At 72.6% G+C, this 56284-nt stretch carries 50 protein-coding genes and 1 riboswitch (1 of these 51 cut by a window edge); of the genes, 30 read left to right on the top strand and 20 right to left on the bottom strand.

The genetic code is table 11. The features are described from left to right. The 4 genes from ACFYNP_RS32950 to ACFYNP_RS32935 all read right to left on the bottom strand — a co-directional run. On the bottom strand, positions 1–192 hold the start of the coding sequence (locus ACFYNP_RS32950; RefSeq protein ID WP_388790758.1) for an enoyl-CoA hydratase/isomerase family protein. 609 nt of this gene lie to the left of the window's left edge; 192 of the gene's 801 nt are visible here — the first part of the coding sequence; its start codon is at positions 190–192; its stop codon lies off the left edge, out of view. Positions 193–340: 148 nt separating this feature from the next. Continuing rightward, positions 341–562: a helix-turn-helix domain-containing protein gene (locus ACFYNP_RS32945; protein WP_006123601.1), complete on the bottom strand. Its 222-nt coding sequence runs from the start codon at positions 560–562 to the stop codon at positions 341–343. 387 nt (positions 563–949) lie between these two features. Beyond that, the gene (locus ACFYNP_RS32940) at positions 950–2548 is read right to left on the bottom strand and encodes an ABC-F family ATP-binding cassette domain-containing protein (protein ID WP_100574354.1); all 1599 of its coding nucleotides are present in this window, start codon (positions 2546–2548) and stop codon (positions 950–952) included. Positions 2549–2642: 94 nt separating this feature from the next. After that, a complete protein-coding gene (locus tag ACFYNP_RS32935) occupies positions 2643–3341 on the bottom strand; it encodes a hypothetical protein (protein WP_388790756.1) in 699 nt (232 codons plus the stop codon). Positions 3342–3486: 145 nt separating this feature from the next. Here ACFYNP_RS32935 and ACFYNP_RS32930 point away from each other — a divergent pair, with 145 nt between their 5' ends. Next, entirely contained in the window at positions 3487–4383 is an 897-nt protein-coding gene (locus ACFYNP_RS32930; protein ID WP_388419790.1) for a neutral zinc metallopeptidase, read from the top strand. 30 nt (positions 4384–4413) lie between these two features. Continuing rightward, positions 4414–4803: a VOC family protein gene (locus ACFYNP_RS32925; RefSeq protein WP_388790754.1), complete on the top strand. Its 390-nt coding sequence runs from the start codon at positions 4414–4416 to the stop codon at positions 4801–4803. Positions 4804–4905: 102 nt separating this feature from the next. Here ACFYNP_RS32925 and ACFYNP_RS32920 read toward each other — a convergent pair whose 3' ends face one another. The 3 genes from ACFYNP_RS32920 to ACFYNP_RS32910 form a co-directional block, all read right to left on the bottom strand. Beyond that, the gene (locus tag ACFYNP_RS32920) at positions 4906–6249 is read right to left on the bottom strand and encodes a hypothetical protein (RefSeq protein WP_388790752.1); all 1344 of its coding nucleotides are present in this window, start codon (positions 6247–6249) and stop codon (positions 4906–4908) included. 352 nt (positions 6250–6601) lie between these two features. Beyond that, a complete protein-coding gene (locus ACFYNP_RS32915) occupies positions 6602–7729 on the bottom strand; it encodes an alpha/beta hydrolase (protein WP_388790750.1) in 1128 nt (375 codons plus the stop codon). A 99-nt stretch (positions 7730–7828) separates the two neighbouring features. Beyond that, a complete protein-coding gene (locus ACFYNP_RS32910) occupies positions 7829–8482 on the bottom strand; it encodes a class II aldolase/adducin family protein (RefSeq protein ID WP_388790748.1) in 654 nt (217 codons plus the stop codon). A 104-nt stretch (positions 8483–8586) separates the two neighbouring features. On the opposite strand from ACFYNP_RS32910, the gene ACFYNP_RS32905 reads away from it, so the two are divergent. From ACFYNP_RS32905 to ACFYNP_RS32870, 8 genes are all read left to right on the top strand, one after another. Then, complete coding sequence (locus tag ACFYNP_RS32905) at positions 8587–9375, top strand: lysozyme (protein WP_388790746.1); 789 nt, start codon at positions 8587–8589, stop codon at positions 9373–9375. Between the two features lie 130 nt (positions 9376–9505). Continuing rightward, positions 9506–10774: an anion permease gene (locus ACFYNP_RS32900; protein WP_388419802.1), complete on the top strand. Its 1269-nt coding sequence runs from the start codon at positions 9506–9508 to the stop codon at positions 10772–10774. A gap of 32 nt (positions 10775–10806) precedes the next feature. Continuing rightward, positions 10807–11031 (top strand): hypothetical protein, encoded by a 225-nt coding sequence (locus ACFYNP_RS32895; RefSeq protein ID WP_388419803.1) that lies wholly within the window; start codon positions 10807–10809, stop codon positions 11029–11031. Between the two features lie 123 nt (positions 11032–11154). Continuing rightward, a riboswitch (cobalamin riboswitch) is annotated at positions 11155–11297 on the top strand. A gap of 94 nt (positions 11298–11391) precedes the next feature. After that, on the top strand, positions 11392–12348 hold the full coding sequence (locus tag ACFYNP_RS32890; protein ID WP_388790819.1) for a cobalamin biosynthesis protein: 957 nt from the start codon (positions 11392–11394) through the stop codon (positions 12346–12348). Beyond that, a complete protein-coding gene (locus tag ACFYNP_RS32885) occupies positions 12330–13874 on the top strand; it encodes a cobyric acid synthase (protein WP_388790743.1) in 1545 nt (514 codons plus the stop codon). The genes ACFYNP_RS32890 and ACFYNP_RS32885 overlap by 19 nt, the downstream gene beginning before the upstream one ends. An 88-nt stretch (positions 13875–13962) precedes the next feature. Beyond that, positions 13963–16002, top strand: coding sequence for a putative cobaltochelatase (locus tag ACFYNP_RS32880; RefSeq protein WP_388790740.1), 2040 nt, complete (start codon positions 13963–13965; stop codon positions 16000–16002). After that, positions 16002–16610, top strand: coding sequence for a cob(I)yrinic acid a,c-diamide adenosyltransferase (gene cobO, locus ACFYNP_RS32875; protein ID WP_100574366.1), 609 nt, complete (start codon positions 16002–16004; stop codon positions 16608–16610). The genes ACFYNP_RS32880 and cobO overlap by 1 nt, the downstream gene beginning before the upstream one ends. Beyond that, positions 16604–17968 (top strand): cobyrinate a,c-diamide synthase, encoded by a 1365-nt coding sequence (locus ACFYNP_RS32870; protein ID WP_388790737.1) that lies wholly within the window; start codon positions 16604–16606, stop codon positions 17966–17968. The genes cobO and ACFYNP_RS32870 overlap by 7 nt, the downstream gene beginning before the upstream one ends. Before the next feature lie 5 nt (positions 17969–17973). Here the strand turns inward: ACFYNP_RS32870 and ACFYNP_RS32865 are convergent, their stop codons facing one another. Next, a complete protein-coding gene (locus ACFYNP_RS32865; RefSeq protein WP_388419810.1) occupies positions 17974–18696 on the bottom strand; it encodes a ZIP family metal transporter in 723 nt (240 codons plus the stop codon). Positions 18697–18783: 87 nt separating this feature from the next. On the opposite strand from ACFYNP_RS32865, the gene cobC reads away from it, so the two are divergent. Then, positions 18784–20319 carry an Rv2231c family pyridoxal phosphate-dependent protein CobC gene (cobC, locus tag ACFYNP_RS32860; RefSeq protein ID WP_388790734.1) on the top strand — a complete coding sequence of 512 codons (1536 nt, stop codon included), beginning with the start codon at positions 18784–18786 and terminating at the stop codon, positions 20317–20319. 645 nt (positions 20320–20964) lie between these two features. Here the strand turns inward: cobC and ACFYNP_RS32855 are convergent. Next, positions 20965–21933 (bottom strand): SCO1860 family LAETG-anchored protein, encoded by a 969-nt coding sequence (locus tag ACFYNP_RS32855; protein WP_388790731.1) that lies wholly within the window; start codon positions 21931–21933, stop codon positions 20965–20967. Positions 21934–22296: 363 nt separating this feature from the next. Here ACFYNP_RS32855 and ACFYNP_RS32850 point away from each other — a divergent pair, with 363 nt between their 5' ends. Both ACFYNP_RS32850 and ACFYNP_RS32845 read left to right on the top strand, forming a co-directional pair. Next, complete coding sequence (locus tag ACFYNP_RS32850; RefSeq protein ID WP_388790729.1) at positions 22297–22893, top strand: TetR/AcrR family transcriptional regulator; 597 nt, start codon at positions 22297–22299, stop codon at positions 22891–22893. 132 nt (positions 22894–23025) lie between these two features. Further along, on the top strand, positions 23026–24225 hold the full coding sequence (locus ACFYNP_RS32845; protein WP_388790726.1) for an MFS transporter: 1200 nt from the start codon (positions 23026–23028) through the stop codon (positions 24223–24225). On the opposite strand, the gene ACFYNP_RS32840 is transcribed toward ACFYNP_RS32845, so the two are convergent. Continuing rightward, complete coding sequence (locus tag ACFYNP_RS32840; protein WP_388790723.1) at positions 24203–25288, bottom strand: amidohydrolase family protein; 1086 nt, start codon at positions 25286–25288, stop codon at positions 24203–24205. The two genes, ACFYNP_RS32845 and ACFYNP_RS32840, sit on opposite strands and share 23 nt — an antisense overlap. Positions 25289–25401: 113 nt before the next feature. On the opposite strand from ACFYNP_RS32840, the gene ACFYNP_RS32835 reads away from it, so the two are divergent. The 6 genes from ACFYNP_RS32835 (at position 25402) to ACFYNP_RS32810 (ending at position 30863) form a co-directional block, all read left to right on the top strand. Further along, the gene (locus ACFYNP_RS32835) at positions 25402–26499 is read left to right on the top strand and encodes a pyridoxal-phosphate-dependent aminotransferase family protein (RefSeq protein ID WP_388790720.1); all 1098 of its coding nucleotides are present in this window, start codon (positions 25402–25404) and stop codon (positions 26497–26499) included. A 324-nt stretch (positions 26500–26823) separates the two neighbouring features. Beyond that, positions 26824–27345, top strand: coding sequence for a diaminobutyrate acetyltransferase (ectA, locus tag ACFYNP_RS32830; protein ID WP_388790717.1), 522 nt, complete (start codon positions 26824–26826; stop codon positions 27343–27345). Further along, a complete protein-coding gene (gene ectB / locus ACFYNP_RS32825; RefSeq protein WP_388419824.1) occupies positions 27342–28613 on the top strand; it encodes a diaminobutyrate--2-oxoglutarate transaminase in 1272 nt (423 codons plus the stop codon). Before ectA ends, ectB begins: the two co-directional genes overlap by 4 nt. Positions 28614–28750: 137 nt before the next feature. Further along, positions 28751–29155, top strand: a complete 405-nt coding sequence (locus ACFYNP_RS32820; RefSeq protein WP_100574374.1) for an ectoine synthase — start codon at positions 28751–28753, stop codon at positions 29153–29155. Between the two features lie 2 nt (positions 29156–29157). Continuing rightward, on the top strand, positions 29158–30018 hold the full coding sequence (gene thpD, locus ACFYNP_RS32815; protein ID WP_388419828.1) for an ectoine hydroxylase: 861 nt from the start codon (positions 29158–29160) through the stop codon (positions 30016–30018). A 176-nt stretch (positions 30019–30194) separates the two neighbouring features. After that, the gene (locus tag ACFYNP_RS32810) at positions 30195–30863 is read left to right on the top strand and encodes a hypothetical protein (RefSeq protein WP_388790715.1); all 669 of its coding nucleotides are present in this window, start codon (positions 30195–30197) and stop codon (positions 30861–30863) included. Here ACFYNP_RS32810 and ACFYNP_RS32805 read toward each other — a convergent pair. Beyond that, the gene (locus tag ACFYNP_RS32805; protein ID WP_388790712.1) at positions 30838–31545 is read right to left on the bottom strand and encodes a hypothetical protein; all 708 of its coding nucleotides are present in this window, start codon (positions 31543–31545) and stop codon (positions 30838–30840) included. The two genes, ACFYNP_RS32810 and ACFYNP_RS32805, sit on opposite strands and share 26 nt — an antisense overlap. A gap of 43 nt (positions 31546–31588) precedes the next feature. After that, entirely contained in the window at positions 31589–32698 is a 1110-nt protein-coding gene (locus ACFYNP_RS32800) for an alkene reductase (RefSeq protein WP_388790709.1), read from the bottom strand. A gap of 158 nt (positions 32699–32856) precedes the next feature. Between ACFYNP_RS32800 and ACFYNP_RS32795 the strand changes: the two genes are divergently transcribed. Continuing rightward, the gene (locus ACFYNP_RS32795) at positions 32857–33411 is read left to right on the top strand and encodes a MarR family winged helix-turn-helix transcriptional regulator (RefSeq protein WP_388790706.1); all 555 of its coding nucleotides are present in this window, start codon (positions 32857–32859) and stop codon (positions 33409–33411) included. Positions 33412–33459: 48 nt separating this feature from the next. On the opposite strand, the gene ACFYNP_RS32790 is transcribed toward ACFYNP_RS32795, so the two are convergent. From ACFYNP_RS32790 to ACFYNP_RS32775, 4 genes are all read right to left on the bottom strand, one after another. Beyond that, positions 33460–34509 (bottom strand): aminotransferase class V-fold PLP-dependent enzyme, encoded by a 1050-nt coding sequence (locus ACFYNP_RS32790; RefSeq protein ID WP_388790702.1) that lies wholly within the window; start codon positions 34507–34509, stop codon positions 33460–33462. 108 nt (positions 34510–34617) lie between these two features. Next, entirely contained in the window at positions 34618–35331 is a 714-nt protein-coding gene (locus tag ACFYNP_RS32785; RefSeq protein WP_388790699.1) for a DsbA family oxidoreductase, read from the bottom strand. A 305-nt stretch (positions 35332–35636) separates the two neighbouring features. Beyond that, complete coding sequence (locus tag ACFYNP_RS32780; RefSeq protein WP_388419841.1) at positions 35637–36248, bottom strand: DUF1349 domain-containing protein; 612 nt, start codon at positions 36246–36248, stop codon at positions 35637–35639. Continuing rightward, positions 36245–37774, bottom strand: coding sequence for an aldehyde dehydrogenase (NADP(+)) (locus ACFYNP_RS32775; protein ID WP_388790696.1), 1530 nt, complete (start codon positions 37772–37774; stop codon positions 36245–36247). Before ACFYNP_RS32775 ends, ACFYNP_RS32780 begins: the two co-directional genes overlap by 4 nt. Positions 37775–37942: 168 nt before the next feature. Here ACFYNP_RS32775 and ACFYNP_RS32770 point away from each other — a divergent pair, with 168 nt between their 5' ends. Then, the gene (locus ACFYNP_RS32770) at positions 37943–38713 is read left to right on the top strand and encodes an IclR family transcriptional regulator (RefSeq protein WP_388419845.1); all 771 of its coding nucleotides are present in this window, start codon (positions 37943–37945) and stop codon (positions 38711–38713) included. Between the two features lie 201 nt (positions 38714–38914). Then, on the top strand, positions 38915–40375 hold the full coding sequence (locus tag ACFYNP_RS32765) for a peptidoglycan D,D-transpeptidase FtsI family protein (protein ID WP_388790694.1): 1461 nt from the start codon (positions 38915–38917) through the stop codon (positions 40373–40375). Positions 40376–40420: 45 nt separating this feature from the next. Here the strand turns inward: ACFYNP_RS32765 and ACFYNP_RS32760 are convergent, their stop codons facing one another. From ACFYNP_RS32760 to ACFYNP_RS32750, 3 genes are all read right to left on the bottom strand, one after another. Continuing rightward, the gene (locus ACFYNP_RS32760; RefSeq protein ID WP_388790691.1) at positions 40421–41209 is read right to left on the bottom strand and encodes an HAD family acid phosphatase; all 789 of its coding nucleotides are present in this window, start codon (positions 41207–41209) and stop codon (positions 40421–40423) included. Positions 41210–41580: 371 nt separating this feature from the next. Then, entirely contained in the window at positions 41581–42768 is a 1188-nt protein-coding gene (locus ACFYNP_RS32755) for a hypothetical protein (RefSeq protein WP_388790689.1), read from the bottom strand. Beyond that, a complete protein-coding gene (locus tag ACFYNP_RS32750; RefSeq protein ID WP_388790687.1) occupies positions 42765–43709 on the bottom strand; it encodes a 5-dehydro-4-deoxyglucarate dehydratase in 945 nt (314 codons plus the stop codon). Before ACFYNP_RS32750 ends, ACFYNP_RS32755 begins: the two co-directional genes overlap by 4 nt. Positions 43710–44058: 349 nt before the next feature. Between ACFYNP_RS32750 and ACFYNP_RS32745 the strand changes: the two genes are divergently transcribed. From ACFYNP_RS32745 to ACFYNP_RS32730, 4 genes are all read left to right on the top strand, one after another. Beyond that, positions 44059–44868: an NAD-dependent epimerase/dehydratase family protein gene (locus ACFYNP_RS32745; protein WP_388790684.1), complete on the top strand. Its 810-nt coding sequence runs from the start codon at positions 44059–44061 to the stop codon at positions 44866–44868. Between the two features lie 218 nt (positions 44869–45086). Beyond that, complete coding sequence (locus tag ACFYNP_RS32740; protein WP_388790681.1) at positions 45087–46304, top strand: TerD family protein; 1218 nt, start codon at positions 45087–45089, stop codon at positions 46302–46304. Between the two features lie 98 nt (positions 46305–46402). Beyond that, complete coding sequence (locus ACFYNP_RS32735; RefSeq protein ID WP_388790679.1) at positions 46403–46954, top strand: flavoprotein; 552 nt, start codon at positions 46403–46405, stop codon at positions 46952–46954. A 348-nt stretch (positions 46955–47302) separates the two neighbouring features. Beyond that, positions 47303–48520, top strand: a complete 1218-nt coding sequence (locus ACFYNP_RS32730) for a beta-ketoacyl-[acyl-carrier-protein] synthase family protein (RefSeq protein WP_388419859.1) — start codon at positions 47303–47305, stop codon at positions 48518–48520. A 260-nt stretch (positions 48521–48780) separates the two neighbouring features. Here ACFYNP_RS32730 and ACFYNP_RS32725 read toward each other — a convergent pair whose 3' ends face one another. Continuing rightward, a complete protein-coding gene (locus ACFYNP_RS32725) occupies positions 48781–50238 on the bottom strand; it encodes a hypothetical protein (RefSeq protein WP_388790677.1) in 1458 nt (485 codons plus the stop codon). 310 nt (positions 50239–50548) lie between these two features. Here ACFYNP_RS32725 and ACFYNP_RS32720 point away from each other — a divergent pair, with 310 nt between their 5' ends. The 4 genes from ACFYNP_RS32720 to dapA all read left to right on the top strand — a co-directional run bounded on the left by ACFYNP_RS32720 (position 50549) and on the right by dapA (position 55788). After that, entirely contained in the window at positions 50549–52384 is a 1836-nt protein-coding gene (locus ACFYNP_RS32720) for an endonuclease/exonuclease/phosphatase family protein (protein WP_388790674.1), read from the top strand. A gap of 111 nt (positions 52385–52495) precedes the next feature. Next, positions 52496–52909, top strand: coding sequence for a PPOX class F420-dependent oxidoreductase (locus ACFYNP_RS32715; protein WP_388790672.1), 414 nt, complete (start codon positions 52496–52498; stop codon positions 52907–52909). A 333-nt stretch (positions 52910–53242) separates the two neighbouring features. Beyond that, positions 53243–54802 (top strand): N,N-dimethylformamidase beta subunit family domain-containing protein, encoded by a 1560-nt coding sequence (locus ACFYNP_RS32710; RefSeq protein WP_388790669.1) that lies wholly within the window; start codon positions 53243–53245, stop codon positions 54800–54802. A 77-nt stretch (positions 54803–54879) separates the two neighbouring features. Then, positions 54880–55788, top strand: coding sequence for a 4-hydroxy-tetrahydrodipicolinate synthase (gene dapA, locus ACFYNP_RS32705; RefSeq protein ID WP_388790667.1), 909 nt, complete (start codon positions 54880–54882; stop codon positions 55786–55788). Positions 55789–56284 lie beyond the last annotated feature (496 nt).

Genomic DNA, 56284 nt, shown 5'->3' with positions numbered 1-56284 from the left:
GCCGCGCAGCACGACGACGCGAACGCTGCCCGGGATTGACCGTCCGGCCGTCGCCAACGCCCGCCACAGAGCGGGAGACTGGGCGTTGCGCTTGGCCGGATTGGTCAGGGTCACCGTGGCGACCGCGTCGTCGACGGAGAGCCGTACGCCGTCCTTGTCGAATACCTCATGTACGGATACGGGCGTAGCCATGGGGCGCCTCCGGGTCAGTGGCCGTCATCGAGCGGCCGCCTCGGCGGTCGCTAAGTGACTGCACAGTAACCACCCGGCCGACCGCACGGCCGACCGGGTGGCCACCACCGGACCCGGGGGGCCACAGGTGCCGTCCGGAACGCCTCGGTCAGGCCGAGGCGGCCTTCTTGCCCCGTGTCGCTCCGCCGCGTCCACGGAGAGTGACCCCGGACTCGCTGAGCATCCGGTGGACGAATCCGTAGGACCGGCCGGTTTCCTCGGCCAGCGCCCGGATGCTCGCACCGGAGTCGTACTTCTTCTTCAGGTCTGCCGCGAGCTTGTCGCGCGCGGCGCCGGTAACCCGGCTGCCCTTCTTCAGAGTCTCGGCCACCCGTGCCTCCTCATGGGAAGTGCGCTCTGGACTTCTCATGATCACCCCTTCCGGGCTTCCTGGCCACCCATTCGGCAAGGTCCGTCCAACAAGCTTGGGCTCACAAGGCGTGAGAAAGAGCGCCGGAATATCGCATTCCGGCTGGCCACGCCCACACGCCGGCCCGAAAGTCGAGGCGAAGCGCCAGGTCAGCGCTGTGTTCCGGGTCACACACGGGAAAAGGCCCGCCCGACAAGGGGCGGACCTTGATCCCGTGCCCGACACTCCGGGGTACGAGACGCTCTCACTCAGATTGAGGATCACGCGTAGGCCGAATGATCCAGAGGCAGTGGATCAACGGATGGATCATGCACCGATGACGCCCCCGAGGCCCGTTCGCGCGGCCGGTCAGGCGAGGGCGACCAGGTCCGCGTAGTCCGGGCCCCACAGGTCCTCGACGCCGTCCGGCAGCAGGATGATCCGCTCCGGCTGGAGCGCCTCGACGGCGCCCTCGTCGTGGGTGACCAGGACGACCGCGCCCTTGTACGTACGCAGCGCGCCGAGGATCTCCTCGCGGCTCGCGGGGTCCAGGTTGTTGGTGGGCTCGTCGAGCAGCAGCACGTTGGCGGACGACACGACGAGCGTGGCGAGCGCGAGACGCGTCTTCTCGCCGCCGGAGAGGACCCCGGCGGGCTTGTCGACGTCGTCACCGGAGAACAGGAACGAGCCGAGCGTCTTGCGCACCTCGACGAGGTCGAGGTCCGGCGCGGAGGAGCGCATGTTCTCCAGGACCGTGCGGTCCGGGTCGAGCGTCTCGTGCTCCTGCGCGTAGTACCCCATCTTCAGGCCGTGGCCCGGGGTGACCTCGCCGGTGTCCGGCTTCTCGGCCCCGGCGAGCAGCCGCAGAAGCGTCGTCTTGCCGGCGCCGTTGAGGCCGAGGATGACGACGCGCGAGCCCTTGTCGATGGCCAGGTCGACGTCGGTGAAGATCTCCAGCGAGCCGTACGACTTGGACAGGCCCTCGGCGGTCAGCGGCGTCTTGCCGCAGGGCGCGGGCTCGGGGAAGCGCAGCTTGGCGACCTTGTCGGAGACGCGGACCGCCTCCAGGCCGGAGAGCAGGCGCTCGGCGCGCTTGGCCATGTTCTGCGCCGCGACGGTCTTGGTGGCCTTGGCGCGCATCTTGTCGGCCTGCGAATTGAGGGCCGCGGCCTTCTTCTCGGCGTTCTGGCGCTCGCGCTTGCGGCGCTTCTCGTCCGCCTCGCGCTGCTGCTGGTAGAGCTTCCAGCCCATGTTGTAGACGTCGATGTGGGAGCGGTTGGCGTCCAGGTAGAACACCTTGTTGACGACCGTCTCGACCAGGTCGACGTCGTGGGAGATCACGATGAAGCCGCCGCGGTACGTCTTGAGGTAGTCCCGCAGCCAGACGATCGAGTCGGCGTCGAGGTGGTTGGTCGGCTCGTCGAGGAGCAGGGTGTCGGCGTCCGAGAACAGGATGCGGGCGAGCTCGATGCGGCGGCGCTGACCACCGGAGAGCGTGTGCAGCGGCTGGCCGAGCACCCGGTCGGGCAGCCCGAGCGCGGCCGCGATGGTGGCGGCCTCGGCCTCTGCGGCGTAACCGCCCTTGGTGAGGAACTCGGTCTCCAGGCGCTCGTACTTCTTCATCGCCTTCTCGCGCGTGGCGCCCTTGCCGTTCGCCATGCGGTCCTCGTTCTCGCGCATCTTGCGCAGCACCTCGTCGAGGCCGCGGGCGGAGAGGATGCGGTCGCGGGCGAGCACGTCGAGGTCGCCGGTGCGCGGGTCCTGCGGCAGATAGCCGACCTCGCCCGAGCGCGTGATGGTGCCGGCGGCCGGGATGCCCTCGCCGGCCAGGCACTTGGTGAGGGTGGTCTTGCCCGCTCCGTTGCGGCCGACCAGGCCGATGCGGTCGCCCTTGGCGACGCGGAAGGATGCGGACTCGATGAGGACTCGGGCGCCGGCGCGCAGCTCGATGCCGGTGGCGGTGATCACGGAAAGACTCCAGGGCGGAATGGACGGCGGACAGGACGGGGTCGCGGAGGTCGACGCCGCCTAATGCACAAGGAGAATTGCCATGGGGTCAATTCTAACTGGGTTGCGCAACTCGGTTTCCGCCGCGGTCCGGACGCCCCTCACCTGGGAGATCGTTGCCCAGCGGGGTGCGCCCCGGGGTGATCTTGCCGAGGCCGTCGACCGCGGCCAGCTCCTGGCTCCAGGAGTCCCGGCCGCCGCAGGGCTGCGCGAGCAGCAGGACCCCGTGGGGGTGCGCGGTGCGCGCGGGATCGAAGGCACAGCCCCGTTTCGCGGGCAGCAGCCAGCGCAGGTCGCCGTCGGCGGCCCGGAAGGCGCTGACGCGTTCGGGGGTGACGACGGCGAGCATGCGGGCACCCGCGTCGAGCGGCTGGAGCACTCCGGCGGCGCGGTCGGGCCGACCGGCCAGCCAGGCGCCGAGGCCGGGCACCGCCCGGTGCCAGCGGACCCGGCGCGGGCCGGTGTCGGTGACCATGCCGTCGGTCCACAGGGCGAAGGCGTGGCCGGGCGCCCGGTACAGGGCGAGCGGCCTGCTGCCGCGCCTGCCGTACGTCCAGCGCCGGGCGCCGGTGGCGCGGTCGTACGCCTCGACGGCCGCGCCCCGGATGCGTACCGCCACGGGGGCGGCAGGGGGTGCGGCGAAGCGGTCGAAGCGGTCGCCGTACGGGGTCCGGTCGGCGTGCTGGGCCGCGGTGACCAGCGGGAGAGCGAGTACGGCGGCGACGGCGGTCAGCGCGAGACGGGTCCGGTCCATGACGCGCCGAGCGTATCGGCCGACGTAACAAAACGGGCGTAGCGCAATGAACCGATTGATACTCGGGGTGACTTTCCCGATACTCGGGGTCACCTTGAGCGGGCGGCTCCCTGTCGGCCCGGGTGGAACAGAGGGTGGTGGGGCCATGCAGTTCGACGACGACGCCGATCTGGACACGTCCGAGGTCAAGGACGTGCGCAGCAGCCGGATCCCGGGCGGCCGGGCCACCGTCGGAGGCGGCATCGTCGGCGTCATCGCGCTGCTCCTCGGCCTGTTCTTCGGGGTGGGCCCCGAACAGCTCGGGCTTTCCTCGGGCGACACCACGCCGGGCGCGACCTCGTCGTCCCAGGCGCAGGTGAACCAGAGCTGCCGCACCGGCTCGGACGCCAACACCAAGGAGGACTGCCGGATCGTCGCGGTGGTCAACAGCGTTCAGGACTACTGGAGCCAGGAGTTCCCGCGGCGCGGCGGCAGGTACTCCCCCGCCTCGACGGTCTTCTTCACCAGCCGCGTCAACACCGCCTGCGGGACCGCCACTTCGGCGGTCGGGCCCTTCTACTGCCCGGGCGACCGGCAGGTCTATCTGGACCTCGGCTTCTTCAACGAGCTGCGCACCAAGTTCGGTTCCAGCGGCGGCCCCTTCGCGCAGGCCTATGTGGTGGCGCACGAGTACGGCCACCACATCCAGAACCTGATGGGCACCCTGCAGAAGTCGCAGGACGGGCGGCAGGGCGCGGGCAGCAACGCGGTGAAGGTGGAGCTCCAGGCCGACTGCTACGCCGGGGTGTGGGCACATCACGCGACGACGACCCCGGACAAGGCGACCGGCAGGCCGCTGATCTCGAAGCTCACGGACCAGGACATCAAGGACGGCCTCGACGCGGCGGCCGCGGTCGGCGACGACCGGATCCAGGAGAAGTTCCAGGGCCGGGTCACCCCGGAGACCTGGACGCACGGCTCGGCGCAGCAGCGCCAGCAGTGGTTCTACACCGGATACCAGACGGGCGACATGGCCCGCTGCAACACCTTCGCGTCCCGGTGAACCCGGCTCGCCACGGAAGGAGTGACCGGCATGAGCATGTATCCGACGATCCTGTACGACGACGCGAAAGCGGCGATCCGCCGGCTCAAGAGCGCCTTCGGCTTCACCGAGGTGTGCGTGTACGAGGACGAGCACGGGAGCGTGGCACACGCCGAGCTGTCCTACGGGACGGGTCTGGTGATGGTCGGCTCGCGGGGGCGCGAGGGCGTCTTCGCCGAGGCCATGGCGAACGGCGGACCCGTGGGGGTCTACGTGGTGGTCGGTGATGTGGACGCGCACCACGCCCGCGCCGCCGAGCAGGGCATGGAGATCCTCATGGAGCCCTCGGACCAGGACTACGGCTCGCGGAACTACACGGCGCGGGACGCGGAGGGCAACGTGTGGAGCTTCGGCACGTACGCGCCGCGCGGCGGGGACTGAGGGGCCGGACAGCCCGAGCCCCAACAGGCCTTCCGCCGCTCGGAGTCGACGGCACGGGACGTCCCGCCCCTGGGGACGGGCGGGTCGTCGCTACGCGCGTCGCTACGCGGATCCGGTGTGGACCTGGAAGGCGGCGCGGCGGACCGCCTTGGCCAGGGCCGGGTCGGGGTGGGCGGCCGCCAGCGCCACCAGGACCTGGACCGTGCGCGGATGCCCGACGGCCCGTACCTCGTCGAGCAGGGCGGGGACCGTGCCCTGCACCGCCGAGTCGAGGTGGCGCACCAGGAGTTCGCTCTCGCCGTGGTCGGCCACCGCGGCCGCCGTGTCGACCCACAGCCAGGTGGACTCCTCCCGGGTGAGCACCCCGAGGACGTCCTCGGGGTCGCCGCCGTCGTACTCGGCGAGCCAGAGCAGGGCGTAGGGGCGGAGGCACGTTTCCGTCGCGGCGGCACGCACCCCGGGCTCGGCGGGCGGTCCCACGACCCGCAGCGCCTCGAAGGCGAGCCCGCGCAGCAGCGCGTCGTCGCCCCGGGCCACGTCGAGCAGCTCGGTGACGGCGCTGCCGACGGTGCGCGCGGCGGTCCACGCGCGGTACTCGGCGCGGGCCGGGCCGGGGGTGAGCCCCGCGCAGCCGCGCAGCATGTCCTCCGCGGACTGTTCGATGTTGCCGGCCGGGCTCTGCGCGGCGACGCAGATCTGCTCCAGCTTGACCCAGACCGCCCAGTTGCCGAGCGGGGTCAAGGTGGCCTGGTCCTCGCCGAGGACGAGCGCGCCGACGGCGGCGAGACCGGCCAGCGCCCAGTCGAGGAGGTGCGGCAGCAGGGGCGGCAGCGAGACGGGGTCGGGCTGGGGCCCGTACGGCACCTCGCAGCGCTCCTCGCGCAGCTCGGCGACCCGCTGTTCCAGCAGGTCGAGCAGGGCCGGCACGAGGACCGGCCCGTTGGAGAGCTGGAGCAGGGAGAGCACCTGGGGGACGGCCTCGACGACCTCGGCGACCGCGGTGGGGGCGATGTCGCCGGGCGCGGGGTGGACGAGGGACCACGCGTCGAACAGGGCGACCCAGCCGCGCAGGACCGCCGCGTCGTCACGGTCCCAGGCGCGCAGCCGCCAGCCCGGCCGCACCGTGGCGCCGTGCAGTTCGACGAGCCCCGCGAGCCGGGCCCGGTCCCAGCCGGCCCGCACCTGAGAGGCCGTCAGGCCCAGTGCGGCGGCCGCCCGCTCGGTGACGGGCGCGGGCAGCGGGCCCGGCCGGCCGGGGCCGGGGGCACCGGCGCGGGCGCGCTCGGCGTCGGTCCAGCGGGCGACGCGTACGGCGTCGGCGAGCACCGCCCTGGCCTGGCGGGCCAGTTCGGCCTCGGCCGGGGTGCCCGCGGGCGGCCGCGGGGCCGGCCGGGTGCGCCGGTCGGTCGCGGCCCTGCGGGCGGCGGCAAGGGGTCGGGCTTGCATCGGGTGCGGAGCGCGGACAAGCCGCAGTCTGGAGTCGCGCGGCAACTTCTCTTCAGGCTTCCGGGACGTCACGCATGCAGTCTTCCCGGTCACTGCCCGAAAGCCCAAACGGAACCGGCCGTCGAAGACCCGCCAGGGACACCGGGGGCGGCCGGTGATCGAGGGACCGCCGCCACGGTGAGCGAGCCCCGGCCCTGCCGGAACGGGCAACCGGAATGAGCCGGGGCCGGCCGGAGCGGACCACCGGGACCGAGCGGTGGCCGGGAGTCGCCCCGCGCGACGAACACGGCCCGGTGACCGTCCGCACGCGCAAGCGGAATCCGCCGTGCCGCACCACGGGGCTGACGGAGGGTCACATGAGGGGGGTCAGGAAGCGGCGCAGGGTTTCTTCGTAGCCGGCCGGGTCGGCGTTCCACATCGAGGCGTGCGGGGCGCCCGGGACCGGATGCAGGGTGACCAGTTCCGGCCGCCGGCCGGCCAGCTCGCGCGAGGGGCCCCAGGGGGCGAGGGTGTCGTCGGGGCCGTGCAGGAGCAGGGTCGGCACCCGCAGCACCTTGGGGTCGACGCCTTCCTGGAGCCGGTCGCCGTGGAGGCCGGTGCGGCCCTGGGCCGCCCGGACCGCGAGCGGCAGCAGCGGGCCCGGGGTGCGGCGGGCCGAGGCTAGGGCCTTGAGCGTGAACTCCCAGTCCAGGACCGGCGAGTCGAGGACGATGCCGGCGATCCGCTCGCGCAGCGCCGAGTGCGTGGCCGCGTGCAGGGCCATGGTGGCGCCGGTGGACCAGCCGTGCAGGATGACGCGCTGGGCCCCGGAGCGCAGGGCGTAGCGGATCGCGGCGTCCAGATCGCGCCACTCGGAGTCGCCGAGGTGGCCGAGCCCGTCCGGCGAGCGGGGCGCGCCCTCGTCGCCGCGGTAGGAGGGGATGAGGACCGGCAGACGCCGGCCGTGCAGGAACTCCACGATGTTGAGGGGGTGTTCGCGGGTGGTGCCGAGCCCGTGCACGGCGATCACCCAGGTGGGGCGCTCGCCGGGCACCAACCAGGCGGGCAGCGGCCCGAGTTCGGCCGGGATCTCGACGTCCCGGTGCTCGATGCCCAGGGCGGTGTTCGGGGTGCCCCGGTGCGTCTGCGGGGTGAGCCGCAGCCGGTCCCCCGGCGTGAGGGCGCCGTGGGTGACCCGTTCCAGGCGGCGCACCACCGTGTCCGCGGTGTGCGGGGCTCCGTCGAGGACGGGGCCGACCACGGCGTGGACGCCGTCGCCCACGAGGCCGTAGGTGCCCGGTCGCAGCGCGGCCAGCGAGCGGGTCAGGGTGACCCGGCCGGGCGCCAGGGCGTGCACGGTCAACGGGGGGTCGGTGGGCAACGGGCTGCCCGGCGCCGCCTTGAGGGCGGCGTCGCTGGCGATGCGTCCGGCGACGACCGCTGCCGCCCCGACGCCGAGGAGTGTGGTGACGGCCGCTGCCGTCTTCGTAGCGGGGCGCACGCGTTCAGTCTCATGGCGGGGCGGCGGGGATGCCAGTGGGCGTGGCCCATCGGTGCGGCGGGCCGCGGCTCCGGCGCCCCCGGCCGTCGGCCCGGGCCGCTACGGCTGTCCGTAGCCGCGCAGCTTCTCGCCCGCCTCGTCGAGCTGGCCGGGGCTGAGGAGCGAGGGGGTGCGGCCGGGCACGGCGGCGGCGGTGAGCCACAGGCGGCACATCCACTCCAGCTGCGCGGTGCGGTCGTAGGCCTGGGCGAGGGAGGTTCCGTAGGTGACCGTTCCGTGGTTCTGGAGCAGGCATCCGGTGCGGCCCTCCAGGGCGCGCAGCATGTTCCCGGCCAGTTCCTCGCTGCCGTACAGGGCGTACGGGGCGACTCGCACCGGGCCGCCGAGCGCGGCCGCCATGTAGTGGACCAGGGGCAGTTCGGGGACCAGGGTGGACACGGCGGTGGCGTGCACGGCGTGGGTGTGGACGACGGCCCGGGCGTCGGTGCTCCGGTACACGGCGAGGTGCATCGGGGTCTCGCTCGTGGGCCGCAGCGTGCCGAGGACCTGGCGGCCTTCGAGGTCGACGGCGACCGTGTCGGCGGGGCCGAGCCGGTCGTAGGGGACGCCGGTCGGGGTGACCAGGATCAGTTCGCCGACCCGTACCGACACATTGCCCGAGGTGCCGACGACCAGTCCCTCCGCGGCTGTTCGCCGTGCGGTGTCGATCAGTTCGGCCCAAGCCGCGGCCGTCGCCGCCTCGTCGTCGCTCATGCGGGCGATCCTGCCAGCCGGAGGTGCCGGCACGGCGGATCGGACGGTGATCTTGGACTAGCCTCTGGGTGTTTTGTTCCGTACACCGGGTTTCGGGGGAATGCATGACCAGCGGCCGCAATCCACTGCTTCGTCGGGTCCGGTCGCGGGTCGCGCTCACGGGATCCCTGGCCGCGCTCGTCCTCGGCTGCACGGCGCTCGCGGCCCAGCCGGGGGCGGCGGCCGAGACCAGGCCCGCGGGCCACGACGTCTCCTCGCACCAGGGCCGCGTCGACTGGACGGCCGCCAGGAGCCGCGGCGCCTCCTTCGTCTACGTGAAGGCGACCGAGGGGACGACGTACCGCAATCCCTACTTCGGCGGGCAGTACGACGGCGCCCGGAAGGCGGGCCTGATCCGGGGCGCCTATCACTTCGCGGTTCCCGGCCAATCCTCCGGGCGCGACCAGGCCGACTACTTCGTGAACAACGGCGGCGGCTGGTCGGGCGACGGCCGGACGCTGCCGCCCGCGGTGGACCTGGAGCACAACCCGTACGGCAAGGACGTCAAGGACACCAAGGACGGCAGCTCAGCCAGGTGCTACGGCCTGAGCCCGGCCGCGATGACCGAGTGGATCGCCGGGTTCAGCGACGAGGTGCGGCTGCGCACCGGCCGCCGCCCGGTGATCTACACGACCGCGGCCTGGTGGAACGACTGCACCGGCCGCAGCCGCGCCTTCGGCCCGACCCATGCCCTGTGGCTGGCCCGGTACGCCACCAGCCCGGGCGCGCTGCCCGCGGGCTGGTCGTACTGGACGCTCTGGCAGCACGCGAACGGCAGCGGGCCCCTGCCGGGTGACCAGAATCTCTTCAATGGGACTTTTGCGCAGTTGAAGCGGTTCGCGGCCGGGCGCTGAACGGGCCCCGGCCGTCGGCGGGAAGCGAGAAGCGGCCACAGTCACCGCTGCGCCCGCCCCAGTTCACCTTCCGTTCACTCAGGTTACTTACGTTCGTCCCGCCACTGACGTCGAACGATTGCCTGGGTAAATGGAACACATCACGCTGCTGCTCGCGATTGTGGTCGTGACAGCTCTCGTGTTCGATTTCACGAACGGTTTCCACGACACCGCCAACGCGATGGCCACCACCATCTCGACCGGCGCCCTGAAGCCCAAGACGGCGGTCGCCATGTCCGCCGCGCTCAACCTGGTCGGCGCGTTCCTGTCAGTGGAGGTCGCCAAGACGATCTCCGGCGGGATCATCGACGAGAAAGGCATCAGAACCGAGGTCATCTTCGCGGCCCTGGTGGGTGCCATCCTCTGGAACCTCCTGACCTGGCTGCTCGGACTGCCCTCCAGCTCCTCGCACGCGCTGTTCGGCGGCCTCATCGGCGCCGCGGTCATGTCGGCCGGCTGGGGCTCGGTCAACGGCTCCACCGTCGTCACCAAGGTGCTGCTCCCCGCCGTCGCCGCCCCGATCGTCGCGGGCATCGCCGCGATGCTGGCCACCAGGCTCACGTACCGGATCAACCGGAACGCCGACCCGAAGGCCACCGCCAAGGGCTACCGGGCCGGCCAGATCGCCTCGGCCGGTCTCGTCTCGCTCGCCCACGGCACCAACGACGCCCAGAAGACGATGGGCATCATCACCCTCGCCCTGGTCACCGGCGGTGTGCTGCACCCGGGCGCGAACCCCCCGCTGTGGGTCATCGTCTCGGCCGGTCTGGCCATCGCGATGGGCACCTACCTCGGCGGCTGGCGCATCATCCGCACCATGGGCAAGGGCCTGACCGAGCTGCGCCCGCCGCAGGGCTTCGCCGCCCAGACCGGTGCCGCCACCGTCATCCTGGCCTCCTCGCACATCGGCTTCTCGCTCTCCACCACCCAGGTCTGCTCCGGCTCCGTCATGGGCGCGGGCCTCGGCCGCAAGGGCGGGGTGGTCCGCTGGTCCACCGCGACCCGCATGGCCGTCGCCTGGATCCTGACGCTTCCGGCCGCCGGTCTGGTGGGCGCGGGCGCGGAGTTCCTCACCCAGCAGGGCACCTGGGGCATCGCGGCCGTCGCGATCCTCCTGATCGCCGGCTCCGGCGTCATCTGGAAGCTGTCGCGCCGCCAGCCGGTCGACCACCACAACGTCACCTCCGACGCGATCGACGAGACTCCCGTGGCCGAGCCGGCCGGTGTCATCACCACCGCGATCGCCGCCGTCACCCCGCCGCCCACCGGCCTCGCCGCGGCGGCCGCCGACCTCAAGGCCACGATCCAGTCCCCGGCCCCGGTGGCCCCCGTCGACCCGCCCACCCCGGCGACGGTCTGACCCCGCTGCTCCGGCACAGCTAAGGAATCCTCATGCACATCGACTGGGCAGCTCTCGGCTCCGTCTTCGGCGTCAGCCTCGCGGTGACCGTCGGCCTGGTGGGTCTGTTCACCCTCGGCATCGTCGGCCTCACCAAGCGGGAGGCCGCGGCCTCCGGCACCGCCGGCAACGCGGCGATGGCCCGCACCGGCGCCTACGCCTGCTTCGCGCTCTGCGCGGCGGCCGTGGCGTACGGGATCTATCTGATCGTCGCCTGACCCCGGCGGGCCCCACCGCCCGCCCCGCACGCACCACCCGGACCGCCCCGTGGCACCCGCCGCGGGGCGGTCCGGCGTGATGCCGGGCACTCTCACGCGCCGCAGGTCAACAGCAAGTTGACGGGTGTTCTCGCAGCGTGGTGGACTGCACCGGCCAGCTACGGCGGCAGAAGAGGAAGCCGGTGCGAATCCGGCGCGGTCCCGCCACTGTCACCGGGGAGCGATCCCCGCGAAGCCAGGAACTCTCACCGCCGGTCACGTCGTACCAGGGCGCGGACACCCTGAGTGAGGACACACCGCCATGCGCGCCTGCCCGTCGAGATCTTCCGGCCCCTTCCGCGACGCCCCGGCGCGCTGACCATGCGGGCCGATCGCACCTTCGCCTACGGCGCCACCGCCGGGCTCATCGGCGACCTCCTGCTCGGCGACCCCCGCCGCGGCCATCCGGTCGCCGCCTTCGGCCGTGCCGCCGCCGCCGTCGAACGCGCCCTGTGGCGCGACGGCCGCGGCCGGGGCGCGCTGCACACCCTGGTGTGCGCGGGCGGCGCCGCTGCTGCCGCCGCCCTCGTCTCCCGTGCCGTACGCGGCCGCCCCGCCGCATCCGTCGCGCTGACCGCGGCCGCCACCTGGACCGTGGTCGGCGGCACCTCGCTCGGCCGTGAGGCGCGGGCCATCGGCGGCGCCTTGGCCGCGGGCGACATCGAGGTGGCCCGGGAGCGCCTGCCGCACCTGTGCGGGCGCGACCCGCAGTCCCTGGACGCCGACGGCATCGCCCGTGCGGTCGTCGAGTCGGTCGCCGAGAACACCTCGGACGCGGTCGTCGGCGCCCTGGTGTGGGGCGCGCTCGCGGGCGTGCCCGGGCTCGTGGGCTTCCGAGCGGTCAACACCCTGGACGCGATGGTCGGGCACAAGTCGGCCAGGTACCGCCGCTACGGCTGGGCCTCGGCACGCCTGGACGACGTGATGGGCTGGCCCGGCGCCCGCCTCACCGCCGTCCTCGCGGCCCTTGCGGGCCCGGACACCAAGGGCGCGGCACGGGCCTGGCGGGCCGACGCCGCCCGGCACCCGAGCCCCAACGCGGGCCCGGTGGAGGCCGCGTTCGCGGGGGCGCTCGGGGTACGGCTCGGCGGCACGCTCTCGTACGCGGGGCGCGTCGAGCACCGGCCGGTCCTGAACGCGCCGGGCCGGGCCGTCGAGGTCGCGGACATCGAGCGGGCGGTACGGCTCTCGCGCACGGTGGGCTGGCTGACGCTGGCCGGCGCCGTGGCGGCGCGGGCCGCTGTGAGGAGGGGACGTACATGGGTGGCGGGCTGCTGATCGCGGGCACGACATCGGACGCCGGCAAGAGCGTCGTCACGGCCGGGATCTGCCGCTGGCTGGTGCGCCGGGGCGTCAAGGTCGCGCCGTTCAAGGGCCAGAACATGTCGCTGAACTCGTTCGTGACGCGCGAGGGCGCGGAGATCGGCCGGGCCCAGGCGATGCAGGCACAGGCGGCCCGGGTGGAGCCGACCGCGCTCATGAACCCGGTGCTGCTCAAGCCCGGCAGCGACCGCTCCAGCCAGGTCGTCCTCATGGGCAGGCCGGTCGGTGAGCTGAGCGCCCGCGGGTTCTTCGGCGCGGCCGGCGGGCCGGCCGCCGGACAGGCACTGGCCGGCGGGCGTCGAGAGGCGCTCCTCGGGCCGGTCCTCGACTGCCTCGCGGAACTCCGCGGCGCGTACGACGCGGTGATCTGCGAGGGTGCGGGCAGCCCGGCCGAGATCAATCTGCGGCGTACCGACATCGTCAACATGGGCATCGCGCGGGCCGCGAAGCTGCCGGTGGTGGTGGTCGGCGACATCGACCGGGGCGGGGTCTTCGCCTCGTTCTTCGGGACGACGGCGCTGCTGAGCCCCGAGGACCAGGCGCTGGTCGCCGGGTACGTCGTCAACAAGTTCCGGGGCGATGTGACGCTCCTGGAGCCCGGCATCGAGATGCTGCGCGGCCTCACCGGCCGGCACACCTACGGGATCCTGCCGTACGCCCACGGCCTGGGCATCGACGAGGAGGACGGGCTGCGCGTCTCGATGCGCGGGGCCGTGCGGGAGTCCGTGGTGACGCCGCCGGTCGGCCGGGACGTGCTGCGGATCGCCGTGTGCGCGGTGCCGCTGATGTCCAACTTCACCGACGTGGACGCGCTCGCGGCCGAGCCCGGCGTGGTCGTGCGGTTCGTGGACCGGCCCGAGGAACTCACCGACGCGGATCTCGTGGTGGTGCCCGGCACGCGCGGCACGGTCCGCGCCCTGGAGTGGCTGCGCGAGCGGGGCCTCGCGGCCGAGCTCGCCCGCCGGGCCGCCGAGGGCCGCCCGGTGCTCGGCATCTGCGGCGGGTTCCAGCTGCTCGGCGGGCACATCGAGGACGACGTCGAGTCGAAGGCGGGCTCGGTGGCGGGCCTGGGGCTGCTGCCCGTACGGGTGCGGTTCGCCGCCGGGAAGACCCTGGCGCGGCCGGTCGGCGAGGCCCTCGGTGAGCGCGTCGAGGGGTACGAGATCCACCACGGGGTGGCCGAAGTCCTGGGTGGGGAAGCCTTCTTGGACGGGTGCCGGGTGGGCTCGGTGTGGGGGACGCACTGGCACGGATCCCTGGAGAGCGACGGGTTCCGGCGCCGGTTCCTCGAACAGGTCGCGCGCGACGCGGGCCGCCGGTTCGTGCCCGCGCCGGACACCTCGTTCGGGGTGCTGCGCGAGGAGCAGCTGGACCGGCTCGGCGACCTGATCGAGGAACACGCCGACACCGACGCCCTGTTGCGGCTGATCGAGCAGGGCCCGCCCGCCGGGCTGCCCTTCATTCCGCCGGGGGCGCCGTGACCCGGGCCGCCCCGCACCGCCCCGTGGGAACCAGGACCACCCTCGCGGTCCCCCGGCGTACAGCACTACTCGAAGGAGAGACCAGCACATGAGCACCCGGTATCCGTTCACCGCCGTCGTCGGCATGGACGACCTGCGCCTCGCGCTGCTCCTGAACGCCGTCAGCCCGGCGGTGGGCGGAGTCCTCGTCCGGGGCGAGAAGGGCACCGCCAAGAGCACCGCCGTGCGGGCGCTCGCGGACCTGCTGCCCGAGGTGGCGGTCGTCGCGGGCTGCCGCTTCAGCTGCGACCCGGCCGCGCCGGACCCCGAGTGCCCCGACGGCCCGCACGAGAGCGCTCCCGGCACGGCCCGCGCGGCCCGCATGGTCGAGCTTCCCGTCGGCGCGTCCGAGGACCGCCTGGTGGGCGCCCTCGACATCGAGCGGGCGCTGGGCGAGGGCGTGAAGTCCTTCGAGCCGGGACTGCTCGCGGACGCCCACCGCGGCATCCTGTACGTCGACGAGGTCAACCTGCTGCACGACCACCTCATCGACCTGCTGCTCGACGCCGCCGCCATGGGTTCGTCCTACGTCGAGCGCGAGGGCGTCTCGGTGCGGCACGCAGCCCGCTTCCTGCTCGTCGGCACGATGAACCCCGAAGAGGGCGAGCTGCGGCCGCAGTTGCTCGACCGGTTCGGCCTGACCGTCGAGGTCGCCGCCTCGCGCGAGCCCGAACAGCGGGTCGAGGTGGTGCGCCGCCGTCTCGCGTACGACGACGACCCGGCCGGCTTCGCCGCGCGCTGGGCCGAGGACGAGGGTGCACTGCGCCAACGGATCGTCGCCGCACGGGAGTTGCTGCCGTCCGTCACGCTCGGGGACGCGGTGCTGCTCCAGATCGCCGCGACCTGCGCCGCGTTCGAGGTCGACGGCATGCGCGCCGACATCGTGATGGCCCGCACCGCGACCGCGCTCGCCGCGTGGGCCGGGCGCACCGAGGTGACCAGCGACGACGTCCGCCAGGCCGCGCTGCTCGCGCTGCCGCACCGGCGCCGGCGCAATCCGTTCGACGCGCCGGGCCTGGACCAGGACAAGCTCGACGAGACGCTTGAGCAGTTCAAGGACGAGGACGACGATCCCGACCCGGGCCCCGAGGGCCCCAGCGGCGGGGGCGGCGGGGTGCCGCCGCAGGGCGACTCCCCCGAGGACCCCGCCGAATCGCCCGAATCGCCCGACGCACCCGAGTCCTCGGACGCGTCCGAGGACTCCGGGTCCATGGAGCAGCCCGCGTCCCCCGCCCCGGGCGGCCCCGGTGAGCGGGCCGCGGTGAAGGCCGCCGAGCCGTTCCGTACGAAGATGCTGAGCGTGCCCGGACTCGGTGAGGGCGCGGCGGGCCGGCGCTCGCGGGCCCGCACCGACCACGGCCGCACCACCGGGTCGCGTCGGCCCCAAGGGGCGCTCACCAAGCTGCACTTGGCGGCGACCGTCCAGGCGGCCGCCCCGCACCAGCGGGCGCGCGGCCGCTCCGGCCGGGGCCTCGTGGTGCGCCGGGACGATCTGCGCCAGGCCACCCGCGAGGGCCGCGAGGGCAACCTCGTCCTGTTCGTGGTGGACGCGTCCGGATCGATGGCGGCGCGGCAGCGGATGAGCGCGGTCAAGGGCGCGGTGCTCTCGCTGCTGCTCGATGCCTACCAGCGCCGCGACAAGGTCGGCCTGGTCACCTTCCGCGGCAAGGAGGCCGAGCTCGCGCTGCCGCCCACCTCGTCGGTGGACGCGGCCGCGGCCCGGCTCGAAACGCTGCCGACCGGCGGGCGCACCCCGCTCGCGGCGGGTCTGCTCAAGGCCCACGACGTGCTGCGCGTGGAGCGGCTGCGCGATCCCTCGCGCCGGCCCCTGCTCGTGGTGGTCACCGACGGCCGGGCCACGGGCGGCCCCGAGCCGGTGGCGCTGGGCGCCCGCGCGGCCCGGCTGCACGCCGGTGAGGGCACCGCTTCGGTGGTCGTCGACTGCGAGTCGGGGATGGTCCGGCTCGGTCTCGCCGGGGAACTCGCACGCGAACTCGGCGGCACCGCCGTCACGTTGGACGAGCTGCGGGCGGACTCCATCGCCGGCCTCGTCAAGGACGCAACCGCACCTTCGAGGAGGGCCGCTTAATGCCGCAGGGACAGGTCAGTGTCGTACCCGAGGACGGTCTGACGACCCGTCAGCGTCGCAACCGGCACCTGGTCATGGTGCACACGGGCGTCGGCAAGGGGAAGTCGACGGCCGCGTTCGGCATGGCGCTGCGCGCCTGGAACCAGGGCTGGCCGGTCGGGGTGTTCCAGTTCGTGAAGTCGGCGAAGTGGAAGGTCGGCGAGGAGAACGCGCTGAAGGTGCTCGGGGCCTCCGGCGAGGGCGGCCCGGTGGACTGGCACAAGATGGGCGAGGGCTGGTCCTGGATCCAGCGCGAGACCGCCGAGGGCGAGCCCACCCACGAGGAGAAGGCCCGCGAGGGCTGGGAGCAGGTCAAGCGCGACCTGGCTGCCGAGACGTACAAGTTCTACGTGCTCGACGAGTTCGCCTACCTGCTGCACTGGGGCTGGGTGGACGTCGAGGAGGTCGTCGCGGTCCTGCGCGACCGGCCCGGCACCCAGCACGTGGTCATCACCGGCCGCAACGCCCCCGAGCAGTTGGTGGAGTTCGCGGATCTGGTCACCGACATGTCCAAGGTCAAGCATCCGATGGACGCCGGCCAGAAGGGCCAGCGGGGCATCGAGTGGTAGCACGTCTCGTCATCGCGGCCCCGGCGTCGGGCAGCGGCAAGACCACCGTGGCGACGGGCCTGATGGCCGCGTTCGCGCGGTCCGGGCTCACCGTGTCCCCGCACAAGGTGGGCCCCGACTACATCGACCCCGGGTACCACTCGCTCGCCACCGGGCGGCCGGGCCGCAACCTCGACGCGTACATGTGCGGTCCTGACCTGGTGGCCCCGCTGTTCGCGCACGGGGCGCGCGGCTGCGACCTCGCGGTGGTCGAGGGCGTGATGGGCCTGTACGACGGGGCGAGCGGCCTCGGTGAACTCGCCTCCACCGCCCAGGTGTCCAAGCTGCTGCGCGCCCCGGTGGTGCTCGTCGTGGACGCCTCCTCGCAGTCCCGGTCGGTGGCCGCGCTCGTGCACGGCTTCGCGTCGTGGGACCCCGAGGTGCGGATCGGCGGGGTGATCCTCAACAAGGTCGGCTCCGACCGGCACGAGGCGCTGCTCCGGGAGGCCATGGAGGACGTGGGCGTCCCGGTCCTGGGCGCCCTGCGCCGCGCGCCCCAGGTGGACACGCCCTCCCGCCACCTGGGCCTGGTGCCGGTCGCCGAGCGGCGGTCCGACGCGCTGGACGCGGTGGCGGCGATGGGGGAACAGGTGCGGACGGGGTGCGATCTGGAGGGCCTGCTCGCCCTGGCCCGCACGGCTCCGCCGCTGGGGGCCGAGCCGTGGGACCCGGCGGACGGCATGTCGGCCGCGGACCGCCCGGCCCGGGGCTCCGTGCGGCGGCCCGTCATCGCCCTCGCGGGGGGCTCCGCGTTCACGTTCTCCTATGCCGAGCACCCCGAGCTGCTCGCCGCCGCCGGCGCGGAGGTCGTCACCTTCGATCCGCTCAAGGACGAGCAACTCCCGCCCGGCACCGACGGGTTGGTCATAGGCGGCGGCTTTCCCGAGGTGTACGCGGCCGAGCTGTCGGCCAACGAGCGGCTCCGCAAGGCCGTCGCCGAGCTGGCCCGGTCGGGCGCGCCGGTGGCCGCCGAGTGCGCGGGGCTGCTGTATCTGGCGCGCTCGCTCGACGGGCAGCCCATGTGCGGGGTGCTGGACGCCGACGCGCGGATGTCGGGCCGCCTCACCCTGGGCTACCGCGAGGCCGTCGCGGTGCGGGACAACAGCCTGGCCGTCGCCGGGACGCGGCTGCGCGGCCACGAGTTCCACCGCACCGTCATCGAGCCGGGCGCGGGCGCCGACCCGGCGTGGGGCGTGGTGCACCCGGAGCGCCGCGTCGAGGGCTTCGTACAGCAGGGCGTGCACGCCAGCTATCTGCACACGCACTGGGCGGCCCGCCCCGAAGTGGCCCGCCGGTTCGCCGGGGGCTGCGCCCGGTGACGTACTCAGCCGGCGATGCCCACCACCAGCCAGATGAAGCCCACGCCCGCGACGGTGCAGAGCAGCGTCGACAGGGCGGGGTGCTCGTGGTGGGCCTCGGGGAGGATCTCGGCGGCGGCCAGATAGAGGAGCACACCGCCGAAGAACCCCAGATAGCTGCCGAGCAGCTGCTCCGGAAGGGTGAACAGCAGGGTCGAGGCGGCCCCCACCATCGGGGCCAGCGCGTCGGCGAACAGCATCGCGAGCGCCTTGCGCTTCTCGTTCCCGTACAGGCTCGTGATCGTGTACGTGTTGAAGCCGTCCGCGAAGTCGTGGGTGATCACGGCGAGCGCCACCGCGAGGCCCATTCCGGCGCCCACCTGGAAGGCCGCGCCGATCGCGATGCCGTCCATCAGGCTGTGTCCGACCATCGCGGCGGCTACGGTGACGCCGACCTGCGGCGCCCGGTGCTCGCCCGCCCCGTGGGCCGCCTGGCGCACCGCGAGCACCCGCTCGACGACGTGCGCGAACAGGAAGCCGCCCACGAACAGGAGCAGCGCCCGGGGCACCCCGAAGAGGTCCTCGCCGGCCGCGTCCAGAGCCTCCGGCAGCAGGTCGAGCCCGACCACGCCGAGCATGAGTCCGCCCGCGAGCCCGAGCACCAGATGGCGCCGGTCGGTGACCCGCTGGGCGGTCCAGCCGCCGACGAGGGTCATCAGGAACGCGCCGAGCGCGACGAATACCGCCATGTGCCCCTGCTTACCGACGCGGCCCGCACTCCGCACGTCCACACCGGGGCCCGCCGCCGCCCCCGGGCTGCCTGAGAGGACCCCGCCGTGGCCGACGACTCCGCCCGGGCCCCCGGTGCGCCCCTCGTCGTGGGCGTCGGCGCCTCGCAGGGCGTCCCGGTGGACGAGGTGCTCGCCCTGATCGGGGCCGCCCTCGCGGACGCGGGCCTCGATCCCCGGGCCGTCGCCGAACTGGCCACCGTGGACCGCAAGGCGCGCGAACCGGGGCTCGTCGCGGCGGCGGCCGCGCTCGGGGTGCCGATCGCGGGGTACCCGGCCGCCGAACTGGCGGCCGTCGGGGTGCCGCACGGCTCGGAGGCGGTGCTCGCCGCGGTCGGCACCCCTTCCGTGGCGGAGGCCGCCGCCCTGGTCGGAGGCGGTCAACTGGTCGTCCCCAAGCGCAAGTCGAGCCCCACGGGCCGTGCCGCCATGGCGACGTGTGCGATCGTACGTCGGCCCCACCTCCGGCCGATCGCCGAGGGCGGGGACGGACCCCCCACAAGGATCGAGGAAGCCATGACCATCCCCACCACCGAGGCACCGCACGATCTGCGCCACCACGGTGACGCAGAGGTCCGCGACGACGGCGGCGCGCTGATCGATCTCGCGGTCAACGTCCGCACCGGCACTCCCCCGGCCTGGCTGCGCGAGCGGATCGCCGAATCGCTGACCGGGCTCGCGGCCTATCCGGACGGGCGCCCGGCGCGTGCGGCGGTGGCCGCGCGGCACGGTCTCGCGGTGGAGCGGGTGCTCCTGACCGCGGGTGCGGCCGAGGCGTTCGTGCTGCTCGCCAGAGCACTGACGATCCGTCACGCGGTCGTGGTGCACCCGCAGTTCACCGAGCCCGAAGCTGCTCTGCGCGACGCGGGGCACGAGGTGCGGCGGATACTGCTGCGAGCGGAGGACGGCTTCCGGCTCGATCCCGCGGCCGTGCCCGAGGACGCGGACCTGGTGGTGGTCGGCAATCCCACCAACCCCACCTCCGTGCTGCACCCGGCCGCGATACTGGCCCAACTGGCGCGTCCGGGGCGGACGTTGGTGGTGGACGAGGCGTTCATGGACGCGGTGCCGGGCGAACGCGAGGCGCTGGCCGGCCGCACCGATCTGCCCGGTCTTGTCGTCCTGCGCAGCCTGACCAAGACCTGGGGCCTGGCGGGGCTGCGGATCGGCTATGTGCTGGCCGAGCCGGACACGGTCGCGGCCCTCCAGCGGGCCCAGCCACTGTGGCCGGTGTCGACGCCCGCGCTGGTCGCGGCGAGCGCCTGCGTGGAGCCCCGGGCCCTCGCGGAGGCCGAGGCCGCCGCGGTGCGGATCGCCGAGGACCGGGCCCATCTCCTGGCGGGACTGGCCGAGTTCGAGGAGGTGCGTGCGGTGGAGGCGGCGGCGGGGCCGTTCGTCCTGGTACGGATCGAGGGCGCGGCGCAGGTGCGCGCCCGCCTGCGCACGCTGGGCTTCGCGGCGCGGCGCGGCGACACCTTCCCCGGGCTCGGCACGGACTGGCTGCGCCTGGCGGTCCGGGACCGCCCCACCACCAACCGCTTCCTCCAGGCCCTGGACCAGGCCCTGACCCTGACGCGCCCCTAGCGGCACGGCCCCCTGGGGCTCCGCCCCAGACCCCGTTCGCGCCTTGAGGGCGCTCGTCCTCAAACGCCGGACGGGCTGAAAGTGCCCCAGCACCGGTACGGCGAGGGGCGCGGGACCGTGACATTCGCGCGGCTCCGCCGCGGCGGGCGCGACCGAGGGAACGCCGGACCACCTACAGGGGCGCGGGGAACTGCGCGACCAGCCACGCACGGTCCACGGACGAAACCGGGGTTCAGGGGCGCGGGGAACTGCGCGACCAGCCACGCACGGTCCGCGGACGGATCCGGGGTTCAGGGGCGCGGGGAACTGCGCGACCAGCCACGCACGGTCCACGGACGAATCCGGGGTTCAGGGGCGCGGGGAACTGCGCGACCAGCCACGCACGGCCCGCGGCCGAACCAGGGGTCCGGGGCGCGGCCCCGGAAGCCCACCCGCCCCGCTCCACCCCCGGAGGGTCTCGGGAAGGGGCGGGGCGGGGAAAGATCTCCAGGGGCGCGGGAAACTGCGCGAACGGACCCCACGGCCCGCAGCCGTGAGAGGGGTTGGGGCGGACCCCACGGCCCGCGACCGTAGAGGGGGCTGGGGCGTACCCCACGGCCCGCAGCCGTGAAGGGGGTTGGGGGTGCGGCCCCAACCCCCGGCCCGTCAGCCCCGGTCGCCCCGCGCCCGCATCCGCGTCAGGACGAGCGCCCCCGCCCCACCCACGAGCAGCACCGCCGCACCCCCCGCCACGTAGGGCGTTGCCGAGCCACCCCCGGTCTCGGCCAGCGCCGCGTCCGCGACGTTCTGCGTCTTCACGGCCGTCTCGACGGGCCCCTTGTCCGGGGCGGCCGGGACGGCCGGCGCGCTCGCCTGCGGCTTGGCGGGGGCCGCCTTCGGCGTCCGGCAGGTCGCCTCGGCGAGGGTGACCTCCCCCTTCACGTCGGCGACGTTCAGGTGCAGCGGATTGACCGAGATCTTCAGCTGGAGGGCGACGGCCGCGGCGGTCCGCGAGGTGGTGGTGGCCCGGGACAGGTCCAGGGACACCTCGCCGATCCCGGGCACGTTCACCCGCGTCGTGCCGCCGGCCGACAGCGTGATCTTCCGGCCGAGCACGGTGACCGCACCCAGCACATTGGACTTGGCGACCGGCGCGCGGCCCGCCTCGCACACCGCGCTGGACGTCACCTCGCCCACCTCGATGAGCGAGAGCAGCGGCAGGCCCGGCAGGTGCAGCCGGGCGTTGACCAGGCGCGTCGAGCCCTCCGCCCGCTTCTCGTCGACGCTCGCCTTCGCCGTGGCCACGTCCGCCTTCAGGACGTTGACGGGCTGACCTCCGGCCACGCCGTCCAGCCTTACGGTCAGCGCGGTCTTCTCGGCGCCGGCCGGCGCCTGCACCTCGTTGAGCGTGGCCTTCAGCGGTACGTCGATCGCCTTGTTGAGCAGGGACACATCGAGCCCGGTGCGCAGCACGACGGCGCTCGCCCGGCCCCCGCCGTCGCCCTCGACCCCGGTGGCGCGCGCGGGCGCGGCCAGCAGCAGCGGCCCCGCGACGAGCGCCGTGCAGGCCGCGATCGCGGCGGCGCGTCGCCCGGCCGGACCGTTCGCGGGCAGGCGGAAGTTGTTGCTGTTCAAAATGGTGGAACCCCCACAGGAGACATGGCTGGCCGGCCGCCCGCCACGGGGACTCGTGGGACTCCTGCGAATCGAGGGGCGCGCCGGCGACTTGGGACACCGGAATCTTTACGCACTGAGAGTGAACTGGCCGTCACACGGCGCCAGTTCACCCCAACGGGTGGTTTTCGCCCTCATATTCGATTCCTCCGCCCCTGCCACCCCTCCCCGTCACCCCCGCCCCAGCCCCACACCCCGTACGCCGCCCGCCCACTCCGGCGCACACATGAAGACCTTCAACGACTCGACGGCCCCCGGCGTCACGCCCGGTCAACCCGGAACCGTATTAGACAGATCGATTCAAAACAGTGCTACGGTACGACCATGGCCCGACCGAGACAGTTCGACGAGGAGCGGGCCCTGGACGCGGCGATGCGCGCCTTCTGGGCGAACGGCTACGAGGCCACCTCGACCCAGGACCTGTGCGAGGCCACCGGACTGGGCCGCAGCAGCATCTACAACACGTTCACCAGCAAACACGCCCTCTTCGAGCGGGCACTTGGCCGCTATGTCGACATGATGACGACGGCCCAGCTCGACCTCCTCCAGAACGAGCGCCTCGGCCCGCTCGACCGCATCCGTGCCCTGTTCGCGACGGTTGTCGACGGCGAGATGGCGGAGCGCCGCGACGGCCGCAGCATCGGCTGCCTCTCCGTCAATGCCACCGTCGAACTCGCCCGCCGCGACGCCCGGGCGGCCGCCCTCCTGGAGCGCGACCTGACCCGCCGGCTCGACGCACTGCGCACGGTCCTCGCGACCGGCCAGAGCTGCGGCGAGGTCACCTCGCGCCGCGATCCGCTCACCCTGGCGCGCTATCTCAACTCGGTGATCGCCGGGCTCCGGGTGGCCGGCCAGGGCGGCGCCGACCGCGCCGACCTGGAAGCCGTCGTCGACACGGCCCTGGACGCCCTGACCGTCTGACCCTCCCGCCACCCGGCCCTCCATCAACTGCCGCCCGCAGCAGCCGGGTTGCGCCGTGCCCGGCCGAGCCGTGCCCAGATTATGTACCGATCAATCCATAACAAGGCCACCCCGAACAGGAGCACACCCGTGATGCCGCGCGCCGTATACGTTCTGGCCCTGGGGATCTTCACCATGGTCACCAGCGAGTTCGTGGTCGCCGGGCTCATGCCGCAGATGGCAGAGGGCCTCGATGCCACCGTCCCCGAGATCGGCTACCTCATCACCGCGTTCGCCCTCGCCATGGCGTTCGGCGGACCGCTCCTGACCGTGGCGGTGCTGCGGCTGCCCCAACGCCGGGTGCTGATGGCGCTGTTCGCGGTGTTCCTCGCGGGCAACGTGCTGGCCGCGACCGCCACCACCTACACCGCGATGCTGCTCGCCCGGATCGTCACCGGTACCGCCTCGCAGGCGTTCTTCGGCGTCGCCCTCTCGATCTGCGCCCAGCTCACCCGCCCCGAGGAGCGCGGCCGCGCCACCTCCGTCGCCCTCAGCGGGCTGATGCTGGGCACCCTCCTCGGGATGCCACTGTCCACCCTGATAGGTGAACACCTGGGCTGGCGCGCGGCGTTCTGGGCCATCACCGCCCTGACCGTGGCCGCGGCGCTGTGCACCCCGGCGGGCGTACCCCGGCTCGGCCGGGCCGAGAGCGGCGGCGGCTTCCGTCAGGAGCTGGCCGTCTTCCGGCACCCGCGGCTCTGGCTCGCGCTCGCCACCAGCACGTGCGTCATCGGCGCGACCTTCTCCGCGTTCAGCTACCTCAACCCGGTCCTGACCGAGGTCACCGGCTTCGCCGGCGGCACGGTGCCGGCGCTGCTCATCGCGTACGGGGCCGCGACCGTGATCGGCAACCACGTGGTGGGCAGGCTCGCCGACCGGTACGCCCTGAACGTCCTCGCCGCCGGGCTCGCACTGAACCTGTTCTTCCTCACCGGGTTCGCACTGCTCGCCCAACTCGCCGTGCCCGCCGTGGTGTTCATGCTGGGCATCGGCCTGGTCGGGGTCACCATGAACCCGGCGATGGTCACGCGCGTTCAGCGCATCGCCAACGCCCGGCCGTTGGTGAACTCCGTGCATTCCTCCTTCATCACCCTCGGCGTGGGCATCGGCTCCTCGCTCGGCGGGGCCGGGGTCGCCCGCTTCGGGCTGAGGGCGCCGCTGTGGCTCGGCGCCGCACTCGCCGCACTCGGGGTCCTGAGCCTGCTGCCCGACCTGATCGCCCGCCGACGTACACCTGAACTCCCCTCCCCGGCACCCGAATTGATGCCTCTCAGCCCACGATCCGCCCGTTGAGCACGATGCGGCTCGGCGCGGCCAGTACGCGGACGTCCGCGCGGGGGTCCTGGCCGTACACGACCAGGTCGGCCGGGGCGCCCTCCTCCAGGGCGGGGCGGCCGAGCCAGGCGCGGGCGCCCCAGGCCGTCGCCGAGAGGGCGTCCAGGGCGGGGATGCCCGCCTTGACGAGTTCGGCGACCTCGGCGGCGACCAGGCCGTGGGCGAGCGAGCCGCCCGCGTCCGTGCCCACGAAGACGGGCACGCCGGCGTCGTAGGCCGAGCGCACGGTGTCGTAGCGGCGCTCGTACAACCGCCGCATGTGGGCTGCCCAGTCGGGGAACTTCGCCTCGCCGCCGTCGGCCATGTGCGGGAACGTGGCGATGTTGACCAGCGTCGGCACGATCGCCACGCCGCGCTCGGCGAACAGCGGGACGGTGTCCTCGGTCAGGCCGGTGGCGTGCTCGATGCAGTCGATGCCCGCCTCCACGAGGTCCCGCAGCGAGTCCTCGGCGAAGCAGTGCGCGGTGACGCGGGCGCCGAGCCGGTGGGCCTCGGCGATCGCGGCCTCCACCTCGCCGCGCGGCCAGCAGGCGGCCAGGTCCCCGGCGTCCCGGTCGATCCAGTCGCCGACCAGCTTGACCCAGCCGTCCCCGCGCCGAGCCTCGCGCGCCACGTAGGCGACGAGGTCGCCCGGCTCGATCTCGTGCGCGTAGTTGCGGATGTAGCGGCGGGTGCGGGCGATGTGCCGGCCCGCCCGGATGATCTTCGGCAGGTCCTCGCGGGCGTCGATCCAGCGGGTGTCGGAGGGCGAGCCGGCGTCGCGCACCAACAGCGTCCCGGCGTCGCGGTCGGTCAGGGCCTGCTTCTCGCTCACCTCGTCGGACACCGGCCCGTGCTGGTCGAGGCCCACGTGGCAGTGCGCGTCGACCAGTCCCGGCAGCACCCAGCCGCTGACGGTGAGCGCCTCGCCCGGCGGCCGCTCATAGGTGATCCGCCCGTCGACCGCCCACAGTTCGTCCCGTACGTCCTCGGGTCCCGCGAGGACGCGCCCCTTCACATGCAGCACCGTGCGATCGCTCATGGTCAGCACTGTACGAGGCGCTGGGTAGTCTCCATCCAGAGGATCGAACACCCGACCCGATCCCCGGCGCGACTCCCGCCGTGACCCCCGACCCCATCGAAGAAGGCATCGCCGTGACACACCCGCTCCTGGACCTGGCCCCGCTCACCGCCGACCACTTCGCGGCGATCGAGCGACGGGTGGCCGCCCTGCTCGCCACCGAGCAGGACGTGGTGATCATGCAGGGCGAGGCGCTGCTCCCCCTGGAGGGCTGCATCCGGGGCGCCGCCCACCCCGGCTCCACCGCGCTCAACGTGGTGACCGGCCCCTACGGCCAGACCTTCGGGAACTGGCTGCGCGACTGCGGGGCCGAGGTCGTCGATCTGGAGGTGCCCTTCCACGCGGCGGTCACCGCGGAGCAGATCGACCGGGCGCTCACCGACCACCCGGACATCGACTTCGTCTCGCTCGTGCACGCGGAGGCGGCGACCGGCAACACGAACCCGGTCGCGGAGATCGGTGAGGTGGTGCGCCGGCACGGCGCCCTGTTCATGCTGGACGCGGTCGCCTCGGTGGCCGCCGAGCCACTGCTCCCGGACGCCTGGGGCGTGGACCTGTGCGTGATCGGCGCGCAGAAGGCGATGGGCGGCCCGGCCGGCGTCTCGGCCGTTTCGGTCAGCGCCCGCGCCTGGGAGCGCATCGCGGCCAACCCGAGCGCCCCGCGCCGCTCCTACCTCTCGCTCCTGGACTGGAAGCAGCGCTGGATCGACGGCGGCCGCAAGGCCCTGCTGCACGCGCCCGCGCAACTGGAGATGCTGGCCCTTGAGGCGTGCGTGGAGCGCATCGAGTCCGAGGGCCTGGACGCCGTGATGGCCCGGCACGCCTCGGCCGCCGCGGCGACCCGCGCGGGTGCCCTGGCACTGGGCGGCGGTCTCGCCCCGTATGTGCACGAGGCCGCGGACGCCGCCCCGGTGGCCACGACCCTGCGCACCCCCGAGGGCGTCGACGCCGCCGGACTGGTGGCCACGGCGCTCGCCGCGGACCCCTCGCTGCCCCTGATCGCCGGCGGTGGGGCGCTGGCCTCGACGATGGTCCGGGTCAACCACTACGGCGTGGACGCCACGCGGGGCGTCGTGCAGTCCTCGCTCGCGGCGCTGGGCGCGGCCCTCGGTGAGTACGGGATCGCCGTGGACCTGGAGGCGGCCCGCAAGGCCGTTTCCGCGGGTTGGTGACACTGCCCCGCAATCCCCCGATGCGTTGAACGACGCGTTAAAGCACAACTGAATTCCATAGAAATTCCACAGAACGGGAAGCTGCTTATTCACTGCAGCTTCCCGTTTTCTTATGCCCCGCCCTCCCGAGCTCAAACGCAAAGGTTTCAACAAGGTTCCGAGCCCGTCACAACGGTGTGATCGACTCCACAACCCCGACCTTTTGTCCGGTAATTACCGGACAAACCGGTTCGCGCACATGCTCGCGTGATAACACAGGCGACCTCCGGGCGCACCCCCTCACGGGAATGCAATTTCAATTTCCGGTCGGTAAATTCCCTCGGCATGACCGCCGCGCAAACAGCAGTCCGAATCGAAAGCCCACGAGTGGAGGACGGAGCCACGATCTGGCGCATTGCCCGTGACTCCGAGGTGCTCGACCTCAACTCCTCGTACAGCTATCTGCTCTGGTGCCGCGACTTCGCCAGGACGTCCGCGGTGGCCCGGGACGACGACGGCACGCCCATCGCGTTCATCACCGGCTACGTACGGCCCGACCGTCCGGGCACGCTGGTGATCTGGCAGGTCGCCGTCGACCACGCCCACCGCGGCCACGGGCTCGCGGGGCTGCTGCTCGAAGCGCTGACGGCGAGGGTGTCCTCCTCGCACGGGACCACGTGTCTTGAGACGACGGTGTCGCCGGACAACACCCCGTCCGACCGGCTCTTCACCTCGTTCGCCAAGCGCCGCGGCGCCGCCCTCGACCGAGAACTCCTCTTCGACGCGGGTCTTTTCCCCGATGACGGGCATCAGCCCGAAGTCCTCTACCGCATCGGCCCCCTCCACCCCCAGGGAGAATCGCTGTGACCATCACCCCGCCCGCCCTGAGTGTCTTCGAATCCCTCGAATCGGAGGTACGCAGCTACTGCCGCGGCTGGCCCGCCGTGTTCGACCGCGCGCAGGGTGCCCGCCTCACCGACGAGGACGGCCACAGCTATCTGGACTTCTTCGCCGGGGCCGGCTCACTCAATTACGGGCACAACAACCCGGTACTGAAACGGGCGCTGCTCGACTACATCGAGCGGGACGGCATCACGCACGGCCTGGACATGGCGACGACCGCGAAACGGGCATTCCTGGAAACGTTCCAGAACGTGATCCTGCGCCCGCGCGACCTCCCGTACAAGGTGATGTTCCCGGGCCCGACCGGCACCAACGCCGTGGAGGCCGCGCTGAAGCTGGCCCGCAAGGTGAAGGGCCGCGAGTCGATCGTCTCCTTCACCAACGCCTTCCACGGCATGTCGCTCGGCTCGCTCGCCGTCACCGGCAACGCCTTCAAGCGGGCCGGGGCCGGCATCCCGCTGGTGCACGGCACCCCGATGCCGTTCGACAACTACCTCGACGGCCAGGTGCCCGACTTCCTGTGGTTCGAGCGGCTCCTGGAGGACCAGGGCTCGGGCCTCAACAAGCCGGCCGCCGTGATCGTGGAGACCGTGCAGGGCGAGGGCGGCATCAACGTGGCCCGGCCCGAGTGGCTGCGCGCGCTCGCCGACCTGTGCCGCCGCCGCGACATGCTGCTCATCGTCGACGACATCCAGATGGGCTGCGGCCGCACCGGCGCCTTCTTCTCCTTCGAGGAGGCGGGCATCGTGCCGGACATCGTCACCGTCTCCAAGTCGATCAGCGGCTACGGACTCCCGCTGTCGCTCTGCCTGTTCAAGGGCGAGCTCGACGTGTGGGAGCCCGGCGAGCACAACGGCACCTTCCGCGGCAACAACCCCGCGTTCGTCACCGCGACCGCCGCGCTTGAGGCGTACTGGGCCGATGCCGGCCAGATGGAGAAGCACACCCTGGCGCGCAGCGAGCAGATCGAGCAGGCCCTGCTCGCGCTGTGCACCGAGCACACCCGGCTCGGCGCCAGTTACCGCGGCCGCGGAATGGTGTGGGGCCTGGAGTTCGCCGACCCCGCCCGCGCCTCCGAGGTCTGCGCCCGCGCCTTCGAGCTGGGACTGCTCCTGGAGACCTCCGGCCCCAAGAGCGAGGTGGTCAAGCTGCTTCCGTCGCTGACCATCACGCACGAGGAGCTGGACGAGGGGCTGCGGTCGCTGGCCCGCGCGGTCGCCGCGACCGTCTGAGCCGCGCGACCGTCTGAGCCGCGCGACGCCCGGCCGGCACACACGCATAGGCCGGCACATCAGCGCAGCCCCGAACGCAGATACACAGCTGCACCGCTGCACAGCTGCACCGCTAGACAGAAAGTGAGCAACTCACCGTGATTGTCCGCTCGTTCAAGGACATCGAGAACACCGACCGACACGTGAAGGCCGCCTCCGGTACCTGGGAGAGCAAGCGGATCGTCCTCGCGAAGGAAAAGGTCGGCTTCTCCCTGCACGAGACCGTCCTGTACGCGGGCACCGAGACCTCCATGTGGTACGCCAACCACATCGAGGCGGTCCTGTGCACCGAGGGCGAGGCCGAGCTCACCAACGAGGAGACCGGCGAGACCCACTGGATCGAGCCGGGCACGATGTATCTCCTGAACGGTCACGAGCGCCACACCCTGCGCCCCAAGACCGACTTCCGCTGTGTCTGCGTCTTCAACCCGCCCGTCACCGGACGGGAGGACCACGACGAGAACGGCGTCTACCCGCTGCTGACCGAACCCGAGGAGGGCTGACCATGACCGCCCAGGATCTCTACCCCACCCGTGGCTCCGCCGAGGTGATCACGCCCCGCCAGGACCCGGTCGTCTGGGGACCGTCCGCCGGGCTCGAATCCTTCGAGCAGGACGGCTTCCTCGCGATCGAGGACCTGCTCTCGGACGACGAGGTGGCGCTCTACCGCTCGGAGCTGGAGCGGTTGATCGCCGACCCTTCCGTACGTGCCGATGAGCGGTCGATCATCGAACCGCAGTCGCAGTCCGTGCGTTCGGTCTTCGAGGTGCACCGGATCAGTGAGGTCTTCGCGCGTCTGGTGCGGGACGAGCGGGTCGTGGGCACGGCCCGCCGGATCCTCGGCTCGGACGTGTACGTCCACCAGTCGCGGATCAACGTGAAGCCGGGCTTCGGTGCCTCGGGCTTCTACTGGCACTCGGACTTCGAGACCTGGCACGCCGAGGACGGTCTGCCGCGGATGCGGACGGTGTCGGTCTCGATCGCCCTGACCGAGAACCACGACACCAACGGCGGGCTGATGATCATGCCCGGCTCACACCTGGACTTCCTCGGCTGCGAGGGCGCCACCCCGAAGGACAACTACAAGAAGTCCCTCCAGATGCAGGACGCGGGCACCCCGTCCGACGAGGCGCTCACCAAGATGGCCGACCGGCACGGCATCAAGCTGTTCACCGGCCGGGCGGGCTCGGCGACCTGGTTCGACTGCAACGCGATGCACGGTTCCGGGGACAACATCACCCCGTTCCCGCGCAGCAACGTGTTCATCGTCTTCAACAGCGTGGAGAACCAGGCGGAGGAGCCCTTCGCGGCCCCGATCCGCCGCCCGGAATTCATTGGGGCGCGGGACTTCACGCCGGTGCGGTAGCGCCCTTCCGGCCGGGGGTCCGGGGGTCGCCCCCCGGAAGACACAGCATGGGGGCGCGGGACTTCACGCCGGTGCGGTAGCGGCGCTGAAGCAGACAGGGCCCGGGGGCTCCCCCACTGCTCCCGGGCCGGGGACCGTAGCAACGCCTCCACGGAGATCGTTGGTACGGTCCCTCCATGTCCATGGTCGATGAACCTTCCCGAACTCCCGTCACGGCCGCCGATGTCGAGCACGCCGTGCGGCTGTCCGTGACCGCGCTGCGTGCCGGGCTCACGGCGGACTGGAGCGTGCCGGCCGGAACGCTGGAGTGGGACTGCTGGGAGACCGTCGAGCACCTCTCGGACGACCTCTTCGCCTACGCCGTGCAGATCGGCCCCGCCCAGCCCCCGCTGGACGGCGAGGTGCCGTACCTGTGGGAGGCCAGGCGTCCGGGCGGGCCCCGGAATTCCGTACACGCGGACCGCGCCGCGGGGCCTGCCGGTCTCCTTCAGACGCTGGAGGCGAGCGGCGCCCTGCTCACCGCGATGGTGCGCACCACCTCGCCCGAGGTGCGGGCGTACCACAGCTTCGGCATCTCGGACCCGGAGGGGTTCGGCGCGATGGGCATCGTGGAGACGCTGCTGCACACGCATGACGTGGCCGAGGGGCTCGGACTGGCCTGGACTCCGCCGGCCGGTCTGTGCGAGCGGGTGCTGGACCGGCTCTTCCGGGACGTGCCGCAGGACCCGGACCGCTGGCGGGTCCTGCTGTGGGCCACCGGCCGGGCGGATCTGCCGGGGCGGCCCCGTCCGGAGAAGTGGCGCTGGTACGGCGAGCCGCTCAGTTCGGGCGCAGCCACACCCTGAGCGGGCCGGCCGGGGTGAAGCCCGCGCGCAGGGCGGCGGTCAGGTCGTCGCCGCTCTCGTAGCCGACGACCTCGCGGCCCGGCCACAGTCGGGCGACGGTGGCGAGGCAGCCTGCCCAGGCCGCGTCCTGGTCGCCGTCGACGGCGTACAGGTTGGAGATTCCCACGACGTCCCCGCTCCGGCTGGCGACGGCTCCCGCGGTCACCTCTCCTCGCTCGTCGCGGTCCACCAGGAAGGTGTGACCGGGGTCGGCGAGCAGCGCGGGCGGGAAGAGGCCTTCGCTGCCGCCGTCGGACCACGCCCGCTCCCATGCGGTCAACTCGCCCTCACTGTCGATGAGTTGCCAGCCCCTGCCGGTGACCGCGGGGGCCGCGTGACGGATCCACCGCGCCTCGAAGAGGACCTCGAAGCCGGCGTCGCTCAGATCGAGCGCCGCGAAGCTGTCCTTCACCGAGGCGCCGGGTGCGGTGAGGTCGATGCGGCCGAGGATGTCACCGGGCGAGGCCTCGGGGGTGAGCGTCACCGCGTCGGGATAGTAGAGCGGGGTGCGGCGCGGACTGGTCCAGGCGTACGGGCCCGTCTCCCCGGTGATGCCGTGTGCGCGGCAGAGGGCGGCACACCAGTCGGCGTTGTTGCGGGCGGCCGCGCGCGCCTGCGGGGTCGTGTCGCTGCTCGTGGTCACGGCCCGATCCTGACTTGCCCGGCCGGGCCTCGACCAGCGGATTTCACGCGTCGAGCGGAGCGGGGACGTCGAGCGGGGCGGAGGCGTCGAGCGTCGGGTAGTCGAGGTAGCCGCGATCGTCGCCGCCGAAGAAGGTCGACGGGTCGGGTGCGTTGAAGGGGCCGCCCGCACGCAGCCGGGCCGGCAGGTCCGGGTTGGCGAGGAAGAGCGCGCCGTAGGAGATGACGTCGGCGGTGCCGTCCTCGATCAGGCCGAGCGCGTCCGGCCCGGTGGGTCCTTCGGTGGCCGCGTTGAGGACGAACACGCCGGAGAACGCCTTGCGCAGCCGGAGCGTCAACGCGCGCTGTTCCGGAGCGACTTCGAGGAGGTGCAGATAGGCGAGACCGAGCGGTTCGAGGGCGGCCACGAGCGCGGTGTAGACCGGCTCGGGCTCGGGCTCCACGGTGCCGTTGTACGGGTTGCCGGGCGAGAGCCGGATCGCGGTGCGCTGGGGGCCGATCTCGGCGGCCACGGCCTTCGTCACCTCGACGGCGAACCGGATGTGCCCCTCGACGGACCCGCCCCAACCGTCCACGCGCACATTGGAGTTGGGCGCGAGGAACTGGTGGATGAGGTATCCGTTCGCGCCGTGCAGCTCGACACCGTCGAAGCCGGCCTCGATCGCGTTGCGCGCGGCGGCCGCGAAGTCGCCGATGGTGACCTGGATCTGGTCCTCGCTGAGCGCCTGCGGGGTGACGAAGGGCTTGGGCCCCTCGTGCGTGAAGACCTGCCCCTCGGCGGCCACGGCGGACGGCCCCACGTTGATCAGGTCGCCGGGCAGCAGATCGGGGTGCCCGATCCGGCCCGCGTGCATCAGCTGGGCGAAGATCCGGCCACCCTTGGCATGTACGGCGTCGGTGACCTTGCGCCAGGCCGCGATCTGCTCGTCGCTGTGCAGGCCCGGGGTGTCGGGGTAGCCCTGTCCGACCACGGAGGGCTGGATGCCCTCCGTGATGAGCAGCCCGGCGGAGGCGCGCTGGGCGTAGTACTCGGCGGTCGAGGCGGTGGGCGAATTGCCCGGCCCGGTGGCGCGGCTACGCGTCATGGGGGCCAGGGCGATGCGGTTGGCGAGCGGGGTGCCGGCCAGGTCGATCGGGTCGAAAGCGGTGGTCACAGCGGCCTCCAAGGAGACGGGAAGGGAGACGGGAGGGAGAGGCGTGAGGGGGAGTGTGCAACCGACGCGGCCGACCCCGAGGGTTATGTGGTCGGCCAAGTATCGGCTCGGAAAGCCACTGTAACTCATTACTTGGCCGACCAAGGTAATCTTGTCGCATGACCTCCGACGACCCTGCCTGTACCGACCACCCCCATCTGCCGAGCGCGGCCCGCGGCGGCCCGTTCAGCCATGCGGTCTCCCGGGTGGCCCGGCTGCACCGCATCGCCGCGGGCCGTCAGCTGCGCTCCATCGGGCTCTACCCGGGGCAGGAGTTCCTGATGATGCACCTGTGGGACGCGGGGGCGGCGCGCCAGTCCGAGCTGATCAAGCTGCTGGAGCTCGACCCGTCGACGGTCACCAAGATGCTCCAGCGCCTGGAGCAGGCCGGCTACGTGCGGCGCAGCCCCGACCCGAAGGACCGGCGCGCCTCGCTGGTCGAGGCGACCGACGACGGCTGCGTACTGCACGAGCGCGTGAAGCAGGCCTGGACGGACCTGGAGGAGCAGACCCTCGCGGGCCTGGACGCGGCCGAACGGACGGAGCTGGCAAGGCTGTTGGGGAAGGTGGAGGCCAACCTGTGCCGCTCGGCGGGCACCCCGGCCGACTGCGAGGGCGAACCGCCCTGTACGAGCGAGCCCACCTGCGCCGGCGAGCCCACCTGCGGGGAGTGACGGCGCGCGTCCGGCCGGGGCGCCAACTCCCCCGGCCGGACGGGCACTTCAGCGAGTGGGCAGCAGTTCGAGGAGCCGGTCCACGTCCTCGGCCGAGCTGTACAGATGGAAGGCCGCGCGCAGATGGCCGGCGCGGTTGGAGAGCTCGACGCCCGCGCGGCTCAGCTCCTCCTGGTGGTGGCCGAGGCCCGGGACCGCCACGATCGCCGATCCGGGTGCGGCCACCGGCTCGTGGCCGAGCGGACCGAGCCCGGCACGGAAGCGGTCGGCGAGCGCGGTGTTGTGCGCGTGGATGCGCTCGATGCCCAACTCCTCGACGAGGGCCAGCGAATGGCGGGCCCCGGTGTACGAGAACAGCGCCGGGCTCTCGTCGAACCGCCGTGCGGAACGGGCGAGTTCATCGATGGGGCCGTAGCAGGCGTCCCAAGGGTGTTCGCCCGCCACCCAGCCCGCGAAGATCGGGTTCAGGTCGCCGAGGTCGTCGGGGACGGTGAGGAAGGCGACCCCGCGCGGGGCGGTCAGCCATTTGAAGCCGACCGTCACCGTGTAGTCGTACGCCCCGGCGTCGACCGGGTACCAGCCCGCGCCCTGGGACACGTCGATCAGGGTCCGGGCGCCGTGGGCGCGGGCGGCCTCGCGGATCGCGGCGAGGTCCGCGATGCGGCCGTCGGCGGACTGCACCGCGCTGACCGCGACCAGGGCGGTGCCCGGCCGCACCGCCTCGGCGAGCCGCTCCAGGGGAGCGGTGCGCACCTTCAGGTCCCGGCGCATGTGGAACGGGTTCACCACGGAGCTGAAGTCGGCCTCGGCGACGAGGACTTCGGCGCCCTCGGGCAGGGAGGCGGCGACAAGGCCGGTATACACGGCGACGGAGGCGCCGGTCGCCACCCGCCGCACGGGCACGCCGACGAGCCGGGCGTAGGTGGCGCGGGCCGCCTCCACATCGCCGAACATGTCGGTCGGCCGGCCCGCCGCCGATGCGGCCACGGCTTCACCCATGGCCGCCACGGTCCGGGCCGGCAGCAGCCCGGTGCTCGCGGTGTTGAGGTAGGTGGTCTGCGGCGCGAACTCGCCGCGCGCGAGGGAGTCCAGTTCCATGGCTCCACCCTGAATCCCCGACAACCCCAAGTCAATTGGGCAAAATTGCCGGATACCCCTAAGCGATGCTTATGAAAAGCCGCCCAGGGGCCGAGCCGACGGTACGGATCAGCGCGGAACCTCGCACCCTTCCGGCCCACAGGCCTCCGCGTCGCCCTCGACGGTCTTGAGGGCCGGCGCCGGGGTGCGCTCCCGCCAGGCCTGCTCAAGCGCATGGGTGAAGACCTCGGCGGGCTGGCCGCCGGAGATCCCGTACTTCCGGTCGATCACGAAGAACGGGACGGCGTTGGCACCGAGCTCGGCCGCCTCGCGCTCGTCGGCGCGCACCTCGTCGGCGTACGCGCTCTCGTCGGCGAGGACCGTACGGACCTCGGCCTCTTCGAGCCCCGCCTCGACCGCGATCGCGACCAGGACCTCGGCGTCGAAGACGGAACGCTCCTCGGCGAAGTTCGCCCGGTAGGCGAGGTCGAGCAGCTCGCTCTGGCGGCCGCGCGCCTTGGCCAGGTGCAGGACGCGGTGGATGTCGAAGGTGTTGCCGTGATCACGCCCGTCCGCGAGGTAGCCGAGCCCCTCGGCGTGCGCGTTGGACGCCACGTTGGCCTCCATCGCCCGGGCCTCCTCCAGGCTGCGCCCGTACTTCTTGGCCAGCATCGGGATCACCGGGGCGACATCGCCCTTGGGCCGGCTCGGGTCGAGCTCGAAGGAGCGGTGGACCACCTCGACACCGCCCCCGTGGGCGAACTCCGCCAGGCCCTTCTCGAAGCGGGCCTTGCCGATGTAGCACCACGGGCAGGCGATGTCGCTCCAGATCTCGACGCGCATGTCACTTCTCTCAGTTTGTTGAAGGTCGTACGTTCCCGTCAACGCGCGCACCTTCCGCCCCATTCCCGCCCGGCCCGCCGCAGGGGTCAGGCCGCCGTCGCGAGCCTGCCGAAGGTGGCGCGGCAGGCACTCGGGGTCAGGCCGCTGCGGCGAGCGCGGCGGGCACGCGGGGAGTCCGCGCCGCCCAGGCCGCCGGCTCCGGCGATCTGGTCCCCGGGTGTCCGCGCACACCTCCCCGCGCAGCCCCGCACGGTCCGCGGCCGGAGTGAACCGCCCGGAGGGCTGCGGGAAGGGGCGGGGTGGGGTCAGCTGCCGTCCCGCAGGTCCTTCGGCGCGTATCCCCGGAACTCGACGGAGTCGAAGGCCACCCCGCACCCCTCGCCCGTGGGCGACTGCGCGAGGAACCCGACCCGCGCCACCGCGCTCTCCTGCGCCGTGCCGAGCGCGAAGACCCGTACGAACACCCAGCGTTCACCGTCCACGGACGCGTGGAAGGCGAACGCCTTGCCCGTCCGGGTGATGCGGAGCCAGACGCTGTCCCCCTCCACCTCCCAGGAGTTCGCGTCGTCCGACAGACCCCGGGTGACAACCGTGCAGATGGTCGGCCGCCGCGGCGAGAGCTCCAGGCAGAGCTTGGCCCACTGCCGCTCCCCCACGTGGACGTAGAGGACCCCCGCGTCGAAGGGCGCCTCGAAGCCGACGGTGGCCCGCGCGATCAGCTGGAAGTCGCCCTCGGGGGCGGCCCCGAGCAGCCGGGGCGCGTCGGCGGCGGGCTCCAGGTCCTCCCCGGCAGGCGGCACGAAACGGTCCTGGCGGGCCCCGGCCCGTACCGAGAGGACACCGTCGTCGTACGTCCAGTCCGCCTCGGGCCCGAACGGCTCCAGCGGGAAGGGGAGTTCGGGCAGGCGCACGGTCATGCGGGGGTTCCGTTCACTCGGCGGGGCAGACCCAGCGGGTTGTCGTCGCGCAGCTCGGGCGGCAGCAGGGCCTGGGGGGTGCTCTGGTACGTGACCGGCCGCAGCCAGCGCTCGATGGCGGTGGCGCCGACCGAGGTGGCGGTGGAGGTGGCCGCCGGGTAGGGGCCGCCGTGGTGCTGGGCGGGGGCGACCGCGACTCCGGTGGGCCAGCCGTCGACCAGGACGCGCCCCGCCAACTGCGCCAATTCCAGTAGGAGTTGGCCGCCGACCCCCTCGCCTTCCGCCTCCGCCGCGGAGAGCTGGAGCGTGGCCGTGAGGTTGCCCGGCAGCCGCGAGAGCACCGCGCCCACCTCGGACTCGTCCGCGTACCGGGCCACGACGGTGACCGGCCCGAAGCACTCCTCCAGGAGCAGGTCGTGCGCGCCCGCCGCCGCGAGCGAGGCGGCCGGGACGGTCAAGTAGCCGCCGCTGACGGTGTGTTCGCCGCCCGCCCCGGCCGTGACCGGCGCCTCGACGCCGGGCAGCGCGGCCCGCTCGGCGACCCCGGCGACGAACGCGTCCCGCATCCGGTGGTCGAGCATGACCCCCGCGTCGGTCTCGCAGACGGCCGCGGTCAGTGACTTGAGCAGGGCGTCGCCGGCCGCCCCCGCCGGGACCAGAACGAAGCCGGGCTTGGTGCAGAACTGGCCGACACCCATGGTCATCGAGGCGCCGAGCCCCGCCCCGATCGCCTCGCCGCGCTCCTCGGCGGCGGCCCGCGTCACCACGACCGGGTTGAGCGAGCCGAGCTCGCCGTGGAAGGGGATGGGCACGGGCCGCGCCGCCGCCGCGTCGAACAGGGCCCGCCCGCCGCGCACGGACCCGGTGAACCCGGCGGCCGACACCAGAGGGTGGCGGACCAGCTCGACACCGGCCGTGAAGCCGTGCACCAGGACCACGACGTCCTCGGGCAGCCCGGACCGGACGGCGGCCCGGCGCAGCAGCGAGACACACAGCTCGGAGGTCGCCGGGTGGTCGGGGTGCGCCTTGACGACGACCGGACAGCCGGCCGCGAGGGCGCTCGCCGTGTCGCCGCCCGGCACGGAGAAGGCGAGCGGGAAGTTGGAGGCCGCGTAGACGGCGACCACGCCGAGCGGGATCTTGACGCGCCGGAGGTCGGGCCAGGGCGGGGTGCGGGACGGGTCCGCGTGGTCGATCCGTATGTCGAGGAAGGAGCCCTCCTCGACGGCCTCCGCGAACGCCCTCAACTGGGCGGTGGTGCGCGCGAGTTCACCGGTGAGCCGGACCGGCCCCAGGGCGGTCTCGGCGTCGGCGGCCTCCACGACGTGCTCGGCGGAGGCGTCCAGGAGGTCGGCCGCGGCCCGCAGGAACCCGGCGCGTACGCTCAGGTCGGCCAGCGCCCCGCAGGTGGCCCGGGCGGCCCGGACCGCCTGGTCGACCTCTTCGGGCGTGGCTTCGACCGCAACCTCTTCACGCGGCTTCCCCGTTCGGGGGTCGACACTCCAGACTGGTGCTGCTGCGCTCACCGCAAGTCCTTCCGCTGCCCGGTCCGCCACTGCTCGGTCCGCTCCTGCCGCCCATCAGAACTTGTTCGGTATTCTGAACAGAGTTCCCGATGCTGAATATGCTGGGACTCTATTAACGGGTGTTCCGCCTTGGCAAGAAGCCGGGGCGAGAAGGAGCGGGGTGCTGGGATGTCGGCTGCCGATGCAGGCGGAGCACAGGTCAAGTCCGCGGTGCGGACCGTCGAGTTGCTGGAGTATTTCGCGGGCCGTCCCGGAATGCACTCCCTCGCCGCGGTCCAGGAGGCGGTGGGCTACCCCAAGTCCAGCCTGTACATGCTGCTCCGCACCCTGGTGGAGCTCGGCTGGGTGGAGACGGACGCCACGGGCACCCGGTACGGCATCGGCGTACGGGCTCTCCTCGTGGGCACCTCCTACATCGACGGCGACGAGGTGGTGGCGGCGGCCCGCCCGACCCTGGACCGCCTCTCGGACGACACCACCGAGACGATCCACCTCGCCCGGCTCGACGGCACGAACGTGGTCTACCTCGCCACCCGCCAGTCCCAGCACTATCTGCGCCCCTTCACCCGGGTCGGGCGGCGCCTGCCCGCCCACTCGACCTCGCTCGGCAAGGCGCTGCTCGCCACGCACAGCGACGAGCAGGTGCGCAAGCTCCTCCCGGAGACGCTCCAGCAGCTCACCGAGCACACCATCACGGACCGCGAGAAGCTCATCGAGGAGCTGCACCTCGTGCGCGAGCAGGGCTACGCCGTGGACCGCGAGGAGAACACGCTGGGCCTGCGCTGCTTCGGCGTCGCGATCCCGTACCGCACCCCGGCCCGTGACGCGATCAGCTGCTCGGTACCGGTGGCCCGCCTCACTCCCGCCCACGAACAGATGGTGAAGGACGCCCTGTTCGACGCGAGGGACCGCCTGACCCTGGCAACCCGCCGCCTCTGAGCCCCCGGCCCCTTGAAGGGGCGCGGGTGGCATCTGCGCGGCTCCACCACGGCGGACGCGAATGCTGGGCTCCGGCTCACCCGCAGCGGCGCGGGGGCGACGGTTCCCCCTACGGCCCGATGAGGACGGCCCGATGAAGGTTTCCTGAGAAACCCGGACAACCGGAACTCCACGCTCTGCCCCGTCCGTCCTGCATACGGGATGAACAAGACAATCAGGCGCGCCTCGGTCTTCTGTCTGCTGATGGTGCTCGCCCTCCTCGGTCGAGCCACCTATGTGCAGTTCTACAAAGGCCAGGCCCTCGCGGACGACAAGCTGAACCGGCGGAACACCATCGCGGAGTACTCGCAGCCGCTCGGGGACATCATCGTGGCCGGATCCCCGGTCACCGGATCGGAAAGGACGAAGAGCGGCGACCTCGCCTACCAGCGCAGCTACAAGGACGGACCGATGTACGCGCCCGTCACCGGCTTCGCCTCGCAGGTGTTCGGGTCGACCCAGCTGGAGGGGATCTACTCCAAGGTCTTCGACGGCAGCGACCCGCGCATGCAGAACCCCTTCGACGCGCTCACCCGGCAGCGGGCGCCCGGCGGCGACGTGCTGACCACCATCGACCCCGCGGTGCAGAAGGCCGGGTACCAGGCGCTCGGCGACAAGGAGGGCGCGGCCGTCGCGATGGACCCGAAGACCGGCCGCATTCTCGGCATGGTCTCCACGCCGTCGTACGACCCGTCGAAGATCGCGGGGTCTTCCTCGGCGGCCGGCGACGCGTGGAAGCAGCTGTCCGAGGACAAGAGCCAGCCGATGCTCAACCGGGCGCTGCGCCAGCCGCTGGCGCCGGGCTCCACGTTCAAGCTGGTGGTGGCGTCGGCGGCGCTTGAGAACGGCCTCTACCCGGACATCGACGCGAAGACCGACAGCCCCAACCCGTACCGGATGCCGGGCACGACGACGGACCTGCGCAACGAGTCGGCGTCCGCGCCCTGCGAGAACGCCTCGATCCGTACCGCGCTCGAATACTCCTGCAACAACGTCTTCGGCAAGATGGCCGTGGACCTGGGCCAGGACAAGGTGCGGGCGATGGCCGAGAAGTTCGGCTTCAACGACTCCTCGCTGGACGTGCCGGTGCGCGCCTCGGCGAGTGTGTACCCGAAGAACATGGACAAGTCGTCGACCGCGTTGTCCGGCATCGGCCAGTTCGATGTGACGGCGACCCCGATGCAGATGGCGATGGTGTCCGCGGCCATAGCGAACGACGGGGTCATGTCCTCGCCGCACATGGTGTCCAAGGTGACGGACTCCAAGGGGAGCACGCTCCAGTCCTACCCGGACTCGGACGGCAAGAGGATCATGTCGTCGAAGACGGCCCAGCAGATGCACGACGCCATGATCTCGGTGGTCACGGACGGCACCGGCTCCAACGCGAAAATCGGCGGCCTGGAGGTCGGCGCGAAGACGGGCACGGCCCAGCACGGGGTGGACAACTCCAAGACGCCCTACGCCTGGTTCACCTCGTTCGCCAAGGATCCGAAGACCGGCAAGCAGGTCGCGGTGGCCGTGGTCATCCAGGACTCCGACGCCGAGCGCTCCGAGGTCAGCGGCAACGGCCTGGCGGGCCCGGTCGCCCAGGCGATGATGAAGGCGGCGCTGGCTTCGCAGTGACGCGAGGGGCCCGGTCCGGGGCGCGCGCCCCGGACCGGAGGGGGCTTACGGCAGGAAGTACATCGGGTTCGGGAGCTTGTAGGTGGTGTCGGCGTGGCCGCCCGAGAGGTCGGTGTACTGGTCGCCGAGGTTGGCCACGATGCGGTAGCCGAGCGACTCGATGTGCTTGCGGGTGCCGGCCTTGTAGTCGACCGTCGAGCAGGTCCAGGTGGGCTTGGCGCAGCCCAGGTACGCCGGCGGGTTGGCCTTGTCCTTGAGGAAGAAGTGGGCGGGGTCGACCGGCACGTCGTAGCCGGCCCTGGTCAGGTTGACGGCGCTCGCGGTGCGCTGCAAGGCGTCGCGTCCGGTGAGGAAGAAGACGGTGACGCCGTTCTTGGCGGCGTAGTTGACGAGCTCCGGCATGCCGAACACGGCGATGGAACGGGCGCTCTGCACGTACGCGTCGAACGCGGCGGCGTTGTAGGCGAAGCCGTTCTTCTTCTCGTAGTCGTAGGTGAGCAGCGTGGTGTCGTCGACGTCGAGCACGATGGCGGGCTTGCGGCCGTCCCGCCCGGGGTGCTCGGCGGCGTGCTTGATCTGCCGCTTGGCGCGGGCCTCGATGTTCGCGACCTGCTTGGCGTAGTTGCTCTTGGGCGACGCCTGGAAGTTCCCCGAGGCGTCGGCCGTGCCGCCGTAGTACGCGTTGATCTTGTCCTCGACCTTGGTGACGTTGGGGATCTCGCGGTCCGACTTGGGCACGGAGTTGTCGGCGGAGGCCGCGCCGACGCCATAGGCGGCGACGCCGGTGAGGGCGAGGGCGGCGGTGGTGGCGGCGGCTTTGGTGAGAATGCGCATGGGCGCTTGTCTACGCGCATCACACGCGTCCCGCCAGGGCGGATGCGGGAATCTTTGCCGCACCGTGTCCTACCCGGGGTAGCCCCCGCCCGCCTCTCCGGACCCTCCGGGGGTGGGTGGACTTCCGGGGCTGCGCACCGGGCCCGTTGATGCGGCTGCGGACCGTACGTGGCCGGTCGCGCGGTTTCCCGCGCTCCTGAAGGCGCTGGTACGGGCAGACTTCAGCGCGGCCGGCGGCCGAGGACGAGCACTCTCCGGCCGCGAACGGCGGTGCAGGGGGGCGGAGCCCCAGCAGGGCGTCGGGGCGCAGCCCCAGGTGCCGCTTCACCCCCGGAGGGGCGGGAAGGGGCCGGGCGGGGGGCAAAGAAGGGCTACCCCACCACCCCCGCCTTCCGGACCGCCTCAAGATCCGCGTCCGACGCCAACCCCGCGTGATACAGCCGGAGTTCCGTTGCCCCCACCCCCACCGCCCGAGCCACGTCCTGCGCCAAGGACAGGGGCCGACCCCCCATCCCCGACACCACCGTGAGGTTGGCCGCAAGAACGGACCCCACCGAACCCGCCACCCCTACCGAACCCGCTGACCCCGCTGACCCCACCGACCCCACCGCCGCGAACGGCTCAAGCAGCTCCGGCCCGCCCGTACACGGCACCACCACCCCATCGGCCAGGCCGAGGACGTGCTCAGCGTCCACCCCCACGTTCGCCCCGCTCCGCGACGGCCGGGGGTCCGCGTGCAGCAGCACCTGGAACCCCGCGGCGCCCCGGCTCCGTACCGCCGCCACGGCCGCCTCCTGGAGCGCCCGCGCCGCCGCCGTACGGAAGCCCAGCGTCGCCGCGAGCAGCTCGGCGCCGGGCGTGCCGACCGTCCCGCCCCGCCACGCCGGCTCCAACGCCCACCGCACCCGCGCCCTCAACTCGTGCGCATCGAGGCCGAGTTCACCGTAACCCTGTGCGCACGAGGGGCAGAAGCAGAGCGACATCAAGTACTGAGCGGTGTCGTCGAGGGCCACGCCCGCGAGCTTGTCGTGGGCGTGCGGATGCGCGAGGCCGTACCAGCCGCACGACTCCAGCTCGGTGCCGCGCGCCCCCGGCCGCACCGCCGCCTCCGCCGCGAGGGCGACGAGGAGCGCGCGCACCCGGGGTTGCGCGATGCACGGCGCCCACGGGTAGCGGTCGCCGTACGCGTTGACGACCGAGGTCCCGGGATGCTCGGCGCCGAGCCGGGAGTTGTGGGCGAGCACCACCCAGGAGTGGACGTCGAGCCCGGCCGCCGCAAGGGCCTCCGCGGCCTGGCCGAACGCGTCACCCGGCGCCCAGGAACCGGCCGCGTACGGCGTCAACTCCCGCCCCCGCCAGTACGGTTCGCCCGGCGGATACAGCACCGACGCATACTCGGCGGTGACGATGCGGTGCTTCGGGTGACGGGGCGTCAGGGCCCGGGTCGAGTGGTAGGCGGAGGCGAGCGTCACCTGACGGACGCCGAGGTCGGCGATACGGGCCGGGGCGTCGGGATCCCCGAGGACGTCCCAGGGGTAGAGGAAGGCGGAAGTCCTCACTCGCCGACCCCGGACGCGAGTAGCGCACGCCCGCGCTCGATCAGGACGGCCAGCTGCTCGACATGGCCTGCCTCGGGCTCGCTCAGGGGCGGCCGGACTCCGCCGACGTCCAGGCCGCCCAGCCGCACCCCCGCCTTGACCAGCGAGACGGCGTACCCCCGCCCCTGGTTGCGGAGTTCGACCAGCGGCACGAAGAAGCGGTCGAGCAGGCGGTTGGCCAGCGCGTCGTCGCCGGATTCGAGGGCCCGGTGGAAGGCGAGCGCGATGTCGGGTGCGAAGCAGAAGACGGCGGACGAGTAGAGGGTGATGCCGATGCCCCGGTAGGCGAGGCCGGTGAGTTCGGCGGTGGGCAGCCCGTTGAAGTACAACGGGTTCAGACCCGCCGAGCGTACGGCGCTGACGATCCGCTGCATCAGATCGAGGTCGCCCAGGCCGTCCTTGAACCCGATGATCCCGTCGACGCGGGCGAGCGCGACGGCGGTCCCGGGGGTGAGCACCGCGTTGTCGCGCTGGTAGACGATGACGTCGAGCGAGGTCGCCGCCGCCAGCTCGGAGTAGTGGTCGAACAGGCCCGCCTGGTCGGCGACCACGAGATAGGGCGGCATCGCGAGCAGCCCGTCGGCCCCGGCCTCCTCCGCGAGCCGGGCGTACTGGACGGCGAGCGCGGTCCCGTACCCGGCGCCCGCGACCACCGGCACGCGACCCGCGCTCTCCTCCACCGCCGCGGCGACGCACGCCCGGAACTCCTGCGGGGTCAGGGCATGGAACTCCCCCGTGCCGCAGCAGGCGAACACGGCGGCCGCGCCGGCCTCGATGCCGCCCCGCACATGGGCACGGAAGGTGTCGAGGTCGAGGCCGCCGTCCGTCCCGTACGCGGTCACGGGGAAGAACAGCGGTCCGCCGACCTGAGTGAGTCGGGCGGCGAGCGGGGCTGAGATCACGGGCTGCTCCCTGGGCAAGGACCGTCGGGTCCCTGGGCAAGGACCGCCGGGCTGAAACCGTCGCGCGGCGCCGTGTGGCGCGTCCGGCCTCACGCGACGTGCACAATTCTGACTGTCGTCCACATCTCTGAACCTCTCTACGCTAAGCCCCCGCCCCGGCGGCGGTCAAGGTCAACAGCCGTGGCGCACAAGCGGATTGACGCCCCCGGTGTGACACTTGACTCGGCAGGGCGGGGCTCCCTAGCGTGTCCACCCATGTGAATGATGTCCATGGATGTATCGCTCGGGTGGCTGTTGCGCCGTGCCGGCCCGAGCTCCGTCCGGACGGCCCCGCACCCGAGGAGAGCCCATGCCCAGGCCCCGCACCCTCCTGCTCACCGGCGCCGCCGGGGGGCTCGGCACCCTGATGCGGGGGCTGCTCCCTTCGTACGGATACGACCTGCGGCTCCTGGACGTACTGCCCGTCCACGGCGAGCCGGAGGCGATCACCGCCGACCTCGCCGACAAGGGCGCCCTGTGCGAGGCGGTTCGCGGGGTCGACGCGGTGCTCCATCTGGCGGGGATCTCGCTGGAGTCGTCCTTCGACAAAATCCTCCGGGCCAACATCGAGGGCACGTACCACCTCTACGAGGCCGCGCGCGAGGAGGGCGTGCGCCGGATCGTGTTCGCCTCGTCCAACCACGCGGTCGGCTTCACGCCCCGCCCGCAGGGCGCGGACCCGCTGATTCCGGTCGGTGTCCCACACCGCCCCGACACGTTCTACGGCCTGTCCAAGGCCTTCGGCGAGGACCTGGCCCAGTTCTACTGGGACAAGCACGGTCTGGAGAGTGTCTCGGTCCGCATCGGCTCGTGTTTCCCGGAGCCCACGTCTGTCCGGATGCTGTCGATCTGGCTGAGCCCGGGCGACGCGGCGCGCCTGTTCGACGCCGCGCTGACGGCCGAGGCCGTCGGACACACCGTGGTCTACGGCTCGTCCGCCAACACCCGCCTGTGGTGGGACCTTTCGTCGGCGCGGGCACTCGGCTACGAGCCCCGTGACGACTCCGAGCAGTATGCCGAGAAGCTCGTCGCCGAGCAGGGCGCACTCGACCCGGCCAAGCCGGAGGGCGCCCGCCTCGGCGGGGAGTTCACCACCAACCCACCGATGTGGCCGCACTGACGCGGGGCCCCGGCGCGAGGGGGTGCGGTCGGGGTTCAGCGAGCCCCGTCGCGCCCGGTGAGGTCCAGCGGACTCCATCGTGCGCGCGGCGAGGTACAGCGAGGTCCAGCGAGCTCCATCGTGCGCGCTGAGGTTCGTCGAAGGTCGAAGTTCGTCTTGCTCTACGAGGTTCATCGAGGTTCAAGGAACCGTAAAGCGGCGCCGCTCGTTTCCGGGGCATGACCGCAATGACCCCTGGCTCGAACCTCCCGCTCCCGACCACCCGTGTGACGGTCGACGTGGCTGCCCCCGTGCGGCTCGACGTCTCGGGCCTGCTGCTCACCGCAGACGGCAAGGTGCGCTCGGACGACGACTTCATCTTCTACAACCAGCCGCAGGGCCCCGGCGTGACCTACCGCTCGGGCGGCGGCACAGCGCCCGACGCGATCGTGGTGGACACCGCGGCCGTGCCGCCCGGCATCGAGAAGATCGTGGTGACCGCGAGTCCGGACGCCGCGGGCCAGACGTTCCAGGGCATCGAGCCCACCGCCACCCTGCGCAGCGGGGACGACGGCGCTGTGATCGCCTCCTTCACGCCGCCCCAGCTGGGCACCGAGACGGTCCTGGTGGTCATGGAGATCTATCTGCGCGGCGGTGCCTGGAAGGCGCGCGCGGTGGGTCAGGGATACGCCAACGGCCTCGCCGGGATCGCCACCGACTTCGGGGTCTCGGTCGAGGAGCAGCCCGCGGCGGCCCCGGCCGCTCCCGCGATGCCGGCCGCCCCGCCAGTTGCCGACCCCCGCCTCGCCGCCCCGGCCCCGGCAGCCCCTGCGGCACCGGCAGCCCCGGCCACGCCCGCACCCGCACCCGCAGGCACCGGGAAGATCAACCTGGACAAGGGCCGGGTCAACCTCCAGAAGAACCAGACGGTGTCCCTGGTCAAGGGCGGTCGTCCGCTGCTCTCCCAGGTGAAGATGGGCCTGGGCTGGGAGCCCGCCTTCCGCGGCAAGGACATCGACCTGGACGCCTCGGTGATCGCCTACGGCCCGCAGCGCAACCATCTGGACAGCTGCTACTTCGGCAAGCTCTCCATCCTGGGCGGCGCGATCAAGCATTCCGGGGACAACCTGACGGGTGAGGGCGCGGGCGACGACGAGGTGATCGTGGTCGACCTCGGCCGCATCCCGGCGGAGGCCACGGGCCTGGTCTTCACCGTCAACTCGTTCTCCGGCCAGAAGTTCACGGAGGTCGCCAAGGCGTACTGCCGTCTGATCGACGCGACGAGCGGCGAGGAGCTGGTCCGCTTCGACCTGACGGGCGCGGAGCCGCAGACGGGGGTCATGATGGCGAAGCTGATCCGGCAGTTCTCCGGCGAATGGGAGATGACGGCGCTCGGCTCCTTCGTGAAGTCCCGCACGGCACGGGGCATGGTGAAGCCGGGGGCGGAGGCGCTCTAGCGCGGTAGCCGGGGTAGCCAGGGACAGCCAGAGTGGTGGGGGCTCAACGCCCCGAATCCCTTGAATTCGGGGCAAGTCGTATGTGATCCACTGGGCGCATGACGATACGACGCACCCTGTATCTGTTCTGTTCGGCCGCCTCTCCGGTGTTCGATGTCGCCCGGGTCATCGAGGAGGCTCAGGCGGACGGCTGGGACGTCTGCCTGGGGTTGACCCCCACCGCGGCGGATTGGCTGGCCGGGTCCCTGGACGGTTTGGCGGTGCTGACCGGGCACCCGGTACGCAGTCAGTACAAGCTGCCCGGGGACCCGGACGTCTGGCCGCCCGCGGACGTGATCCTGTTCGCTCCGGCCACGTTCAACACCGTCAACTCCTGGGCACTCGGGCTGACTTCGAACTTCGTCGTGGGCGTCGTCGCGGAGGGCGTCGGCAAGGGGATCCCGATGGTGGCGATGCCGTGCGTGAACGCCGCGTACGTCCGGCATCCCCAGTTCGAGCAGTCGGTGGCGGTGCTGCGTGGGGCCGGGGTGACGGTGCTGTACGGCGAGGGCGGGTTCGTGCCGCACGCTCCGGGCGGTCAGCGTTCGGAGGCCTATCCGTGGCGGCTCGCGCTGAACGCGGTGTCCATGCTGGGCACTCCTGAGCCGTGAGCCCGGCCAAGCTCCCGGTGCTCCACCCCAGACCCCCATCGCGCTGCGGCGGGCGCGACCAACACACTCCGGCTCAGCTACAGGGCGCGGCCAACACACTCCGGGTCACCTACAGGGGCGCGCGGAACCGCGCGACGAGCCGCCCACTGCCCGCAGCCGAAGAAGTCCCCGGAGGCCACGCGGCAGAGCCGCGGAGTGTCACAGCGGGAGGGGGCGGGACGGGGGGAAACCGCGACCAGTCACCTACCGCACTCGACCCGCACCTGTGAGAACCCCACAACACCCTCCGGACAAATCGCTGCACCCGCCCCCTCCCCACCTCGGCCCGCCCCCTGACAGGGTCGAGGCATGAGCGATCTTGCAGAAGTACTCGTCACCGGCCTCGGCGCGATCACCCCGCTCGGCGCGGATACCGGCTCCACCTGGGCGGGGATGCTGGAGGGAACCTCCGGAGTCACGCTGATCGAGGAGGAGTGGGCGGCCGGGTCGCCGGTCCGGGTGGCGGCCGGGCTGGCCGCGGACCCGCTGTCGATCCTCGCCCGCGTCGAGGCCCGCAAGCTTGACCGTTGTGAACAACTCGCGATGATCGCCTCCCGCGAGGCCTGGCGGGACGCGGGCGCCCCCGAGGTCGCCCCGGAGCGGCTCGCGGTGGTGATCGGCACCGGTACCGGCGGCGTGCTGACCACGCTCGGCCAGGACGACACGTTCGAGCGGAGCGGGGCCCGGCGGCTCTCCCCGTACGCCGTGCCGATGCTGATGCCGAACGGCCCCGCCGCCTGGGTGTCGATGGAGCTCGGCGCGCAGGGCGGGGCCCGGACCCCGGTCAGCGCCTGCGCGTCCGGCGCCGAGGCCATCGCGATGGGCCTGGACCTGATCCGGGCGGGGCGCGCCGACGTGGTGGTGGCCGGCGGCACCGAGGCGTGTCTGCACCCCTTCACCATCGCCGCGTTCGCGCAGATGAAGGCCCTCTCGACCCGGGACGGCGACCCCGCCGCGGTGTCCCGGCCCTTCGACGCGGACCGCAGCGGGTTCGTGATGGGCGAGGGCGCGGGCCTGGTCGTCCTGGAGCGGGCCGGGTTCGCGCGGGCGCGGGGAGCCCGCGTGTACGGCTCGGTGGCGGGCGCGGCCGTGACGTCCAGCGCGGACCACATCACGGCTTCGGACGTGGCCGGGCAGGTCCGGGCGATCGAATCGGCTCTGCGGGACGCCCAGTTGAGCGCCTCGGACATCGGCGTGGTGCACGCGCACGCCACGTCCACGCCGTCGGGCGACCTGGCCGAGGCGGAGGCGGTGGCCAAGGCGATCGGCACGCGCCCGGTGGTCACGGCGACCAAGTCGATGACCGGGCACATGCTGGGCGCGTCCGGCGCGGTGGGCGCGATCGCGGCGCTGCTCGCCCTGCGCGACGGCACCGTACCCGCCACCCGCAACCTGGACCGCCTCGACCCCGCGGTCACCCTCGATGTGGTGGCGGGCGAGAACCGCCGGGGCTCCTGGGACGCGGCGCTCGCCAACTCCTTCGGGTTCGGCGGGCACAACGTGAGCCTGGTGCTCGGCCGCGCCTGATGCCCCGCCTCCGGGGGCCGTGCCTGACGCCCCCGGCCCGTGTCTGACTTACCCGCCACTGCCCGGGGCCGGGCGTGACTCCCCCGGCCCGCCCCCTCGCGGACACGCCCCGCCGCGTTCACGGTCGCGCCCCCAAACACCCCGGCCCCCGACCGGAGGCATCGGGGGACCGGGGAAAAGCGACCGCGCGCGAGAGGGGATGGCAGCCCGCCCGCAGGGCGGCAAGCCGCGCGCGGGCGGGCTACCGCGCAGGGGCGGGATCAGACGCGGGAGCGGGCCTTGAAGGCCGCCTTGCGCGCTTCCTTGGCCGTGGACTTGTCGGGGTGGAGGCGGCCCATCGCCTCCAGGACGTCCGCGGTCGCGGGGTGCTCCACCCGCCAGGCCGCGTCGAAGAACCCGCTGTGCTGGCCGACCAGTCCCTCGACGAGTTCCTGGAGCTCCTCCAGGTCGCCCTCCACCGCGAGTTGGGCGGCGATGGTGTCGATGGCCAGCCAGAAGATCATCGCCTCGGAGGGCGGCGGCACGTCGACGGCCCCGTGCTCGGCGAGCCAGACCCGGGCCAGGCCGCCGAGTTCGGGGTCGGGCAGGACCTGGCGCACGGCGGGTTCGGCGGAGGCGCCGGTGAGGGCGAGTGCCTGCTGGCAGTGCAGCCGGCGCAGCGGGCCGCCCGCGTCGTCGCCCCGGGCCGCGGCGAGCAACTCGCCCGCCGCGTCGGCCGGTTGGCGCCGGGCCAGCCACTGCTCGGTCTCGGCGCGGGCCGAGAGCTCGGGGAAGTAGGCGATGCCGTCGAGCAGCGCGTCGGCGCCCTTGTCGGCCAGGTCGCCGACGGCCGGAGCGTCCACCCCCGCCTCCAGCATCCGGGCGCGGACCCCGTAGAGGCCGAGCGGGGTCAGCCGGACCATGCCGTAGCGGGCCACGTCCTCGTCGTCGACGGGCGGGGCCGGCTCGTCGCCGACCTCGGCCATCAGGGCCTCGTCGACGGGCTCGTACTCGACCAGGCCGATCGGCTCCAGCAGCCGGAACTGGTCGTCCAGCCGCATCATCGCGTCGGAGACCTGCTCCAGGATGTCGTCGGTGGGCTCGCCCATGTCGTCGGGGACGATCATCGAGGCGGCGAGCGCGGGCAGCGGCACCGGCCCTTCGGGGGCGCCGCCCTCGCTGACGGTGAGCAGGTAGAGGTTGCCGAGGACGCCCTCCAGGAAGTCGGCCTCCTCCTCCGGGTCCCACTCCAGGCGCTCGAAGTCGATCTCACCGTCCTCGCCGACCAGGTCGGCGAAGTCGTCGATCATCGGGGCGGTGGCGTCGGCGAAGACCACGTCGAAGGCGTCGAGCCAGATGGCGAGCACATCCGAGGGCGATCCGGCGGTGAGCACGCCGAGGTTCTCGCCCACGGAGGCGGTGCCCTCGCCGTCCTCGTCCTCGTCGCCGGCGGCCTCGGGGGCGTCCTGGACGTCCACGAGGCCGGTGTCGACCGCGACCCGCCAGGCCTCGCTCGCGTAGGCCGGGCCGTCCTGGTCGTCGGCCAGCCCGAGTTCGGCGGCGGCCGCGGGCAGCTGCTCCTCGACGAGTTCGCCGCCCGCGCCGACCCGGGTGTCGGGTCCCGCCCAGCGGGCGAGCCGCACGGCGCGGGCGATGAGCGGGGCGGACAGCGCGTCCCGGGCCAGCTCCGCCTCGGAGTTCAGCCGAACCGGCGGCAGGGTGGGGCGGTCTCCGGACATCTGGGGGTACTCCTCGGCCGTACGGTCTGGGTGCTCTGGTCGCGCTGGGTCGGCGGTGTCGAGCGGCACCCAGCGTAGACGCATTTCACCGGGTTTCGCTGCGCCGCCCGTACGCACCCGGCCCGCGCACCGTCCGGCACGCTCCGGCCGCGACTCTTCCCGTGGGCCTCCCCCAGGGGTTCATCTACCCGTCGGTAGTCGTCTACCCGTCACCTCTTGACAACTCCCCTTGCCAGACAAGAGATTGACGCGCGTAGAACCGCACCGCCGCAAGCACGCCCCCTTCCCTCATCACCCTCGGAGTACCTGAATGCCCGTTCCCAGAACCGCCGCCGTGTCCGCCGTGGTCGCCGCCGCGCTCGCCGCCGGCCTGGTCTGTGCCGCCTCCTCGCAGGCCGCCCCCGCCGCCCCCGTGCCGGCGAAGATCCACGACATCCAGGGCACCACCCGGATATCCCCGCTGGCGGGCCAGCAGGTCACCGGCGTGACCGGGGTCGTCACCGGGGTGCGCACCTACGGGTCCTCCAAGGGCTTCTGGTTCCAGGACACCCAGCCCGACAAGAACCCGGCGACCAGCGAGGGCGTCTTCGTCTTCACCGGCTCCAACCCGACGGTCGCCGTGGGCGACGCGGTGGAGGTGTCGGCCACCGTCACCGAGTACGTGCCCGGCGGCCTGTCCTCGGGCAACCAGTCGGTGACCGAGCTGTCCAAGCCGACCGTCACGGTCGTCTCCTCGGGCAACGCCGTGCCCGCCCCGGTCGTCATCACCGCCCGCTCGGTGCCCGACCGCTACACGCCCAACGGCGACCCGGCGGCCGGCAACAGCGTCAACGGCCTGACCCTCCGGCCGAAGAAGTACGCCACGGACTACTACGAGTCCCTGGAGGGCATGAACGTCCGCATCGGCACCTCGCGGGTGGTCGGCGCCACCGACCCGTACTCCGAGCTGTGGGTCACGGTGAAGCCGCAGGAGAACCGCACGGCGCGCGGCGGTTCGCTGTACTCCTCGTACAACGACCAGAACACCGGGCGGCTCCAGATCCAGAGCCTGATCCCGACGGCGCAGCAGCCCTTCCCCACCGCGAACGTCGGCGACACCCTGACCGGCAGCACCGAAGGCCCGCTGGACTTCAACCAGTTCGGCGGCTACACGATCACCGCGCGCACGCTCGGCACGGTCAAGGACAACGGCCTCAAGCGGGAGGTGACCCGCAAGCAGCGCACCGGCGAGCTGGCGGTGGCCACGTACAACGTGGAGAACCTGGACCCGACCGACCCGCAGTCCAAGTTCGACGCGCTGGCGCAGGGCGTGGTGACCAACCTCGCCTCGCCGGACATCGTGGCCCTGGAGGAGATCCAGGACAACAACGGCGCGAAGAACGACGGCACGGTGGACGCCTCGGCGACCGTGAAGAAGTTCACGGACGCGATCGTCGCGGCGGGCGGCCCGGCCTACCAGTGGCGTTCGATCGACCCGGAGAACAACAAGGACGGCGGCGAGCCCGGGGGCAACATCCGCCAGGGCTTCCTGTTCAACCCGGCGCGGGTCTCCTTCACCGACCGGCCCGGCGGCGACTACAAGACCGCCGTCGGCGTCACCGGCACCAAGGGCCACCCGGCCCTGACCCTCTCCCCCGGCCGGATCGACCCGTCGAACGCGGCCTGGGCGGACAGCCGCAAGCCACTGGCCGGCGAGTTCGTGTTCCGGGGGAAGACGGTCTTCGTGATCGCGAACCACTTCGCCTCGAAGGGCGGCGACGAGAGCCTGGTCTCGCAGCACCAGCCGGTACCGCGCTCCTCGGAGGCCAAGCGGCTCCAGCAGGCGCAGGCCGTCAACGCCTTCGTGAAGCAGCTGCTCGCGGTCGACAAGCACGCGGACGTCCTGGCCGTCGGCGACATCAACGACTTCGACTTCTCGGGCACGACCAAGGCCCTTGAGGACGGCGGCGCGCTGCGCTCGGCCTACCGCACGCTGCCCAAGAAGGAGCGCTACTCCTACGTCTACCAGGGCAACACCCAGGTCCTCGACCAGGTCCTGACGAGCCCCGCGATCCGTGGCTTCGACTACGACAGCGTGCACATCAACGCGGAGTTCGCGAACCAGACCAGCGACCACGACCCGCAGATCATCCGCTTCCACCCGTAGCGGTACGCGCTGGGAGCCGGGGACATCGCGCATGCCGACGTCCCCCGCTCCCAGCGGAAGGATGCCCTCCAACTCCCCTCCCTCCATTCGGCGTTGATAGCGTCCAGGCCCATGACGACCAAGATCCCGAACGACACCGCCTCCGTGATCCCCGCCGACCACGAGGACCTGCTGACCCGCCCCCTCTTCGTGCACCTCGCGACCAAGGGCCCGAACGGCTCCCCGCACGTCAACCCCGTCTGGCAGCAGTGGGACGGCGAGTTCCTGCGCTTCACCACGACGACCACGCGCCGCAAGTACAAGAACGTCGTCGCCGATCCCCACGTCTCCCTCTCGGTCAACGACCCCGACCAGCCCTACCGGTATCTGGAGGTCCGGGGCACGGTCGAGCGGATCGAGCCCGACCCGACGGGCGCGTTCTTCGACGTCCTGGCCAAGCGGTACGGCCTGGAGTACGAGGGCCCCCTGGACGACGCCGAGCGCCGGGTGATCCTGGTCGTACGCCCGGAGCGCACCACCTCGTAGCGCTCCGGGCGGGCCGGGCCCACACCAGGTTGCCGCCGCGGCCCCGGGCGGGCCGGGCTCACACCAGGTTGCCGCCGCCGTCCACGAACAGCACCTCCGTCCGGGCTCGCGGCCGCGAGGTCGTCGTGCGGGACGAAGCGGGTGGTGCCGGCGCCGATGCCCGAGGAGGAGCCGGTGACGAGGGCGACCCGCGCTGCGCTCATACTGCTGTTTTCCCCACGTGCGGTCTTCGGCCGCGCCCGCCGGAGATCACGCCACGGCCCGGCCCGGCCCCCGCACGCTGGATCCTCCACGGGATCCTTCCGGGGCCGGACGGCAGAGCGGAGTGGTGCGATGGACCGCGCGGCATGGAGTCGCAGGGCCTTTCTCGGAGCGGCCGGAGCGGCCGGCGCGGCCGCGGCGGCGGGAGCGGCGGGCTGCGCACCCGGCGCGCATCCGGGCGGCGACGATGCCTCCCGCTCGTCCGCCCCGAAGCCGCCACCGAAGGAGAACGACCGCCCCGGCGACGCGAGTTGGCGCCTCACCCGGCGGGGCGCCGAGCACGAGGTGGAGGGCTACGCGGACCGTACGAGCGTGGCGCCCGGCGACCCGTTCCGCCTCCATGTCCACACCACCGCGAAGACGTTCCGCGCCGAGGCTTTCCGGATGGGCTGGTACGGCGGGACCCTGGCCCGCAAGGTGTGGGAGTCGGGGCCGCTGAAGGGCACGCGTCAGCCGGCCGCGAAGGTCGAGCCGACGACGTATACGGTGTCGGCCGACTGGCCGGCCACCACCGAAGTCCCCACCAAGGACTGGCCCGAGGGGTCCTATCTGATCCTTCTCACCGCGGACAGCGGCGGCCAGCGCTACGTTCCGGTCACCGTGAGGTCGGCCGCCACCCAAGGCCGGGTCGTGATCGTCAACGCGGTGGCGACCTGGCAGGCGTACAACGAATGGGGCGGCCACAGCCTCTACAACGGGCCGACCGGCGACGACGCGGACCGCTCGCGCGCGGTGAGCTGCGACCGCCCCTACCACGAGGACGGCGACGGCCTGTTCCTCACGTACGAGCAGCCGGTGGTGGCGCTTGCGGAGAAGCTGGGCCTGCCCCTGGCGTACGTGACGAACATGGACATCGACGAGGATCCGCACCTGCTCGACGGAGCAACTGCCGTGCTCTCCCTGGGACATGACGAATACTGGACGCAGCTCATGCGGGACCGGGTGACGGCGGCACGCGACCGGGGCACGAACGTGGCCTTCCTCGGCGCGAACGCCTGCTTCCGCCGGATACGCCTGGAGCAGACCGCGCTCGGCGAGCGGCGCCTGGTCGTCTGCTACAAGAACGACTGGCCCAGGGACCCGGGCCGCCGCGAGGGCGAACCCCCGACGACCAACTTCCGCGAGCCGCCGCACGCCCAGCCGGAGAATGCCCTGACCGGCACGCTGTACGAGTCGAACCCGACCACCGCCGACTATGTGGTCACCTCGCCCGGCCACTGGCTGTTCGAGGGCACGGGGGTGCGGCAGGGCTCGACGTTCCCCGGCTTGGTGGGCACGGAGTACGACCGGGCGAACGGGATCGGGACGACCCCGCGCCCGATGGAGGTCATATCCCACTCGCCCCTGACCTGCCGGGGTATCCACTCCTTCGCCAACTCCGCTTACTACACGGTGGGTTCAGGGGCCGGCGTGTTCAGCACGGGCACGATGCGGTGGGTGCAGTCGACCGCGGGCCGGGGCGGGCACGGCATCGACGCGACGACGGCGAGCTTCACGTCGAGAGTGACCGAGAACCTGTTGCGCGCCTTCGCCGCGGGGCCGGCCGGGCGCACGCACCCGGCGAAGGACAACCTCGACACGTTCCACCCGTACGCCGGGGACCCGACCTGGTCGAAGCGGAACCTGTGGTGACCCTTGAGCGATGCTGAAGGGAACCGCAACCCAAACTAAGTAGACGTAAACCGTCACGCACGGCAACACTCGGCGGCATGACGACATCACGCCCACCCGGCCCGCCGCCGCGCCCGTTCGGGCGCGCCCTGTGCGCCATGGTCACGCCGTTCACCCCGTCGTACGAGCTCGACCTCCCGGCCGCGCAGGAGCTGGCCGTGCGCCTGGTGGAGGACGGGTGCGACGGACTGGTCCTGAACGGCACGACCGGGGAGTCGCCGACGACCTCCGACGAGGAGAAGACCGCACTCGTACGGGCCGTGGCGGAGGCGGTCGGCGACCGTGCCGCGGTCGTGGCGGGGGTGGGCAGCGCGTCCACCGCGCACACCGCCGCACTGGCCGGAGCGGCCGAACGGGCGGGCGCGGACGGCCTGTTGGTGGTGACCCCCTACTACAGCCGGCCCCCGCAGGCCGCCGTGGAGGCGCACTTCCGTACGGTGGCCGACGCGACGGGGCTGCCGGTGATGCTGTACGACATCCCCGGCCGCACGGGGACGCGGATCGAGGTGGACACGATGCTGAGGCTCGCGGAACACGGGCGCATCGTGGCCGTGAAGGACTGCGCGTACGACCTGCTGGGCTCGACCAAGGTCATGGGCCGTACGGCGCTCGCGTACTACTCGGGGTGCGAGGAGCTGAACCTGCCGCTGTACGCGGTGGGCGGAGCGGGGTATGTGAGCACGGTCGCGAACGTGGCGCCGCGGGCGGTGCGGGGGGTGCTCGACGCGTACGACGCGGGTGCGGCGGCCGAGGCGGCCCGCCTCAACCAACTCGCCCTGCCCCTGGTCGAGTTGATGATGGCCTCGGGCCTGCCGGGTGCCGTCACCGCGAAGGCGCTCCTGAACCTTCCGGTCAGGGGCCCCTTGCAGGAAGCGAGCGAAGAGGCCACCGCGCGCCTCCGCTCTGCCCTGTCCGCCCTGTCCCCCGTGCCCGCCCCACCGGGGTGACCTCGGGCCCGGCGCCTGGGCTCTGCCCCGGACCCCGGTTCTTGGCCCCTCCCCACCCCTTCCCGCAACCCTCCGGGGGTGAAAAGGGCGCACGAGGCCACTCCGGGCTCCGCCCGGGGCCCGCGGGTTCGGCCGGGGGCCGTGCGGGTGGGGCTTGGGGCCGTGGGTTCGGCCGGGGCCGTGCGGGTGGGGTCCGAGCGCGGCTGGGACGCGGGCCCCCTGGTTCGGCCGCGGGCCCGTACGTGGCTGGGACCCGGGCCCCTGCTTCGGCTGCGAGCCGTGCGTGGCTTCTCGCGCAGTTCCCCGCGCCCCTCAACCCCGTTTCCGTCCGCGGACCGTGCCCGCTTCTCGCGCAGTTCCCCGCGCCCCTAAAAGCCTCGGTGCGGGCCAGCACCGGGCACTTCAGCCCGTCCGGCGTTTGAGGACGAGCGCCCTTAAGGCGCGATACGGGGTCCGGGGCGGAGCCCCGAACCGGGGGTGCAGGGGGCGCAGCCCC

This window comes from Streptomyces sp. NPDC006691 (assembly GCF_042869955.1).
Classification (GTDB): Bacteria; Actinomycetota; Actinomycetes; order Streptomycetales; family Streptomycetaceae; genus Streptomyces.
The sequence above is the reverse complement of the archived record's forward strand: the minus strand, read 5'-3'. Positions and strand labels throughout refer to the sequence as shown.

What these genes read in the sequence shown, in the direction of transcription:
- ACFYNP_RS32935 (WP_388790756.1), bottom strand. Translation starts at nt 3,341, where the DNA reads ATGGACCGGACCCGTCTCGCGCTGACCGCCGTCGCCGCCGTACTCGCT.
- ACFYNP_RS32930 (WP_388419790.1), top strand. Translation starts at nt 3,487, where the DNA reads ATGCAGTTCGACGACGACGCCGATCTGGACACGTCCGAGGTCAAGGAC.
- ACFYNP_RS32925 (WP_388790754.1), top strand. Translation starts at nt 4,414, where the DNA reads ATGAGCATGTATCCGACGATCCTGTACGACGACGCGAAAGCGGCGATC.
- ACFYNP_RS32920 (WP_388790752.1), bottom strand. Translation starts at nt 6,249, where the DNA reads ATGCAAGCCCGACCCCTTGCCGCCGCCCGCAGGGCCGCGACCGACCGG.
- ACFYNP_RS32910 (WP_388790748.1), bottom strand. Translation starts at nt 8,482, where the DNA reads ATGAGCGACGACGAGGCGGCGACGGCCGCGGCTTGGGCCGAACTGATC.
- ACFYNP_RS32905 (WP_388790746.1), top strand. Translation starts at nt 8,587, where the DNA reads ATGACCAGCGGCCGCAATCCACTGCTTCGTCGGGTCCGGTCGCGGGTC.
- ACFYNP_RS32900 (WP_388419802.1), top strand. Translation starts at nt 9,506, where the DNA reads ATGGAACACATCACGCTGCTGCTCGCGATTGTGGTCGTGACAGCTCTC.
- ACFYNP_RS32895 (WP_388419803.1), top strand. Translation starts at nt 10,807, where the DNA reads ATGCACATCGACTGGGCAGCTCTCGGCTCCGTCTTCGGCGTCAGCCTC.
- ACFYNP_RS32890 (WP_388790819.1), top strand. Translation starts at nt 11,392, where the DNA reads ATGCGGGCCGATCGCACCTTCGCCTACGGCGCCACCGCCGGGCTCATC.
- ACFYNP_RS32885 (WP_388790743.1), top strand. Translation starts at nt 12,330, where the DNA reads ATGGGTGGCGGGCTGCTGATCGCGGGCACGACATCGGACGCCGGCAAG.
- ACFYNP_RS32880 (WP_388790740.1), top strand. Translation starts at nt 13,963, where the DNA reads ATGAGCACCCGGTATCCGTTCACCGCCGTCGTCGGCATGGACGACCTG.
- cobO (WP_100574366.1), top strand. Translation starts at nt 16,002, where the DNA reads ATGCCGCAGGGACAGGTCAGTGTCGTACCCGAGGACGGTCTGACGACC.
- ACFYNP_RS32865 (WP_388419810.1), bottom strand. Translation starts at nt 18,696, where the DNA reads ATGGCGGTATTCGTCGCGCTCGGCGCGTTCCTGATGACCCTCGTCGGC.
- ACFYNP_RS32850 (WP_388790729.1), top strand. Translation starts at nt 22,297, where the DNA reads ATGGCCCGACCGAGACAGTTCGACGAGGAGCGGGCCCTGGACGCGGCG.
- ACFYNP_RS32845 (WP_388790726.1), top strand. Translation starts at nt 23,026, where the DNA reads ATGCCGCGCGCCGTATACGTTCTGGCCCTGGGGATCTTCACCATGGTC.
- ACFYNP_RS32840 (WP_388790723.1), bottom strand. Translation starts at nt 25,288, where the DNA reads ATGAGCGATCGCACGGTGCTGCATGTGAAGGGGCGCGTCCTCGCGGGA.
- ectA (WP_388790717.1), top strand. Translation starts at nt 26,824, where the DNA reads ATGACCGCCGCGCAAACAGCAGTCCGAATCGAAAGCCCACGAGTGGAG.
- thpD (WP_388419828.1), top strand. Translation starts at nt 29,158, where the DNA reads ATGACCGCCCAGGATCTCTACCCCACCCGTGGCTCCGCCGAGGTGATC.
- ACFYNP_RS32810 (WP_388790715.1), top strand. Translation starts at nt 30,195, where the DNA reads ATGTCCATGGTCGATGAACCTTCCCGAACTCCCGTCACGGCCGCCGAT.
- ACFYNP_RS32795 (WP_388790706.1), top strand. Translation starts at nt 32,857, where the DNA reads ATGACCTCCGACGACCCTGCCTGTACCGACCACCCCCATCTGCCGAGC.
- ACFYNP_RS32790 (WP_388790702.1), bottom strand. Translation starts at nt 34,509, where the DNA reads ATGGAACTGGACTCCCTCGCGCGCGGCGAGTTCGCGCCGCAGACCACC.
- ACFYNP_RS32785 (WP_388790699.1), bottom strand. Translation starts at nt 35,331, where the DNA reads ATGCGCGTCGAGATCTGGAGCGACATCGCCTGCCCGTGGTGCTACATC.
- ACFYNP_RS32780 (WP_388419841.1), bottom strand. Translation starts at nt 36,248, where the DNA reads ATGACCGTGCGCCTGCCCGAACTCCCCTTCCCGCTGGAGCCGTTCGGG.
- ACFYNP_RS32770 (WP_388419845.1), top strand. Translation starts at nt 37,943, where the DNA reads ATGTCGGCTGCCGATGCAGGCGGAGCACAGGTCAAGTCCGCGGTGCGG.
- ACFYNP_RS32765 (WP_388790694.1), top strand. Translation starts at nt 38,915, where the DNA reads ATGAACAAGACAATCAGGCGCGCCTCGGTCTTCTGTCTGCTGATGGTG.
- ACFYNP_RS32760 (WP_388790691.1), bottom strand. Translation starts at nt 41,209, where the DNA reads ATGCGCATTCTCACCAAAGCCGCCGCCACCACCGCCGCCCTCGCCCTC.
- ACFYNP_RS32745 (WP_388790684.1), top strand. Translation starts at nt 44,059, where the DNA reads ATGCCCAGGCCCCGCACCCTCCTGCTCACCGGCGCCGCCGGGGGGCTC.
- ACFYNP_RS32740 (WP_388790681.1), top strand. Translation starts at nt 45,087, where the DNA reads ATGACCGCAATGACCCCTGGCTCGAACCTCCCGCTCCCGACCACCCGT.
- ACFYNP_RS32735 (WP_388790679.1), top strand. Translation starts at nt 46,403, where the DNA reads ATGACGATACGACGCACCCTGTATCTGTTCTGTTCGGCCGCCTCTCCG.
- ACFYNP_RS32730 (WP_388419859.1), top strand. Translation starts at nt 47,303, where the DNA reads ATGAGCGATCTTGCAGAAGTACTCGTCACCGGCCTCGGCGCGATCACC.
- ACFYNP_RS32725 (WP_388790677.1), bottom strand. Translation starts at nt 50,238, where the DNA reads ATGTCCGGAGACCGCCCCACCCTGCCGCCGGTTCGGCTGAACTCCGAG.
- ACFYNP_RS32720 (WP_388790674.1), top strand. Translation starts at nt 50,549, where the DNA reads ATGCCCGTTCCCAGAACCGCCGCCGTGTCCGCCGTGGTCGCCGCCGCG.
- ACFYNP_RS32715 (WP_388790672.1), top strand. Translation starts at nt 52,496, where the DNA reads ATGACGACCAAGATCCCGAACGACACCGCCTCCGTGATCCCCGCCGAC.
- ACFYNP_RS32710 (WP_388790669.1), top strand. Translation starts at nt 53,243, where the DNA reads ATGGACCGCGCGGCATGGAGTCGCAGGGCCTTTCTCGGAGCGGCCGGA.
- dapA (WP_388790667.1), top strand. Translation starts at nt 54,880, where the DNA reads ATGACGACATCACGCCCACCCGGCCCGCCGCCGCGCCCGTTCGGGCGC.